The 41470-nt window shown below is 47.8% G+C and carries 37 protein-coding genes, 2 pseudogenes and 1 riboswitch; of the genes and pseudogenes, 18 read left to right on the forward strand and 21 right to left on the reverse strand.

Annotated features, from left to right (window positions below; genetic code table 11):
• Positions 1-197: 197 nt before the first annotated feature.
• On the forward strand, positions 198-1067 hold the full coding sequence (locus tag AC5JR3_RS14235) for an SMP-30/gluconolactonase/LRE family protein (RefSeq protein ID WP_495847073.1): 870 nt from the start codon (positions 198-200) through the stop codon (positions 1065-1067).
• A 12-nt stretch (positions 1068-1079) separates the two neighbouring features.
• Here AC5JR3_RS14235 and rlmN read toward each other — a convergent pair whose 3' ends face one another.
• Positions 1080-2150, reverse strand: coding sequence for a dual-specificity RNA methyltransferase RlmN (gene rlmN, locus AC5JR3_RS14240; RefSeq protein ID WP_495847075.1), 1071 nt, complete (start codon positions 2148-2150; stop codon positions 1080-1082).
• 88 nt (positions 2151-2238) lie between these two features.
• On the opposite strand from rlmN, the gene AC5JR3_RS14245 reads away from it, so the two are divergent.
• Positions 2239-2448 (forward strand): hypothetical protein, encoded by a 210-nt coding sequence (locus tag AC5JR3_RS14245; RefSeq protein ID WP_495847077.1) that lies wholly within the window; start codon positions 2239-2241, stop codon positions 2446-2448.
• 3 nt (positions 2449-2451) lie between these two features.
• Positions 2452-2709, forward strand: a complete 258-nt coding sequence (locus tag AC5JR3_RS14250; RefSeq protein ID WP_495847079.1) for a type II toxin-antitoxin system RelE family toxin — start codon at positions 2452-2454, stop codon at positions 2707-2709.
• A 57-nt stretch (positions 2710-2766) separates the two neighbouring features.
• On the opposite strand, the gene bchD is transcribed toward AC5JR3_RS14250, so the two are convergent.
• Positions 2767-4803, reverse strand: a complete 2037-nt coding sequence (bchD, locus tag AC5JR3_RS14255) for a magnesium chelatase ATPase subunit D (RefSeq protein WP_495847081.1) — start codon at positions 4801-4803, stop codon at positions 2767-2769.
• A 122-nt stretch (positions 4804-4925) separates the two neighbouring features.
• On the opposite strand from bchD, the gene AC5JR3_RS14260 reads away from it, so the two are divergent.
• On the forward strand, positions 4926-5855 hold the full coding sequence (locus AC5JR3_RS14260) for a YihY/virulence factor BrkB family protein (protein ID WP_495847083.1): 930 nt from the start codon (positions 4926-4928) through the stop codon (positions 5853-5855).
• A 231-nt stretch (positions 5856-6086) separates the two neighbouring features.
• Entirely contained in the window at positions 6087-6428 is a 342-nt protein-coding gene (locus AC5JR3_RS14265; protein ID WP_495847085.1) for a tetratricopeptide repeat protein, read from the forward strand.
• Positions 6429-6550: 122 nt separating this feature from the next.
• Here the strand turns inward: AC5JR3_RS14265 and AC5JR3_RS14270 are convergent.
• Positions 6551-6833 (reverse strand): annotated as a pseudogene (locus AC5JR3_RS14270) (transposase); the annotation flags it as partial.
• A gap of 5 nt (positions 6834-6838) precedes the next feature.
• Here AC5JR3_RS14270 and AC5JR3_RS14275 point away from each other — a divergent pair.
• Positions 6839-7011: pseudogene (locus tag AC5JR3_RS14275) on the forward strand (ABC transporter ATP-binding protein); the annotation flags it as partial.
• 68 nt (positions 7012-7079) lie between these two features.
• Positions 7080-7201, forward strand: a riboswitch (cyclic di-AMP (ydaO/yuaA leader).
• A 132-nt stretch (positions 7202-7333) separates the two neighbouring features.
• Positions 7334-8041: a universal stress protein gene (locus AC5JR3_RS14280; RefSeq protein WP_495847087.1), complete on the forward strand. Its 708-nt coding sequence runs from the start codon at positions 7334-7336 to the stop codon at positions 8039-8041.
• Between the two features lie 104 nt (positions 8042-8145).
• Here the strand turns inward: AC5JR3_RS14280 and ligA are convergent, their stop codons facing one another.
• The 6 genes from ligA to AC5JR3_RS14310 all read right to left on the reverse strand — a co-directional run bounded on the left by ligA (position 8146) and on the right by AC5JR3_RS14310 (position 16563).
• Entirely contained in the window at positions 8146-10203 is a 2058-nt protein-coding gene (gene ligA / locus AC5JR3_RS14285; RefSeq protein ID WP_495847089.1) for an NAD-dependent DNA ligase LigA, read from the reverse strand.
• 62 nt (positions 10204-10265) lie between these two features.
• Positions 10266-10721, reverse strand: coding sequence for an SRPBCC family protein (locus tag AC5JR3_RS14290; RefSeq protein ID WP_495847091.1), 456 nt, complete (start codon positions 10719-10721; stop codon positions 10266-10268).
• Positions 10722-10833: 112 nt separating this feature from the next.
• Positions 10834-12762: a S9 family peptidase gene (locus AC5JR3_RS14295; RefSeq protein ID WP_495847093.1), complete on the reverse strand. Its 1929-nt coding sequence runs from the start codon at positions 12760-12762 to the stop codon at positions 10834-10836.
• A 591-nt stretch (positions 12763-13353) separates the two neighbouring features.
• Positions 13354-14127 carry a hypothetical protein gene (locus AC5JR3_RS14300; RefSeq protein WP_495847095.1) on the reverse strand — a complete coding sequence of 258 codons (774 nt, stop codon included), beginning with the start codon at positions 14125-14127 and terminating at the stop codon, positions 13354-13356.
• Positions 14128-14254: 127 nt separating this feature from the next.
• On the reverse strand, positions 14255-15169 hold the full coding sequence (gene truB / locus AC5JR3_RS14305) for a tRNA pseudouridine(55) synthase TruB (RefSeq protein ID WP_495847097.1): 915 nt from the start codon (positions 15167-15169) through the stop codon (positions 14255-14257).
• A gap of 119 nt (positions 15170-15288) precedes the next feature.
• Positions 15289-16563 carry an RNA-guided endonuclease InsQ/TnpB family protein gene (locus AC5JR3_RS14310; protein WP_495847099.1) on the reverse strand — a complete coding sequence of 425 codons (1275 nt, stop codon included), beginning with the start codon at positions 16561-16563 and terminating at the stop codon, positions 15289-15291.
• Positions 16564-16569: 6 nt separating this feature from the next.
• Between AC5JR3_RS14310 and AC5JR3_RS14315 the strand changes: the two genes are divergently transcribed.
• Entirely contained in the window at positions 16570-16785 is a 216-nt protein-coding gene (locus AC5JR3_RS14315; RefSeq protein WP_495847101.1) for a hypothetical protein, read from the forward strand.
• A 199-nt stretch (positions 16786-16984) separates the two neighbouring features.
• Positions 16985-18064 carry a PstS family phosphate ABC transporter substrate-binding protein gene (locus AC5JR3_RS14320; protein ID WP_495847103.1) on the forward strand — a complete coding sequence of 360 codons (1080 nt, stop codon included), beginning with the start codon at positions 16985-16987 and terminating at the stop codon, positions 18062-18064.
• Positions 18065-18118: 54 nt separating this feature from the next.
• Here the strand turns inward: AC5JR3_RS14320 and AC5JR3_RS14325 are convergent, their stop codons facing one another.
• Both AC5JR3_RS14325 and AC5JR3_RS14330 read right to left on the reverse strand, forming a co-directional pair.
• Entirely contained in the window at positions 18119-19912 is a 1794-nt protein-coding gene (locus tag AC5JR3_RS14325; RefSeq protein ID WP_495847105.1) for an alpha/beta hydrolase, read from the reverse strand.
• A 29-nt stretch (positions 19913-19941) separates the two neighbouring features.
• Entirely contained in the window at positions 19942-23055 is a 3114-nt protein-coding gene (locus AC5JR3_RS14330; protein ID WP_495847107.1) for an ATP-binding protein, read from the reverse strand.
• A gap of 436 nt (positions 23056-23491) precedes the next feature.
• On the opposite strand from AC5JR3_RS14330, the gene argF reads away from it, so the two are divergent.
• From argF to AC5JR3_RS14355, 5 genes are all read left to right on the forward strand, one after another.
• Positions 23492-24412 carry an ornithine carbamoyltransferase gene (gene argF / locus AC5JR3_RS14335; RefSeq protein ID WP_495847109.1) on the forward strand — a complete coding sequence of 307 codons (921 nt, stop codon included), beginning with the start codon at positions 23492-23494 and terminating at the stop codon, positions 24410-24412.
• Positions 24413-24550: 138 nt separating this feature from the next.
• A complete protein-coding gene (gene lexA / locus AC5JR3_RS14340; RefSeq protein WP_495847111.1) occupies positions 24551-25180 on the forward strand; it encodes a transcriptional repressor LexA in 630 nt (209 codons plus the stop codon).
• An 84-nt stretch (positions 25181-25264) separates the two neighbouring features.
• Positions 25265-27055 carry a sodium:solute symporter family protein gene (locus AC5JR3_RS14345; RefSeq protein ID WP_495847113.1) on the forward strand — a complete coding sequence of 597 codons (1791 nt, stop codon included), beginning with the start codon at positions 25265-25267 and terminating at the stop codon, positions 27053-27055.
• A 95-nt stretch (positions 27056-27150) separates the two neighbouring features.
• Positions 27151-27384 carry a DUF8624 family small hydrophobic protein gene (locus AC5JR3_RS14350; RefSeq protein ID WP_495847115.1) on the forward strand — a complete coding sequence of 78 codons (234 nt, stop codon included), beginning with the start codon at positions 27151-27153 and terminating at the stop codon, positions 27382-27384.
• Positions 27385-27399: 15 nt separating this feature from the next.
• Positions 27400-27885, forward strand: coding sequence for a GNAT family N-acetyltransferase (locus AC5JR3_RS14355; RefSeq protein WP_495847117.1), 486 nt, complete (start codon positions 27400-27402; stop codon positions 27883-27885).
• A gap of 185 nt (positions 27886-28070) precedes the next feature.
• Here AC5JR3_RS14355 and AC5JR3_RS14360 read toward each other — a convergent pair whose 3' ends face one another.
• Complete coding sequence (locus tag AC5JR3_RS14360; protein ID WP_495847119.1) at positions 28071-29333, reverse strand: IS1/IS1595 family N-terminal zinc-binding domain-containing protein; 1263 nt, start codon at positions 29331-29333, stop codon at positions 28071-28073.
• Between the two features lie 197 nt (positions 29334-29530).
• Between AC5JR3_RS14360 and AC5JR3_RS14365 the strand changes: the two genes are divergently transcribed.
• Complete coding sequence (locus tag AC5JR3_RS14365) at positions 29531-30286, forward strand: HEAT repeat domain-containing protein (RefSeq protein ID WP_495847121.1); 756 nt, start codon at positions 29531-29533, stop codon at positions 30284-30286.
• 67 nt (positions 30287-30353) lie between these two features.
• Here the strand turns inward: AC5JR3_RS14365 and AC5JR3_RS14370 are convergent, their stop codons facing one another.
• Both AC5JR3_RS14370 and AC5JR3_RS14375 read right to left on the reverse strand, forming a co-directional pair.
• Positions 30354-31487: a glycosyltransferase gene (locus AC5JR3_RS14370; protein WP_495847123.1), complete on the reverse strand. Its 1134-nt coding sequence runs from the start codon at positions 31485-31487 to the stop codon at positions 30354-30356.
• 213 nt (positions 31488-31700) lie between these two features.
• Entirely contained in the window at positions 31701-32768 is a 1068-nt protein-coding gene (locus AC5JR3_RS14375; protein ID WP_495847125.1) for a polysaccharide pyruvyl transferase family protein, read from the reverse strand.
• A 289-nt stretch (positions 32769-33057) separates the two neighbouring features.
• Between AC5JR3_RS14375 and hpsE the strand changes: the two genes are divergently transcribed.
• Positions 33058-34038, forward strand: a complete 981-nt coding sequence (gene hpsE / locus AC5JR3_RS14380; protein WP_495847127.1) for a hormogonium polysaccharide biosynthesis glycosyltransferase HpsE — start codon at positions 33058-33060, stop codon at positions 34036-34038.
• 190 nt (positions 34039-34228) lie between these two features.
• Here hpsE and AC5JR3_RS14385 read toward each other — a convergent pair whose 3' ends face one another.
• The 3 genes from AC5JR3_RS14385 to AC5JR3_RS14395 form a co-directional block, all read right to left on the reverse strand.
• Positions 34229-35002 (reverse strand): PEP-CTERM sorting domain-containing protein, encoded by a 774-nt coding sequence (locus AC5JR3_RS14385; RefSeq protein ID WP_495847129.1) that lies wholly within the window; start codon positions 35000-35002, stop codon positions 34229-34231.
• A gap of 583 nt (positions 35003-35585) precedes the next feature.
• A complete protein-coding gene (gene nblB, locus AC5JR3_RS14390; protein WP_495847131.1) occupies positions 35586-36251 on the reverse strand; it encodes a phycobilisome degradation protein NblB in 666 nt (221 codons plus the stop codon).
• A 17-nt stretch (positions 36252-36268) separates the two neighbouring features.
• Positions 36269-36733 (reverse strand): CBS domain-containing protein, encoded by a 465-nt coding sequence (locus AC5JR3_RS14395; protein WP_495847133.1) that lies wholly within the window; start codon positions 36731-36733, stop codon positions 36269-36271.
• 66 nt (positions 36734-36799) lie between these two features.
• Here AC5JR3_RS14395 and AC5JR3_RS14400 point away from each other — a divergent pair, with 66 nt between their 5' ends.
• On the forward strand, positions 36800-37183 hold the full coding sequence (locus AC5JR3_RS14400; RefSeq protein ID WP_495847135.1) for a VOC family protein: 384 nt from the start codon (positions 36800-36802) through the stop codon (positions 37181-37183).
• 298 nt (positions 37184-37481) lie between these two features.
• Here the strand turns inward: AC5JR3_RS14400 and AC5JR3_RS14405 are convergent, their stop codons facing one another.
• Together AC5JR3_RS14405 and AC5JR3_RS14410 are read right to left on the reverse strand one after the other, a co-directional pair.
• Positions 37482-37778 (reverse strand): hypothetical protein, encoded by a 297-nt coding sequence (locus AC5JR3_RS14405; RefSeq protein WP_495847137.1) that lies wholly within the window; start codon positions 37776-37778, stop codon positions 37482-37484.
• A 119-nt stretch (positions 37779-37897) separates the two neighbouring features.
• Positions 37898-38605 carry a phosphoribosyltransferase gene (locus tag AC5JR3_RS14410; RefSeq protein WP_495847139.1) on the reverse strand — a complete coding sequence of 236 codons (708 nt, stop codon included), beginning with the start codon at positions 38603-38605 and terminating at the stop codon, positions 37898-37900.
• A gap of 481 nt (positions 38606-39086) precedes the next feature.
• Here AC5JR3_RS14410 and AC5JR3_RS14415 point away from each other — a divergent pair, with 481 nt between their 5' ends.
• On the forward strand, positions 39087-39785 hold the full coding sequence (locus AC5JR3_RS14415) for a uracil-DNA glycosylase (protein ID WP_495847141.1): 699 nt from the start codon (positions 39087-39089) through the stop codon (positions 39783-39785).
• Here the strand turns inward: AC5JR3_RS14415 and AC5JR3_RS14420 are convergent.
• Positions 39782-40414: an ABC transporter ATP-binding protein gene (locus AC5JR3_RS14420; RefSeq protein WP_495847143.1), complete on the reverse strand. Its 633-nt coding sequence runs from the start codon at positions 40412-40414 to the stop codon at positions 39782-39784. The genes AC5JR3_RS14415 and AC5JR3_RS14420 overlap by 4 nt on opposite strands.
• Positions 40414-41349 carry an ABC transporter ATP-binding protein gene (locus AC5JR3_RS14425; RefSeq protein WP_495847145.1) on the reverse strand — a complete coding sequence of 312 codons (936 nt, stop codon included), beginning with the start codon at positions 41347-41349 and terminating at the stop codon, positions 40414-40416. The genes AC5JR3_RS14420 and AC5JR3_RS14425 overlap by 1 nt, the downstream gene beginning before the upstream one ends.
• Between the last annotated feature and the right edge of the window lie 121 nt (positions 41350-41470).

Raw genomic sequence — 41470 nt, forward strand, 5'->3', positions numbered from 1 at the left:
GGGACTCTTCAGGGCTATTGAAAGCCCCGTCTCTAAAGAGCGGGGAAGCTTACCCTATCTGCTAGCGGCTGTTTTTTAGCAATCATCCACCCCATTAGTGCTACTGATGGGGTTTTGAGCGCTTGGCAGTGAATTTGGGAAAAGCAAGCTACCACGTTATTCTGTACAAACAATTTAATTGTTTCTTGCTATCTGCCATGGAAACTCCCGAAATCCTCATTGATTGTCAATGTGAAAATGCTGAGGGCCCACTCTGGCATCCTATTGAGCAGCGTCTTTATTGGGCGGATATCCTCGCCGGACACTTATTTCGCTACGATCCCGTTACCCGTACCCACGAGCAAATATACTCCGGGGAGCCTGTTGGGGGGTTCACCATTCAAGCCGATGGCTCCCTGCTCCTGTTTAAAGCACGGGGAGCGATTGAATGCTGGAGTGAGGGAAAACTCACCACATTGATTCCTGAACTACCAGAAGAACGGGAAACCCGCTTTAATGATGTGATTGCTGACCCTGTAGGGCGGGTTTTTTGCGGCACAATGCCTGCTCCCGATCGCGATGCTCGGATTTATCGTTTAGATACTGATGGTTCTATCTCGATTGTTATTGAGGGAATTACTCAGGCAAATGGGATGGGCTTTACTCGCGATCGCCAACACTTCTACTACACGGACTCGCCCGAACAAAAAATTTACGGCTGTGACTACGACGAAGAAAGCGGTTCCTTAAGTAACCAGCGAGTGGTGATTGCCACGCCCCCTGATCAAGGAGAACCTGATGGGATGACCGTTGATGCGGAAGGCTATATCTGGTCAGCTCGTTGGGATGGCGGACATCTCTTCCGCTACGCGCCGGATGGTACGGAAGTGTTACGCATTCCTTTCCCAGCGAAGAAGGTAACAAGCATCACCTTTGGCGGGGAGGACTACACCGACATGTTCGTCACTACCGCTGGCGGCAATAATCGAGAGCAAGAAGGAAGCGGAGCCGGGGCAGTTTTTCACCTCAACTTAGGTATTCAAGGTGTGCCCGAATTCCTCTCCCAGGTGGCTGTACCGGAGGAGTGATCCGGCGGTAACTTACTCTCCCTGATTTACTCGCAGTTGTCCGCAAGCGGCATCTCGTTCTAAACCGCGAGAACGGCGGATGCTGACGGCGATATGTTGTTCTTTTAGAGCCTCTACAAAGGCTTGAATTCGGCGATCGCTGGGACGTTGATAATCAACTTCGCTAATCGGATTGTAGGGAATCAAGTTAACGTGGCTTTGGAAGCCGCGCAGGTGTTCGGCGAGTTCGGTAGCGTGTTCTGGTAAGTCGTTGAGTTCTGCTAAGAGGATGTATTCAAAGCTGACGCGACGACCCGTAATTTGCACATACTCTCGGCAATCTTCCAAAAGCGTCTCTAGGGGATAGTGATGAGCGCTGGGGATAAGTTTTTCTCGCAGTTGCTGATTGGAAGCGTGGAGGCTGACGGCAAAGGTGACTTGCAACTGATATTCCGCAAGTTGACGGATACGATTGGGGATGCCGACAGTGGAGATAGTTAGCGATCGCTGTCCAATCCCAATATCTTCATTAATGGACTTCACCGCACCCACAACCTCTGTAAGATTTAGCAACGGTTCGCCCATGCCCATAAAGACAACATTACTAACTCGTTGCTGAAAATCTTCCTGTACCGTTAACACTTGATCGATGATTTCATGACGCTGCAAATTGCGGATAAAACCACCTTTTCCGGTAGCGCAAAAGTCGCACGCCATCGGACATCCGACTTGTGAGGATACGCAAACCGTCAGTCGTTTGGCAGTGGGAATGCCAACCGTTTCAATGAGATTCCCGTCTGCCAGTCGCAGCAAATATTTAATCGTGCCATCGGGAGCAACAGAACGATAGTGGAGTTGGGAACGTCCAATGGGAACGGCGGCGGCATCTTCTCGCCATTGCTTAGGAAAGACAGTAATTTCCAAAAGCGATCGCGCCCCTTTTTGATAAAGCCACTGATGGAGCTGCTTTCCTCGGTAAGCTGGCTGCCCTTGCTGCTGCACCCAGCTTGTCAACTCGGCTAAAGAAGACCCCAACAACGGAGTTGTTGCACCCTCTTGGAGCTGAGGGCGATTCACTGGAGATGAAACAGGTGTCAAAGACATAATCAAAAAAGTGGCTGGGATCTCTATCCTAGAGCAAGCGGCAACAAGCGACAGGCTCAGTTGTCATTAAGGTTATGGAGAGAAACAAATGGATACTAAAGAGCTGATCGTGCAGGAATTAGAATCAGCCTCAGAGCCAATCCTGACTGAGGTTCTAGATTTTCTACGATTCCTCAAGAACAAACAGACCGAATTGGAGCTACAGGAAGACGTAAAAGATGCTTTAGAAGCCAAGGCAGAAGCTAAAAGGCAGGGAACCATCTCCCTTAAAACGTTTAAACAAGAATTGGGGCTTTAGGGTGTGGTCTACCAAGTCGAAATTGCCCCCGCCGCACAGCGCCAGATTAGGAAGCTAACGACTGACGTTCAGCAGAAAATTATCCAGCGCCTAGAAGCCTTAGCAGTAGACCCTTATCCAGCAGGTGTAGTCAAAATGCGGGGGGAGCAAAGCTTATACAGAGTCCGCTTAGGCGACTACCGGATCATCTATGAGATTCAGGACGAGGAGTTACTGATTCTTGTTTTAAAAGTAGGGCATCGTCGAGATGTCTACAAATGAAGAGCCTGGGTTGGCAGGCTTTGTTTGTGTAGCCCAGGTTTCTAACCTGTGGGAAATTTAGCGAGATTTTATGTCAGCGATCGCGCTTTTGGTCATTGCCGCGATCGCGCGATCGGTAGCTTTGGGTAAGTGGTAATACTTCCCTCCTGCATGTTTGGCGAGTTCCTTGGCAAAGCCAGTAGAGACAAATTTATTCTCCGTATCAATCACCAATAGCTGAATGCCCATTGCCCGAATTCGTCCGGCAATTTCCAGCAACTCACCTTTGATATCCGGCTTCTCCCCCTCCGTCATTGGTTCACCCAAAGAACGGGCTAAGGAAATATTCCCCCGTCCATCGGTAATCGCCACAATCACTACCTGACCGATATCGCCTGACATCTGAGCATTAGTCCCGACGCGAACAGCTTGAGTCAAACCATGGGCTAAGGGAGAACCACCGCCACAAGGCATTCGTTCTAAGCGATTACGTGCCAAAGCAATGGAACGAGTCGGCGGTAGTAATACCTCAGCCTGTTCGCCCCGGAAGGGAATCAACGACACCTGATCGCGATTTTGGTACGCCTCAGTGAGCAGTTGCATCACAGCTCCCTTAGCCGACTGCATCCGGTTCAATGCCATCGAGCCAGACGCATCCACCACAAACACCACCAACGCCCCAGCACGACGAGCTAAACGTTTTGAGCGCAAATCTCCCTGTTCAACAATCACCCGGCGATCGGGTTGGCGTTGTCGGCGGGCTTTTTGGTAAGGAGCCGCCGCGCGTAAAGTGGCATCAACGGCAATACGACGGACGGCACCTTTCGGTAGCATCGGCTTCACATAGCGGCCTCGGTCTTCGGAAAAGATAATGCTGCGGCTTCCAGATTTCCCTTGTCGATGCGCTTTTTGAGCAAAGAAAAGAATACTGGGGTCAAGGATGACACCTTCGGGGTCAAAGACAAACTCTTCCGGGATGCCGGGTGGCTCCTGCTCCGGTTCTTCGGGAGTTTCGTTTTCCTCCGGTTCGTCCGGTTCATCCGGTTCCTGTTTAGACTCATCCTCCGGTTTGTCCTGCTGTGGCGGCGGTGGCGGCGGTGGTGGCGGTGGCTCATCCGGGGGCGTCTGTACAATCGTTGAGCGAGGAACAATGACCAATTCCACTGCCCGTCGCAAATCTTCTGGTGTAACGGTTTGACGCCCTTCTAAAGCGGCGGCGGCTTTGGCAACGCGCACGGCAAATAGTTCCGCCCGATGTCCTTGAACGCCCCCTCGAAGTGCTTCATCAACGAGATAACCAATTTGTTCGCGGCTGATGCGGACATCTTTTAGCCACTCTCGCGCCAGCACAATCTCTGTTTTCAGGGTATCGGTATCTTCGGTGTACTGCTCCAGAAACTGCTGCGGAGAGCTGGCGTACTCTAAAACCTGGTCTACGGCTTGCACCCGCTCATCTAGAGACAATACCCCATCTGCCGAAAGGGTAATGGCAATGCGATCGAGTAGGTGTTCCCGCAGGGGGCCTTCTTCGGGGTTATAGGTGGCAATCAGCAGAGGTTTGCAAGGATGCTGAAAGCTGATTCCTTCTCGCTCGATTTGGTTGCGTCCTTCCGTCAGCACCGTCAGAAGCTGGTTTGCGATCTGGTCATCCAGCAGGTTGATTTCATCAATGTACAAAACGCCTCGGTGCGCCTGTGCCAGTAGTCCGGGTTGAAAGACGGGTTCTCCCTGTTTTACGGATTTCTCAACGTCTACTGAACCCAACAGACGGTCTTCTGTCACTCCCAGGGGAATTTGTAAAAAGGGCGAGGGGATAACTTCCGTCGGGACGCTGGCAGGATCGACATAGTCTGTTAGTAGCTGGTCATCCCATTCTTCAGGACGGGTGGGATCGCAGTTACAGAGGGAATCTTTGACAACTTCAATGGGTGGCAAGAGGGAATGGATCGCTCTTGCCATGACGGATTTGGCAGTCCCTCGACGACCTGCGATCGCCACGCCTCCAAGTCCTGGGTCAACGGCGGCGAGTAGCAGTGCTAGTTTAATGGCGTCTTGCCCCACCACGGCGGTGAGGGGGAAGGCTGACATGGCAAGTGTAGTAGTCGGTGCAGGCATAGTTTTAATCGTTGCACATCCTGTGACGCCGCGAAAGTTCTAACTTTGGAGGGTTGTAGTACAAAAGTCGCACAGCTCACACTATTATGTTAGGTTTTTCGGTGAAACAAGGAAGCAGAGTTATGGTGACGAGTCCCAAGGCTATTTTAAGACTGCTCAAAGAAACATTTAAAGAATGGCAAGAAGATAAAGTGTCTCGACTCGCCGCTGCTTTGGCGTATTACACCGTTTTTTCCCTAGCACCGCTATTAATTATTGCGATCGCTGTAGCCGGGGCAGTTTTTGGAGAAGAAGCCGCTAGAGGTGAAATTGTCGGGCAAATTCGAGGCTTAGTGGGTTCTAACGGAGCGGAAGTCATCGAAACAGCGATCGCTAGTGCGAACCGTCCTGATGCAAACGGCGGGATAGCCTCTCTTATCAGTGTTGTTGTGCTACTGTTCGGGGCTTCTGGAGTCTTTACTCAATTACAAGATGCTCTCAATACGGTTTGGGAAGTACAGCCTAAACCTGGACAAGGTATTGCCACTATGTTGAGGCAACGCTTTTTATCGTTTTCGATGGTGCTGGTTATTGGTTTTTTGTTGCTGGTGTCTTTAGTGCTCAGTGCTGGTTTAACAGCATTAAGCTCCTACATGAGCCATTTACTTCCTGGTCTAGATTTTGTCTGGCAAATGGCTAACTACGTAATTTCTTTTGTTGTTATCACATTTTTATTTGCCCTAATTTATAAATTTCTTCCCGATGTCAAAATTACCTGGAATGATGTTTTAATTGGGGCGATAATTACCTCTGTGTTGTTTGTTATTGGTAAGTTTTTTCTGGGACTCTATTTAGGTCAAGGTACTTTTGCAAGCACCTATGGGGCGGCTGGCTCCCTCGTAGTTCTCCTGGCATGGGTTTACTATTCTGCTCAAATTATCTTTTTTGGGGCTGAATTTACGCAGGTTTATGCCAGAAGATATGGTTCGCAAATTGTTCCTGCCGATTACGCTGAACAGGTTCCTGAAATCGCTAGAGCAAAGCAAGGAATTCCTCGAAAGCGGCGACGCTAGACCTTCATCGAGTAGTTAACTACCTGCCTATTTCTCACAGCTTGCTCTAAGTAAACATACTTACAGCAAGCTGTGATTGAAACAGATTTAATTTATCTAAATATCTCAATCACTACTCACCGCAGTAACGAATAATAGTCAAGAAACTGTAACATTATTTTCGGAGGTCAGCCTCAATCACTTCTATCTCAAGGAAGATGCTTCATTGTTAGAAAAAGGAGTTTAGCTAAAATGTCGAATTTAACAGCAGGTTTAGCTGCCTTTGAGGCTGAGGATTATACTAACGCATTCAAAATTTTAAAACCAATTGCCGAACGAGGGGATGCTGAAGCGCAATGCATAGTTGCAAATATGTATCACTTAGGACTTGGTTTAGAAAGAGCTGTTTTAGAGGCAGTTGAGTGGTATAAAAAATCAGCCGAGCAGGGCTATGGCGTAGCATCAAATAACTTAGCAGGAATTTTCATGATGGGAGATCAAGGTATAGCTATGGATCGAGCAAAAGCGGAGAAATGGGTTCAGCAGGCTAAGGAGCAAGGATTTTTACACGCTGCCGATTGGCCAAGTTTTTGAGCTTAGTAATATTTTGCTGATAGTGAGAATGTTGATAAAGTTCTAGGTACTTAAGATGCAAAATACTAAACTCTTCTGAGGTTAAATTAGGTTCAAGAACCTACTCCCTTCCTACCAAAAGATTAGGCAACTAAAGCAAAGATGTAATTCAAATTCCTTTGCACTTGTTCTGCGTTGAAAAACTGATGCGATTGTAAAAACTTAGCCAACTGTTGCTCAATGACCTGCAAAGAAGTGCCTATGGGTAAATGGTGCAAAAATCGCTCTGCGAATCAGATGAATAACATACTCGACTAAATTCAGCTTTGGTGAGTAAGCAGGCAAGTAAATAAACTCCACTTCAATCTCATTGGACAACCCCATCTGCTGCAAATGCACCATTAATTGAAACCGCATCTTCTGTTTAGTGCTCAGATCGAATTATGATGATGATTAATGCCCCCATGCTAAAATTGGAGAGATTTTAGAGGTACCATTCCCGCATCCACGCGATCGCCAAGTGATACGATAATCAAGAGAGTATTTTGAATTACGCAACCATGCCCTAAACTTATTGGATCATCATTTCACTCAAAATGAATAGATCTCATGGTTTCTAAATTGTTAGATTAGTTATGAGTGGGGCAGCCTAATCCATTCCGGCTGACAATCAAATTATGTTAGCTAGGGATTTGGAGCGGAGGAACCAATAATTGGGGGCGAATCTTTAGTGAGAGAGGCACCTTCCAGCCTTAGCCCGTCAGCTAACTTCGTCGGCAGTGGAAGGAGTACCAAGGCATTAGCTTTTATTGCAGTTGTCTTTAGTGTCTCCTTACAGATGTCACTAATTGTTAAAAGGCATAGTGACATCTATTTTTGACCCACCTCTCCTCGGATAGTTGTTCTCTTTTAGAGAGGTTAAAGTTGTGAATGTTAAGCCTATGCTAGTGCGTCTTGAAGGCGCAATGGATCGCAGTGATTTAATCAAAGAAATGCTGTTGCTACCTGAGCCAGCGACAGCTACGTGGGCTACCTCTACAAACTCAGTTAACTTAGTTGTTGGCTATAATGGCTCCCCCAGCAGTCAAACAGCTTTAGATTTGACAATGTGGATTGCTCATCAAACAAGGTTGGTGACTCAAAAATTAGTCACGGTTCAGGTTGTTTATGTTGTAGGGAATCAGCAAAGCCGTAAGTCTTCAGATGTTTTCGATTCTGTCAAATCTGGCAGATCATCAATCCATCAGTATGCAGCTAAACTTGACAGTGCATCAGCATCCGGAAAGTCTACAACATCTGTTTTAACTAAACCCAGACCCCAGGCGTTAGAAGCTCAAAAAAGAAGGTCGGTAAGAAAAGGTAATTCTCAGATAGGTAGCCAATCCCAGTCTTTTAAGCAAGCCGCCCGTATTTTCGAGCAAGCACGTTACTTGGCTGAAGAATGGCGAGGTTTTTTCAAAACTCATCTGCGTTTTGGTGATGTTGCTACTGAATTGAGGTCAGTTGTTGAATCAGAAGCGGCGACTTTATTATTTGTCGGTTGTAATTCTGTGGAACATCCTCTAATTCAGAGATTGGGTTCTAATTTTCCTTGTTCAGTGCTGGGTATTCCTAGTGATTTAACTTCAGAATGAGGAAATTTAAGTAGGCGAGAATAAATCGCACCATGTGAACCAATGCAAGTATTCAGTTTTAGTTGTTCAATAGCCAACAGGTTTAGCAAAATAATCATTCTTGCTTATTGAGGCTGCAAAAGTTCCATGAGTTGGGCTTCTGATAGTTGGGTTATGCCCAAGGTTTTAGCCTTTTCTAGCTTAGAACCTGCTTCTTCCCCAACAACGACGTAATTGGTTTTGGAACTGACGGAATTGGTGACTTTGCCTCCCGATTTTTCAATCAATTCCTTGGCTTCATCTCGCTTGAGAGTGGGTAAGGTGCCTGTGATCACAAAGATTTTTCCTGCTAGCTGCTGGTTGGTAGGTTCGCTGGTTTTTTGCTCCCCAGCGAGTTGTAATCCGGCAGCCTTCAAGCGGTCAATTAAGCTTTGATTGGCGGGAATGCTGAACCATTGGGAGACAGATTGGGCAATTTCTGGCCCAATACCGTAGACGCCTTCAATGTCGCTAGCTTTTGCTTGGGCTAGTTGCTCGACAGAGGAGAACTGAGCGGCTAAAGTTTGGGCATTGACACTGCCAACGTGACGAATACCTAAACCGTAGAGGAGGCGGTGCCAAGGTTGGGTTTTGGAAGTAGCGATCGCCTTGACAATTTTTTCAGCTAATTTCTCTCCCATCCGCTCTAGTTGCAAGAGTTTCTCCACTGTTAAGTCATACAGATCCGCGACGGACTGCACCACAGTTTGGTCTACGAGCTGCTCGACAATCTTTTCTCCCAAGCCGTTAATATCCATCGCATCCCGGCTTACCCAGTGGGTAATTGCTCCCTTTAAAATGGCAGCACAAGAGGCGTTGACGCAGCGGGTTACTGCCTCGTCTACGGGCTTCACTACAGGCTGACCGCAGACGGGGCAAGCGCTGGGCATTTGGAAGGGCTGGGCGCTGGCTGGGCGCAGCTCTGTCAGCACCCGTACCACTTCGGGAATGATTTCCCCGGCTTTGTGAACGATGACGGTATCGCCAACACGGATGTCGAGCGATCGCACATAGTCGATGTTGTGCAAGGAAGCGCGGGAAACGGTGGTTCCAGCTAGTTGCACCGGGTGTAATTCCGCTAGCGGCGTTAAAGCCCCGGTTCTGCCAACATTGATGGAAATATTTTCTACTAAGGTGGGGGCTTCTTCGGCGGCATATTTAAGCGCGATCGCCCAACGGGGAAACTTTTGTGTAAACCCCAACTGTTGCTGAAGTTCAAAGCGATTCAGCTTCACCACTACTCCATCCGTCATGTAGGGTAAGTTCCGCCGCTCGATATCCCAATAGTCGTAGTAATCCTGCACATCCTTCAAGCTTGGGCAGAGTTGGCGATGAGGATTAACACGAAAACCAAGGGAGGCTAGTAACTCCAGAGCATCCCATTGGGTGCGGACAACCTCCTTATCCTCTCCGGGAATATGTAGGGTGTAGGGAAAGAAATCCAGCCGCCGTTGCGCCACAACTCGCGAATCTAACTGGCGTAATGTTCCCGCTGCGGCATTGCGCGGATTTGCAAAGAGCGCTTCCCCGGCTTTTTCTCGCTCCTGATTGATGGCTTCAAACACATCTAAGGCTAAAAAGGCTTCTCCGCGCACTTCCACAATCGGCGGCGGTGTGTCTGTATTCAGCCGCAGGGGAATGGAGCGGATAGTTTTGACATTTTGGGTAATATCTTCCCCCCTGACACCATCACCACGGGTAACGCCCCGTACTAGAACGCCGTTCTCATAGGTTAGGGCGATCGCGGAACCGTCAATTTTTAGCTCCGAGACATATTCAAAGGAATCTACCTCTGGAGCATAGCGCCGCCAGCGTTCCTGCCACTTAGTAAATTCCTCAATGTTGAAGGCATTCTCCAAGCTATAGAGAGGGATGTTGTGTCCCACGGAGATAAACTGCGACGCTGGCTTTTCTCCCACTCGTTGAGTCGGGCTATCAGGGGTTACCAGTTCTGGATACTGCGCCTCTTTGTCTTGCAGTTCCCGATAAAGCTGGTCATATACCGCATCCTCCATCATCGGATTATCGAGGACGTAGTAAGCATAGCTAGCTTTTTGTAGCAGTTGCCGCAGTTCTTGAAGGCGCTGTTGTACTTCCGGTGATGCTTGTGCCACGGCGTCTTTACCCTCAACACTAATTGGCATCTAGTCTAGCGGCAGTTCTACAACTACGGGTTCCGCCGTTAGGCTAAATAGCACGGCAACAACTAACTTTTCCTCTGGCTGCACTCGCGTTGCGTCACCTGATGGCGATAGCCAAACATTTGCTCTAGCTCCCTGAGTACCACCCAACCAAACATCTGTTCTGCTAGCCAACCACCGGGTAAGGAAAAGGCGATCGCATCAGTAAGTCGCGTTTTCCCCTCTATTGGGGCAAACTGATGGCGGTGAACCCAGTAGGGTAGGGGCCCTTCTTTCTGCTCGTCTGTAAACAGTCGGTAAGGTTCGCACTCCGTATGAACGGCTAGCCAGCGTAGGGGTATGGAGCCAAAAAGAATCCGAAATTCTGTAATCGCGCCGACACCCAAACCTCCCTCACGGCGCACCACCTCCATCGGTTGCCACGGCGGAGTCAGCAATTTCAGAATATCCGGGCGTTCATGAAACTCCCAAACCACCTCAACGGGGGCATCAATAACAGAGGAATGTTGAAAGTGCAGCATGAGTCGTCAATAAGGTGGGTTGTACCATTTCACTTGTTCGATCTAGATCCCATCTATATCCCTAACTTCTTCAAGAAATCGGGGATCTGAGCAACTTACAATGCCCCATAACTTATAAATTATCAATCGGCACTGGCGCGATCGCCTCTGCGGGTTCAAAGCCGAAGATGCGGGAGTAGAAGTAAAACTCGCCATCTAGGGCGCGTTTAATATTCTCGGCACGGCGGAAACCATGCTGTTCTCCGGCAAAAGGGACGTATGCCACAGGTAGATTCTTAGCTTTGAGGGCAGCTACCATTGCCTCAGCTTGATTAGGGGGAACGATTTTGTCTTCTAGTCCCTGGAAGAAAATGACGGGACAGGCAAGTTGGTCAGTAAAGTGAATAGGCGATCGCGCTATGTAAATATCTTTGCGTTCGGGATAGGGGCCAATCAATCCGTCTAAATAGCGAGATTCAAATTTATGGGTATCTGTTGCCAAGATTTCTAAATCACTGACGCCATAGTGACTCGCCCCGGCTTTGAAAACATCCCGGAAGGTCAACGCCGCCAGGGTAGTATAGCCGCCTGCACTCCCGCCAGTAATTGCCATCTGCGTACCATTGACTAACCCTTGTTCCGCTAGATACTTTGCCGCATTAACGCAGTCATCAACATCGACAATGCCCCAGGCACTATTAAGCCGCTGACGATACTCTCTACCGTATCCCGTACTGCCGCCGTAGTTGACATCAAGATAGCCAAAGCCGCGACTCGTCCAGTATTGAATTTTTAAATTAAAGGTACTACTAGTCGCCGCCGTCGGCCCACCGTGGCTTTTAACAATTAAAGGAGGCTTCTCTCCCTCAGGGGCGGTGTAGTCTTTGTTTTGAGGCGGGTAAAAGATGGCGTAGGCGGTGAGATTATTTTCTGTAGGAAAGGCGATCGCTTGTGACGTGGAAAGGTAACCTAGGTCAATCTCTAACTGACTCGACTGACGCAGCACCTCCAACTTACCCGTCGCCACATCCATCAACACAACGGCTGTGGGATTAGTCGGCGAACCCGCAATAAATGCTGCTTGACCCCCCGACCCTTGCACTGAGGAAATATCTGTAAAGTCTGTCTCAATCTCGCTTAATTCTTTTTTCTCAGTATCCAGACTTGCCAGATGCCACAGCCCCTCACGGGTGTAGGTGCAGATCAGACGATTGGCAGCAGCAAAGGCATAAGTAGACATGCCAAACACCCACTGCGGCAGTCCAAACTCTGCTTCCATTTCCCACAGTGGTTCAATTTCCTGTTGCCAGCGATAGAGGTTCCACCAGCCGCTACGGTCAGAAACAAAGTACAGCACCCCATCGCTTGACCACTCTGGCTGAAAAATAGATTCTGCTTTTCCCCCAGCAACACACTTTTTCTCACCGACAGAACCATCTGTATTGAGTTGCGCTAGCCAAAGTTGCGTACCATCCCAGGGCATATTCGGATGATTCCAACTCAACCAAGACAGTTGAGAACCATCAGGGCTGAGGCGAGGGGAGGAGTAAAAGTCATCTCCAGATGCCAAAACCTGAACTTCCCCGTTCCCTGTCAAGCTGATGCTAACGAGGCGATTGACAGGTTCGTGGCTGCTGTTGCCGTGGTCTTCCTGGACAGCAATGAGGCGATTGCGTTGCTGATCGACAATGGCATCGGCATAACGCTGCTCTCCTGCTGGTGTCAAGGGTTGCGGCTCTGTGCCGACGGTGTGGCGATACCACCGCTGATCCGCATCGTTGGAAAAGTACACCGTCCCCTCTGTCACCGTAAACGCACCGCTGCCATATTCGTGGGCGCGCGTCCTGACGTTGAAAGGCGCTGGCGTCACATCCACTACTTCCCCGTCGGGAGTGCGGCGCACAATCACGTTTCTTCCGGCTTCAGCAGGTCGTCCCTCTACCCAGTAGACCGCCTCACCATCCAGCGCAATCTGACCTAATCCCACCGTTCCGGCAACCAATAGGTCGGAGGTAATAGGAGATTTCCAGGAGCCATAGGGGGCGGTTGTTGGTTCAGCCATGAGTCAATTTAAAGATGTCCTTTAGTCTCTACTCTAGGGTGACGTGGGGGGCGATCGCTACTACCACTCCGCAAAATCACTGATTTCCTCAAATATTACGAAAATTTATCCCCAATTCTACTGATTTCTTTTAGTCGTTCCTAACGGTATTCTTTAACAACCCTTGATGAAGTTTCGTTACTGAGTAGGACGAAAACGTTAAGGTGCAATCCCTACAACCGATTTGCCTCTTTATCGGTAGATATAAACTTTTAAAAAAGATTGGGTGTATCCCTAGACAGACCCCTAGGCTAGTATGCGAATATTTTACACAGTTCCAAATCGCAAACTACCGTTTTCTTTAATAACCTTCAGAAAACACAATCAGGGTGCATCTTTTTTTTGTCCGCGTACAAAAAATATGACCGCATTTACCACGCGATGCACCTTACCGAAATCGCTCTTCAGTTCTTTACAGTCCAAATTCTAGAGTCTACATCGGTTTAGAAATAGAAACTTGCTCTGGTATCCTTGTTCAAGTGTCTATTTGTAGTTTTTTGCAAGGTTGCTGAACCGAAGCTCTAGAGTCAGTAAAAATCCAAAGCTTTCTAATTAATACCGAACTGGAAACTGCTGCTCTTGCACCACCGAGAATTCAGTAGCAACTGTGCCATAAGAACGAGCTTCAGTTAGTTTATTTACATAGCCTTGATTGAGTCTTTGTAGCTCTCTAGTTTGTAAATTTACCACCTCAACTGGGCCGATTTCTCCCGGTCTTTCACAAGCAAAGACGACCTGTAGATTAGAAATAAATCCTACAAAGTTGTTTCCCTTGAATTGTTCGCAAGCTGCAAACGATAGAAGCTGATAATCATTAAAGGCATCTAAGACAACATGATTGACCCAGGAAGCATTCTGACCATCAGAAACATCAACTCGTAGGACTAAGTATCGGCTATCAGCGGAAAAGGCGATGGGGTTGACAACTGTATAGTTATAAATATTACGAGTTATGCCCAAAACATTATAAAGTCTCTTCCTGATAATTTTTCCTTCTTTTTCAACAATTAATTCTCCACTTGGTCTTTCTGCTATGTTGCCATTGCATCGAATTACAAAAGTATCTTCCCCATAACTGTTAGCTCTCCCCCTTCTTCTGAGGGTCATATCGATGTAAACAGAGCTTCTTTCATCAGGGGAATTGAGAGCTTGAGAACGATAGCTAACTTCTGTGGCTCCCCGGCAATCTCCATTTAAGCGATTGAGAGTTTCTTGACTTAAAGCAGAAAAATATTCATTATCTTGAGCTGAAGTTTTTGGGGCAAAGCTTAAAAAACATCCGGCAAAGATAAAAAAATAAATCAGCGGTGCTTGAAGTTTCATCATTCTAATTATTCTCTACCAGTAACTAAGTTGATATCAAATCTACCAGAATCGCCATAAATTTCTCTGATTACTACTATTCGCCGTAGCAGCGATTAACTAGATTCAAAAAAACAGCGATCGCTTCTACCTAAGACTCTGGCTCAAACACCATCTTGGGAATCAACAACGGCTCATCGGTGGAGCTACTGTACTGAGCAATGCCTAAGAAGCGTCCTTCTTGATCATGCACCCGTAAGATAGAAGGAATAACGGTAGTTTCTATTGTCCACTGTTCGCTGTCAGCTTTTAGGCGTTGACCTTGGCACCAGGCTTTGGCAGGAGTAGGGGACAGGATGACAGCAGGGATATGCTCTAAAGCTGCTGTCGGTGGAATCGGCTCAAAGGTTCCTTGTTGGAGATGAGTTTCTAGTTCTTCCAGGGTTAAGCTGTCGGCTATATGGAAGCCACTGCTTTGGGTGCGGATTAAGGAAGCGAGGGTACCGCCAGTATTTAAATAGTCTCCCAAATCACGAGCGATCGCGCGAATATAAGTACCTGTACCACAAGCGATCTCTAAATCAATTTCCGGAAATTCTCCCGGACGCCAATCGAGAACTTCAATACGGCTAACTTCCACCGTTCGTGCTGGCACCTCTACCGTTTTTCCTGCCCTGGCGATGTCATACAAGCGCTTCCCCTCCACCTGAATCGCGCTGTACTGAGGCGGTACCTGCCGAATTGTTCCTTCAAACAGCTTCAGCAATGGCGCAACATTCTCCAGCGTCAAACCCGTAGCTGGCTGCGTGGCGATAACCTCCCCTTCTAAGTCATCTGTCGTTGTTTTCACTCCCAATCGTACTGTGGCAATATAGGCTTTATCTTGCCGCATATATTGCAATAGCCGGGTAGCTTTCCCCAAGGCAATAGGTAAGACACCTGTTGCTTTAGGGTCTAACGTACCTGCATGTCCCACTCGTTTGAGGCGCAACAGTTTCCGCACCTTGGCAACGCAGTCGTGGGATGTCCATTCGGCTGGTTTATCTAAGTTCAAAAATCCTTGCACAGAATAATCTTTAAAAGTGACATTCTCCCACACTAACCGCAAGCGGTATAGTGCGGGCTTCCCAAGACTTACGACTTGGGTTTCCTGGTTTTTCCCCGTTCGGACTTCGGCGTGAGCGCTCAGTCGAACGCTGAGCGCTCACGGCGAAGCCTTCGACTACGCTCAGGGGATTTCGACACTTGCCTAGACTGAGTTACCTCAGTCCCCGGTAGAACGTCTGCACAGGCAGTTTCCATTCCCGTCTGTCCAACGGTACTAATTAACTTAATTCCTCGGTTTCTGATATTTTGACCTGCTGCTACGTCCCTATCGGTTCGATATCCACAACGAGGACAATCATGAATTCTTACACTCAGGTCTTTTTTAACCTCGCCACCACATTCGGGGCATTGCTGAGAAGTACCCCGAGCATCAACTTCACTGAAAAACTTTCCTCGCTTCCAGCACACATACTTAACGATGCTTCTAAATTGTCCGAATGCGGCATCAAGCATGTGTTTCCCAAACATTCCCTTAGCACTGGTACGGTAATCCAAATCTTCCATGAAGACCATATCACCCGCATCACAAAGAGCGTGGGCTTGTTTGTAGTGAAAGTCTTTCCTCGTGTTGTCAATTTTATGGTGAAGACGAGCAACTTTGAGACGTTGTTTCTCGTAGTTTTTCGACCTTTTTTGTTTCCTAGAAAGCCTGCGTTGCAGCAATTTCAGCTCGCTTTGCAGCTTCTTAAAGAACTTGGGAGGCGATACTCGAACGCCGTCACTGGTTGCCAAAAACTTCTCCAACCCGATATCAACTCCAATGGGATGACCGTGGGGCGTTGGGTCGGGAAGACTGACATCACATTGCAAGGAGATAGATGCATACCAGTGGTCAGCTTTCCTCAAGATTCTGACCTGCTTGACTACAAACCCAGAGGGGATAGAACGATGCAGGTTGATTGGAATTGCTCCAATCTTTGGCAGCTTAATATGCAAGTTCGTTACTGGATTCTCCTTGAATTGGGGAAAGAGCAACGACTTGAACTGACCATACTTCTTGAATCGGGGAAAGCCAAATCCTCTCTTCTGAAAGTACTCCCAACCTCTATGCAACTGCTTAATGGCTTGCTGAAGAACTTGGGAAGGAACTTCACCCAACTTAGGGAATTCCCTCTTCGCTCGTGGCAAATTATTAAGCTGTTGAATCTCACCCGGAAACTTTAGGTCGGCAGGGAGGATGTATTCTTTCTCCAAAGAGCATCTATCAACCAAGCACTTACGACTATCGCACCAATCTTTTATCTGCCGCAATGCATAGTTAAATGCATTGCGGCAGATTTCCATCCACTCAATGAGTTGTTGCTCTTGGGTGGCATCTGGATAGATTCGGTAGCGGTGAGTAAGTGTCAGCATTCCAGTATGATACTAGATTTACTAAACGATGGCACACCATTAAATGTTAAAAGAGAGGGCATCGAACCCTCTCTTCTAACCGCCTTTCATGAGGCGGCGTGGGGCGAAATAATTCGCCCCTTTAAGCGCCGTCCCGCCACTAAACTGTCAGGGGTACTTGCTACGCTCGATGTATCCCCTTCCCGCTATAGTGGGGGTCTTCCCGGCGAACCAGATAAATAGGTTTCTTCTCCAGTACACTGCCACAAAAATGCAGACTTATGCACAGGCTCTGTAAAAACGTTGATGCTGCCCTAGTGACTTGAAATTGCTCAATCGTCTCAATTTAAGCTTAAGTCCATCGGGTCTTTTGTATTAACGTATTGCTAATCTCCGCTTAACCTTCTTCGTCTATAAAGGGATGTGCAATGGTGAATTCCCTATGGCACAAAAGAACGAAACCACAGTCCTAATCCTCGCCTTGCTGACTACTGCCGGACTGCTAGCCGGGGGCTTGTGGTGGTTTTCTCAACGCTCAGGAATTGGGCTAGATAACCTATTGAGTCCTACTGCTGAGGGTGGGGATAACGGGGAACGCCAGCAAGACCCCTCTGGGGCGGCTCAACCCAATCAACCCATCGTTGAAACATTGGCGGCGGTACAGAATGTTCCCTCTGGGTTATTTAATTATGGTGGAAGTACCTCTTGGGCCCCAGTTCGTGGAGATGTCGATCCGATAATTCAGAACGTTTGGCCGAAGTTTCAGTTGCGCTACACCGAGCCTCCTAATGCCACACCTGGTTCGGGTAGCGGCATTCGTCTGTTGTTAAATAATCAACTGGCTTTTGTTCAGTCTTCGCGTTCTTTGAACAATGAGGAGTATTCCTCCGCGCAACAACGGGGATTTAGCCTCAAAGAGATTCCTGTCGCGATTGAAGGAATAGCGATCGCCGTTAATCCTAACTTAAATATTTCCGGTCTAACGCTGTCACAAGTCAAAGATATCTATACAGGGAAAATTTCTAATTGGAATCAAGTCGGAGGGCCAAATCAACCCATTACTCCTTACTCGCGGCGAGTTGAAGATGGAGGCACCGTAGAGTTTTTTGTGGAGAATGTCTTGGCGGATGAGAGGCTGGGGAGCAATGTTAAATATGTTCCCAGTACAACTATAGCCTTACGAGAATTAGCTAATGACCCAGGCGGAATTTATTACGCATCGATTCCAGAAGTCGTTGGTCAATGCGGTGTTAAACCGCTTCCGATTGGGCGACAAGCCAACGAACTGACTCCTCCCTATAAATTACCTTATGTCCCCCCTTCTGAGTGTCCCAGTCGGCGCAACGAGATAAACCGGGAAGCCATCCGCAGTGGCACCTATCCCCTCACCCGTCAGCTCTTCGTAATTGTCAAACAGAACGGTCAAGTTGACGAGCAAGCGGGTGAAGTTTACGCTAACCTGTTACTAACCGATCAAGGGCAAGAGTTAATCGCCAAATCCGGATTTGTCAGAATCCGTTAGTACCCAATCCGGGTAGGGTAGTTGAAGTTTCCTATCAAGACGTTCACGCCGCTGTTACGGTTGCAGAGCAGGCGGTAGGACACTCTCTCCCCCTCTCGCTGCTTCCATCAACTGCTCTGCCGTCAAAGACTTGATCAGCTCTAATGGTAAAGGGTCTTCACTCAAGGTTCGCGCGTAGGTAGAACTGAGGTAGCGACGGTAGTCAGGCTCTCCTGCGATGTAGGTTTTAAAAAAGGCGACGCTCAACGCATTCATGTATTGATAAGCAATCCTAGGATCGGGGCCGAGTGCTGTCTCAGGTATGGGTATTGACCCAGTTGATGGCCCCAGGGTGGAAAAATGGGTTCCGTCTTCTAACAGCACCAGATACTTTTCGGGTGTTGTCAGCCAAGTGAAAGGTCGAATTTGTTCGGGTAAGGCGGGGGCGACGGTATCATTACTACTAGCAACCAGCATCACGGGTAACTGAATCTGACTCAGTTGTTCTTGTCCAAAGATGCTGCTGATCACCGGGTTAATCGCGATCGCTGCCCCAATCCGCTCATCCTGCAACTCCTCCTCTACAGAACCCAACTCCTGCGCTCGACATTGCAGCAGTAGCGATAGATTTAATGCATTCTCTTCATTCATACAGTCTGCTTGCAGTTGCTCAAAGTTAATATTCGCCCCAGCTAAGGCTAAAACCGTGTAGCCACCAAAGGATTGTCCTAGCACGCCGACATTTTGCAGATTTAGTTGTCGGGGATACAAGCGTTGCAGTTGATCGAGCAAAAACTTGATATCTTCGGGGCGATCAATCAACTCGGCTGGCGTAGAAACTTCATTGGCTAACCCTTGGGTGAGCGCTTGCAACTGTGCAGCATTACTCCCTGGATGTTCGGGAACAGCCACGGCAAAGCCATAACTAGCAAGGTGTTCTGCTAAATAAGCAAAAGTTTCGCGCTCAGAACCAAGTCCGTGGGAAATAACAACCAAGGGTGTTTTTTCCTGAGTGGAGTTTGAGGTGGGGAGGTAAAGATCCACCGGAAAGCTGCGGTTACGTTGGAGATCGTTGAGGATCAGGGTTTGCTTTTGGAAGTTAACCGCTCCCGGTTGCTGTAAGTCTAGAAATTGTGAAGTATCTTCTGGAAATAGGGTGGCAAGTTGGGAGTCATCGGTTGGTACTTCGGCGGCGGCTTCAGCGATCGCTTGTCGCCTGACGGCGGCGGTTGCCAGTTCAGTTTCTTGAACCAGCACTGATAAATCATCAAAAAGCTGAAAACCGCGCTGGGAATTGATCCGAATCCCGTAGGTGGGAAACTCCCGCAGCACATTGAGCAGAGTTAAACCTTCCGGATCGGTAGCCGCCCTGATTAATGCCGCTCGAATCGCATAAAATCCCGGTTGCCCTGCTTGGGTTTGAATGAGCTGTGACACGCGCTCTAGGATGATTTCGCCTTGGCGGGAGTAGAGAAATTGCGCGATCGCTACAGGTGTTACAGGCACCCGTGCCGTCAACACCTGCCGCAGTTGCGCCAGCCGCTCCGGTTCTATATAACGCGCATACCCCGCTAGTTCCGGCTCAATTTTTCCTTCTTTGGCGTAAGTTTCCAACGCTGAAACGGTCAGTGAAAACTGCAAGGGGCCATAAGGCACATAAATCCGCTCTGCTCCCCATACCGGAGCCGTGAGAACCGCTGGCGCACCTAGTAAAACGCCCAGATTCAGTAGCGCTATTCCTACCTGGGCGGGAATAGACATTTTCAATGTGCCGTACCACAAGCCTTCGCCCCCCTTTTCCTCTTTAATAGAGGTAGAAAATTGCGGACGGCGAGGGACAACAGGCATTGCAGCGTTTCGGCAGTTCATGATTTGCAGTATCCTCTGAAGGAAAAAAATTACAGCTTATCTACCAATGCTTCTATTGTGTCCCAATCTTGCGATGTGCCGTATTTATTAAATTTCCGACAACGCTTCAGATAAAGGATTGCCACTTTATCCTGGGGATTTTTTTGTAAAAGGTTCTTAAAAACTTGATAGCCTTCTGCAAATTTTCGGCTGTAGTACAGTTGAACTCCAGACTCAAATTCAGCACGATATTTTGATTTCAGTTCGATACTCTCTGGTGATTCCCCATCGAGAACTTCAAAAATTGATACAGTATCTTTCCTACCTTTAACTGGCACTCTTCCTAAGAAACGATAATTGTATTTTGTAGGGTCTTCTAAAGAAATCAAAATCTTTTCGCTGATGATGGGAGACGCTCCATAAATTTTCGTTAACCCTTCCAAGCGAGATGCCAGATTCACCGCATCAGAAATAACGGTTCCTTCCATCCGTCGTTCCTCTCCAATCGTTCCCACCATCAAGCTTCCTGTATGTATTCCAATTCCAATAGTAATCAGAGGTTTCCCTTCTGCTTTAAGTTGCTCGTTATACAGAGAAAGTTGCTTTTGCATATCGATTGCTGCTTGCAAGGCATCTTCCGTTTTCCCCGGAAATAGCGCCATGACAGCATCACCAATATACTTATCGACAAATCCGTTGTTGTTTTTGATCGCTGGAACAACCTGTTTGAAGTAAGCATTAAGAAAGTGAAAATTCTCTTCCGGCGTCATCGCTTCTGACATACTCGTAAAGGAGCGAATATCCGAAAAGAGAATCGCCATATCTTTTTGAATATGATCGCCCAACTTCACATCTAAAATTGTCTCTCGCTCTAAAATTTCGAGTAATTCATGGGGGACAAAGCGCCCATAGGAAAGATTTAGCTGACAAAGTTGAATGTGTATTTTAATTCGTGCCAGTAACTCCTGTTTGGCAACGGGTTTAGTGAGGTAATCATTCGCCTCACAATTAAACCCTTCTACTAAATCTGAGACTTGATTTTTAGCAGTAAGTAACAGAATCGGCAGTTCGTTGGCACCATAGCTCTTGCGAATTTCTTTGCACACCTCATACCCCGTCATCCGTGGCATCATGACATCCAGGATGATTAAATCTGGCTTGAAACCTTGTTCAATTAATGCTAAAGCTTCCGGCCCATCTGAGGCTTGGGTAATGGAGTAGTTTTGCAGAAGGTGGTTTACTAGCACCTGTAGGTTGATCGAGTCATCATCTACCACCAGAATTTCCAACTTATTAGTGGAGACGGAGGAAACAGAGAGATCCAGTCTTGTATTTTGGTTGGAGAGAGATGGGGGAAGGGTGGAGGGAGAGATTTTTTGGCGAGGGAGGCGATCGCTCTGACGCCATGCTTCCCTAGACAGGGTTGGGACTTTCCCACCACCAGCAACTGGTAAGGTGAAGGTAAACTGCGAAGATTTTCCGACAGTAGACTGCACTGCGATCGTTCCTCCGTGCAACTCCACTAGCTGCTTAGTAATCGCCAAACCTAAGCCAGTCCCGCCGTACCTCCTGATGATGGAGCCATCCGCCTGTTCAAAGGATTCAAAAATTTGCTCAAATTTGTTTTCAGGAATGCCAATACCAGTATCAGAGACTGCAATTGCCAAGTAAGGGGAAGATTGAGAACGTTGAGATTTTCCCTTTTCCTGAATGACTTGTGCAGAAATTTCAACAACACCGGACTCGGTAAACTTAATCGCGTTACCTACTAAATTGTAAAGAATTTGCTGCAAGCGACTTTCGTCTGCTGCGACGGGAGGTAGATTCTCGTCAATATTATTAATAAGTTGAAGAGCTTTTTTGCCAACCATGGGTTGCGAAAGAGATAGCACTATTTCTGCCACATCTTTTACCCCAACGGTTTTAACTAATAACTCAATATTGTTATGTTTAAGCTTGGAAAAATCGAGAATATCGTTAATTAAATTATTTAGGCGCTTGCCGCTTTGAGCAATCATTACAAGATTTTCGTTTTGGATTTCGGATGGCTGTCCTCCGACTCCATCAATTAGTGATTCCGTCAAGCCAATGATGCCATTTAAGGGGGTTTTTAACTCATGGGAGGTATTAGCTAGAAATTCATCTTTAAGTTGATTTATATGCTGCAAATCAGCGTTTTTCTGCTCCAGGTTTTGGGCATAATCGCGAATCTCCACCACCATTAAGTTAAACGTATCTGCCAGTAGCCCTAGTTCATCTTTACTTTTGATGTCAATAAAGGTTTGAAAGTCACGGGCGCGGACTCTTTCTGCTCCATCCCGTAACTTAGCAATTGGGCGTCCCACGAGACGGGATAAGAAGAAGGCTAATAGCACAGAAAGGGCAAAACTGATACTGATAATAATAAAACAGATGTAACGTAACCTCTGAACTTGATTCACCTCGCTCGTGACGTTATAGTCAAGGGCTAAGACGGCAATGACGTTACCTCCCTCCTCTTTGATCGGCACTGCTGCTGTTAGGAAAGTCCCCCACTTATCCGTATAGAAATCTTTCCCTACCTGTGCTTTACCATCAAACGCTTTTTTCAAACCTACTTCTTCCGGCGCATACAAGTTTCCAATCGGATTACCTTGTTCGCCAGGTTTTTTTTCATAGTCGGCGTCAGCCAAAAATTTTAATACGCTTCTGTCAGGAGATTCCGGGATGGTAACTAAGAGGTAAGTGTAGTAAATTGAAGGTGCATCTTGGGGATTTTCCGATTTTTGTTCCAGTCTTTTTAAGGGTGTAACTCCCTGCCGACTTCCTGCTTTGATTTTTCGCAGGATTTGCACAATTTCTTGAAAATCCTGCGAGTTCATATACTTTTTTGCTGTCTCACTCGGTAAAGTTTCTGCGCTATCTCCCGGTTTAATGCTTAAGATTTTGCTATCAAGGGGTAGAGAATCTCGCGCGATGGCTTGGCGCAATCTTTGAATGGCTTCCCGGTCTTCTTCATCAAATAAAAATGCCCCAGTGCGACCAATATCTTTGAGCCGATTTGCCGTTTGGTTTAAAATAATCTGATAAGTTGTGACATAAAAAAACCAGACACTTGTACCCGTTATTCCCACTGAAAGTAGTGAAATGAGTAAGACCAGTTTTTTCCCAAAAGACAGTTGCATTGAAGTTAAAACTTATAAACGTTTAGGGAGTTTGAGCGGTAGTAGAATTTCATAATCTTGAGTAATACCCTGTTATTAATATTTAAGCTACTCCAGCTTGTAGAGGCTGGCAATCGTTGAGAAGATTTTTCAAACTATCTCTTCATCTCTCAGGCGCGACCTCCTCTTATCTCTACACATGCCCTAGCTGCTGATCAGTCTCCAGAGAAAAAGAAATGGGTGAAAATTTGGTAGTCAGTTAAAGGGTTTGTTCTCTTTTTCCGTAATATCATGTATGGCTGAGGGACTGCTGCAAAACTTGATAAGTTTTTCAGGTGTCTTTTTCAGGGCACAACTAGGTAGTCATTGCCGAGTTGATATCTGGTCAAAGAGGTGTTTTTTTGTATCACGCTACACGCCTTTATATTTCATTTCAAGTCAGTTATCGAGGAAGAAGATGGAGGCATTGAAAGGACGGGATTTTCTGAGTGTGGTAGACCTCAGAGCAAATGAGCTTCTAGACTTGTTGCAACTGGCGGAGCAGTTAAAACAAAAAAAGGTGCATTTGCGCTGCAATAAGGTGCTGGGGCTACTGTTCTTCAAAGCCTCTACACGAACGCGGGTGAGTTTTACTGTGGCGATGTATCAATTAGGCGGTCAGGTAATTGATCTTAATTCCAATGTAACTCAGGTGAGTCGGGGGGAACCTGTACCGGATACAGCCCGGGTGTTGGATCGCTATTTGGATGTGCTGGCAATTCGCACTTTTGAGCAGCAGCAACTGGAAACCTTTGCTTCCTATGCCAAAATCCCGATTATCAATGCTTTAACTGATTTGGAGCATCCTTGCCAGATACTCGCTGATTTATTAACGGTTCAAGAATGCTTTGGTTCGCTGTCGGGTTTGACATTGACTTATCTTGGGGATGGCAATAATGTTGCTCACTCTCTGATGCTAGGCTGCGCGTTGGTGGGGATGAATGTCAGAATTGCCACTCCTCCAGCTTACTTGCCGCAGGCGGGTGTTGTAGAGCAAGCTAAAGCGATCGCTGGGGGCAAATCACAAGTCTTGGTGACTGACGATCCAGCGATCGCGGTGCAAGGCTCCCATGTTATCTATACCGATGTTTGGGCAAGTATGGGTCAAGAAGACTCTGCCGATCAACGGATTCCTATTTTTCAGCCTTATCAGGTTAATGAAGAACTGGTGAATCAGGCAGATCCGGAGGCGATTGTGCTTCACTGTCTCCCCGCTCATCGGGATGAAGAAATTACCGATGGGGTGATGGAGGGAGCAAGGTCAAAAATTTGGGAGCAAGCAGAAAACAGAATGCATGCCCAAAAAGCTTTATTAGTCAGTCTTTTAGGCGCAGATTAGTAGGGATACTAACAACAAAGGACTAGACAGATGAGACTTTTAATAGTACGACTGTTCTATATTAAGGTAACATTCAATACCTACAAGTTCTGAGGAATAAGTGTTTAACTTTACCCCCAAGAATTCAAAACTCAAATTATGGAACCTCTGACTGAAGCTCAAAAACAACTTCATGACTGGCTAGTGGAATACATTCGCACATCCCAGCATGCGCCTTCGATTCGGCAGATGATGCGAGCGATGAATTTGCGATCGCCTGCACCCGTTCAAAGCCGCTTAGAACACTTGCGAGCCAAAGGCTATATAGACTGGAGTGAAGGACAAGCCCGTACCATTCGGATTTTACACCCCAAGAATTTAGGCGTTCCTGTCTTAGGAGCGATCGCGGCGGGGGGATTAGTCGAACCCTTCACCGATACCCAAGAGCAATTAGATCTATCCCACGTCTTCCATCAACCCGACTACTTTGCTCTGCGAGTGACGGGAGACAGCATGATTGAAGACTTAATTACAGAAGGGGACGTGGTCATCATGCGCCCTGTCCCCAACCCAGAACAACTAAAAAATGGTGTCATTGTCGCCGCACGGGTGGAAGGACATGGCACAACCTTAAAGCGCTTTTACCGTCAGGGGAAGCACGTCACCCTCAAGCCCGCCAACTCGAAGTACGCCCCCATCGAAGTGATGGCTACAAGCGTACAAGTTCAGGGGGTATTAGTGGGAGTTTGGCGCGGCTGCGACCCCACGGCAAACTCAGCCACCCGATGACAATCGCTCTTGAGGCAGATATCCGGAAACAGGAGCGCAACTATGGCATGATCGACTGCAAGAAATGAAGCGACTAGAGAATCTATGCAACTGGTTGATTGGTTAATTGTGCTGCTGTACCTCATCTTAACGATGGGGTTAGGTGTGTACCTGTCTGGCAAGGCATCAGATAGCCTGGTAGATTTTTTTGTATCGGGGCGACGCCTGTCTTGGTGGCTTGCAGGAACCAGTATGGCAGCGACCACATTTTCCATTGACACCCCTCTGTACATTTCGGGGGTTGTTGCCAGCAGAGGGATCGCCGGAAACTGGGAATGGTGGAGTTTTGGCATCGCCCACTTGGTGATGATCTACCTCTTTGCCAAACTGTGGCGACGCTCAGAAATTGTCACTGACGCTGAACTGACAGAAATTCGCTATGGGGGCGCTCCGGCGGCGCTGCTGCGGGGAACCAAAGCCTTTCTCTTTGCTTTACCCATCAACTGTATCGGCATTGGTTATGCCATGCTGGCGATGGTCAAAGTCGTTGATGCTCTGCAATTGTGGCAAAGTTTGGGCATTGAGCCAGGGGAGAACCTGAAAATCTGGAGTGTCGTTGGGGTGAGCATTTTCGTCCTGATTTACTCTGGCTTTGCGGGGTTGTGGGGCGTTGTGACAACGGATTTCTTTCAGTTCTTTTTGGCGCTACTTGGGGCGATCGTTGTGGCGGTGGCGGCGGTGAACTCTGTCGGCGGCATCCACGAACTGATTCCGGCGGTGCAGCAGGCAACCCAGCAGGATGTTTTGTCGTTTTTCCCCTTTAGCGTTGGTGCTGGCGGCTTTCGCTGGAGTGAAGCAGCAGGTATTAGCGCTAGTAGCTTTTTTGCTTACATCTTTATTCAATGGTGGTCGTTTCGACGCAGCGATGGGGGAGGTGAATTTATTCAACGCCTTGCTGCCTCCAAAGACGAAGCCGAGGCAGAAAAAGCCGCCTGGTTTTTCAGTGTCCTCCACTACATTGTTCGCACTTGGCCCTGGATTGTGGTGGCACTTGTCGCCATTGTCGTTTACCCAGATTTAGCAGACCCGGAGTTGGGGTATCCCAGACTGATGCTGGACTTTTTGCCGCCAGTGATGCTGGGATTAGTAGTGACTTCGCTGATTGCCGCCTTTATGAGTACCGTCTCCACGTCGATTAATTGGGGGGCATCCTATCTGACAAACGACCTCTATTTACGCTTTTTTAGACCGAATGCCCAACAGTCAGAGTTAGTATTAGCCGGACGCATTGCCTCGGTAATCGTGACAGCAATTGGAGCGATCGCGGCATTCTTTGCTGACGATGTTGCAACGGTATTTCGGCTGGTGATCGCGATCGGCACTGGGCCGGGGTTGGTGCTAATTTTGCGGTGGTTCTGGTGGCGCATCAACGCCGCAGCGGAACTCACAGCAATGGTTGCGGGCTTTATCGTCGGTTTTACCACCAGCGTTGTGCCGATTCTTCAGATTGAGGACTTTGGCACGCGGCTACTTGTCACTACAGTAATTACCAGCATTTTGTGGATTTCCGCCCTGTTCCTGGCACCACCAGAAACGGATGCGACGTTGGATGAGTTTTATCGGCGAGTACGTCCGGCGGGCCCAGGCTGGCAGCGTCAGCGCGATCGCACCGGGATTTCCTCGATCCAAGACTTAGGTTTGGATCTCAAACGAGTGCTGGCATCGGTTTTGCTGCTATTCGGGGCAATGTTTGCCATCGGGGGCTTCTTGCTGCTACAACCAGTCACCGGGTGGATCTCCCTCTTGAGCGCGGTCGTGGGTGGGATGTGGCTGCGTCAGCTCAGTAAGGCTAAACCACGAGTCGTCGCCGCTTCCGGAGTTGATAAAGGAGCTTAATTCCTATCCCATGTAGCATGAAGAAGAAGGGCTTGACAAGCATCTTCAATTAGTAGCTTTAGCCACTTTCTACCCTAAAAAACGCTTTTTTCAATATGGCTTTCTTTCGTCAATACGTTGCTCCTTTCCTGGTTTTATTGACCTTTCTGGTGGCTTTATTCGCCGTCAGCGCCCGGATCTTTCTCCCCAACGATATGGCAGCCCCCGCACCGACAGCAGAGATGGAGACCGTCAAGGGACAAACATCATCATCTGGTATCGATACCCAAGCCGGAATGCCATCTGTGGACGCCCCTACCTTACCCACCTCCGCTGGCTCGTTGAACTAATGCTTAGACCTACAAGTGTCTAGTCAGTTACCACCGGAATACCGACTGCGGGCAGGTTCAAGGCGGGAACAAGCCACTCTGGTCAAGTTTATGCAGCTAACTTACCAGGAGCTGTTTCCAGAGCAGGAAGATTTTGCTCACCTAGCAGAAACGGTGGAGCGTTATTTTTCTAGGGAGACGCCGCTATGGTGGGTGGAGGTTCTCAACCAAGAAGAGTCTCCCTACCGCCCTGCAACCGTAGCAGGTCTTTGGATGGGGAATGCTGTTGATCAGGTAGAGGGCGATCGCCACGCCCATGTTTTTCTCCTCTACGTGATGCCAGAACATCGACGCTTAGGTATTGCTTCAGCGTTAATGCATCATGCTGAAGACTGGGCGAGAAACAGAGGCGATCGCCAAATGGGTCTGATGGTCTTTCAAATCAACCAACCCGCTTTGGATCTGTACCAACGCCTAGGCTATCAAACCCACTCCCTATGGATGGTTAAACCCCTTCATTAGCTGTTAATCATTGGCGATCGCTTGGGAAGGGATGTATTTCTGTACGCCCCTTCCTGCCCCAACGTGATTTCCCCCCTTAATAAGGGGGGTTAGGGGGGTTGGCGTTGCAGAATAGAGGTATTCAGCAATGCCGGGGGCAATTTGTAGCGCTATTTGATGAAATTGGTATAACGATAGCGATCGCCCTACTTGCTACCAAATCCCTTGGCTTTTTTCTTCAACTTCCCGCGCCGTTGCAAATCCTTCCCCTTTGGCTCAGGAATGCTATCAGCAGAAGGCTGGGGTTTTTTAGTTTTGGTAGCCTGGGTTTGAGTCTGAGATCTGGCACTTGACTTTGCTTCTGCCAAGGTCGTCTCTGGCACCATGAAGTTTTTGCCACAATCCTTGCAAACATACCGTTGATTGCCCCGGCGATGTCCATTTTTGCGGAGGTTGTCAGAGTTGCACTGAGGACAGCTCACCCCATCGACTTGGCTAGGGAAAGTTGTTTCTTTCGCTGCTGGGGCTGATACTTCTGTCTCGTCCGCCTTGTCATCAGTCACCAAATCTTTGAGCGTTGTGGCAACTCTCTCAACAACAGTTGTTTCTTTCGCCGCTGGAGCTGATACTTCTGCCTTGTCCGTCTGTTTGTCACCAGTCACCAAATCTTTGAGCGTTGTGGCAACTGTCTCAACAACAGCAGCAACTTGCTCTCCAAAGCTGGGAGACTCTTCCGTGTCTGCTGATACCTCCTCCGTCGCTGCTGTGCTTTCTGGAGTGCGATCAGATGTTTCTACTTCAGGAGTTGATTCTTCAACAACTGCCGTCGGAGTATCTACTTCGGCAGTTTCTTCCTCAGAAGTCGTTGCCACAACTTCTGCTGAAATTTCCTCGTCGGTTGCCTCTTCAACGGGTTCAGCAACAACTGTCGCCACCACTTCTTTCTGAGCTGTCTCTTCTGGCTCCGGTTCCGTCACATTTGTGGGGACTTCCGCCGTCGCCGTCTCTTCTACTACCTCTGGTTCCGCTACGACAGTAGCTGAGATAGGATCTTCTGCCTGCTTATCCTGCTCAACAGGTAACGATTCGACGTGCTTCGCCTCAGTTGAGGGAATGTCATCGTATTGAGGGAATTTGGGCGCAGCAATAACGGGAATGACTTTCTTGGTAGTCATGCGGCTGATGCGATCGCCAATATTCTCCGGAATCGCATAACTCGTTGGCAAAACGCTTTTCTTCGAGACTGCCTCTCGCACCAACGTCGCTATATGCTCGGACAGGTCAATGGGTGGACGAGGTACAGGAGGTTCAGCTTCCTCAGATCTGACTGTCTGGGGATTTGAACTACTTGCTGGTTCTGGTGCTACTCCATCGACAATAGAGTTCAGGGATGGCTGCTCAAGGGGAAGTGGAGGAAAAAATCGCATCGAACGAACCATCCGTCGATAAGGCTCTAGGTGGTCGGTCACGTTATCCCCCCTGCTACTAAGTACATTAAAACCTTAGAATAATAAGGTTCTCGGTGTCGTGTAATATAGCAAATTCCGGTTTTTGATCGGGGAAAGTGGCGGGGGAATTTTAGTTTTCTTAACGTTCGCCAGTTTTTCTTATCTCTATCCTGGTTTGACACCGATGAAATCGGGTTGGATAGGATAGGTTATCCCTTATGTATGACGATGACGACCTAAGCGTACTTGATGCGGCAGTTGAAGCAGAAAGCCCCCTGGATAACATTGAGCCAATTGATGAATCAGAGGCTCAAAAGCCCGATCCAGAGGCAATGCTGGCGCTGCTGACTGCCCCTGAGACGCCACAACGGATGCTAGCAACTAGAGCGTTTTGTGAGTTGCAAGACGAACGTGCTGTCCCTCACCTGATTCACCTGCTGACTGATGTTTGTCCATTGGTGCGGGTGAGTGCTGCCTATGCTTTAGGACGCAACCCTAGCCCAACAGCGGTAGAGCCGCTGATTACCCAGCTAAACCGTGACTGGAATGGTTATGTGCGTAAGGGTGTCGTTTGGGCATTAGGGAATTGTCGCGATCGCCGCTGTTTACCTTCCCTAACAGACGCCCTGAAAAACGATATCTCCGCTGTGCGGTTATGGGCAGCGAGCGCCCTAGCACAAATGGCAGAATTGGAATACGAAGATATGGTGGCAGCCATCCCGCCCTTAATTACTGCCTTAATGCAAGACCCCGTTGCGGCAGTACGTAGCAACTGCGCCTGGTCTATCGGGCAACTATGCCGGGAATTGCCCTCCAATGCCATCTATGCCACTGCTGTAGATTCCTTGGTGGAATCCCTAGTAGAAGATGAGGATATGGGCGTCAGGGAAGACGCGAGAGCCGCTCTTTTAAGACTCGGCGACCCTCGTGGTCTTCAGATGATTGAGTCGTTGGAATTGGAAGGGTTGGTGTAGCCACACAGGGGGGCGAAGCGCCATTCGCCCACCACAAAATCTCAATCAATGCTCTAGACCAACGACTTCAGGGTAGAGGTGTTGGGGCTGCCAAATCAATCAACTTCAAATATTCTGTAACGGCTCGCTCGACGCTAAAGTCCTGCGATCGCTGCTTCAATTCCTCAATGGCAATTGGTGAATCTAGCGCTGTTTGCATCGCCGCCGCTAGCGCTGACACATCTTTGACGGCAACTAACTGCCCATATTTCCCCTCTGCTAAAATTTCTCTTGGCCCGTGGGGACAATCGGTTGAGACGACCTGACAGCCACAGGCGATCGCTTCAATCAAAACCGTGGGTAGCCCTTCCCAACGAGAGGAGAGGACAAACACCGACGCCCGACTCATGTAAGCGTAGGGATTTTTGACAAATCCGGGCAACAAAACATCAGCCTCTATCCCCAACTTCGCAACCATTCCTTCTAACTGCTTCCGCAACGGGCCCTCACCCAAAATCAACAGCCTCGCCTCTCGTTGTTTCCGCAACTGTGCGAACGCTTGCAGAAGCAATGAAAAATCTTTTTGCCCTGTTAATCGACCCACTGCCAAAAATACAGGAGGTTGGTTAGGTTCAAACCAAGGATGCTCAATAGGCAATTGTGCATTGAGAAATAACCTCTCATCCACAACTGGGTTATAAATCGCCCGCACTGAACCAGTTCGCAGCTTCAAACCTACTTCCACAGCTCGCGCCATACCCTTTGAAACCGCTACAACAGCGTCAGCTTTTGGATAAAGCCAAGCGCGTAAAAGTCTTGGCAGTTGGCTTTGCGGTCGCCTCCAACTCCTATCAGGGTTAGGCAGTGGCAAGTGTTCTACTAAAACTAAACGTACGGGAACTTTAGCGAATATCCATGCAACTACAGCTACCCAGTTTGTTAGGGTCAAATGACATAACAAAAGATCCGGTTTTTCTTGTTTTAAATATTTAATTAAAGGAGGAACAAGTTTAATCGCACTTTTAGCTTGAAAACCAATTTTTTCACCTAAATCAACAACCCGTACTCCAGTGGGCACCTGATCTAAATAGGGTCGCCCTTCTGCCCAATCCAGAACTAAATCTAGCGAGATACCCCGTTGGGTCATTCCCTTAAGAAGATTGAGAACAACCCGTGTTATCCCTCCTCCACCTTCCGGATTAGCTAAAATAGCTATTCGCACTTGATTTATCTGCTTGGACATGTTCTGGGTTGTAGTTAAGTTTTAGAGCCAGCATATCTATCACCGTCGCGGTCTTAAATCATTGGCGATCGCTTCGGTCTGAGGGTATGACTACACCCCAATAAATAGTTTGCGAGTCATCAGAATTGCTATAACAGGTAATATAACTTTTAATAAAGCAATAAATAGGGATTACCCAACTTGCTGATAGTTTTAACATTGCTTTAAGAGGTCTTCAATGCCAGTTATTACTTGAGAACTATCTTTGGCAAATCTACAGAAAGGAACTGAGTAAGTCCAGGTATTATAAAACGATTCATTTTTATGATAAGAGTTAGGTAAAAAGATATGAGGCAATCCTAATAGCACACAAAGAATATGCCCATGTAAGCGGTTAGTGATAATTAGTTGGTGTTGTTTGAATTGGTAAATTCCGCTATGAATAAAGCTCCAAGAGCGGGAGTGTAACTGTTGGTTGTATAAATTATTAAAGTAATTGTTATAGAAAAAATAATCTTCCCATTTTTGTCGAAACATCCAATCACCAGGAGTTTTAATTCCTCGTTGCCATACTTCTCGAAAGAGATCAGCTAGTGTTTGAGCAGCACGAGATTTGTTAGTCCCTAATACCCACTTAAATGAAGTCCAATCTTCTACAACTAAGCTAGAAAAACTGGGAAAATCTATAGCAAATGAAGAACTAAGTTCTTGGTCTTGACGACAGTGATATAAAATAGATTTTGAAGCTTGTTTATCCGTTGATAAAGCTGAAATTTGGCTTAACTGAAAAGCCATGTCAGGGGCTTTGACAACCTGGCAGTTTTTGAAGTTTTTAGTCGCAATTTCATAACTATAATCATCGCGAACAAACAAAGTTAGATCGGGATGAGAGTTGAATATTTTGGCAGCATTATCTAAATTTGCTGGATTAGCAAAATAAATGCTCTGGGGCAGAATAATTACAGGGCGATCGCGGTAATGAGAAATAATGTATTCGCGGAATGCCTGATACTTAGGCCAAAGGTCGCCTAAATTACCCCCACCATTGAGGAGTATGGGGGCTTTACCAATCTGTTTTTCTAGGATAGCCCCAGAAAAATTATTAATACTGGAAGCATAGCTGATTTTAGCTTTTATCTTCTCAGTTATGTAAAATACAGAGCCTATCCAGATGAGATGATCGCCAATGTTTGTGTAATCAGGATAGTCTAAGAGTGCACAGCGTTCAAAATCCTTCAACCTGCCTAATGATTGATGTAATATTTCAGTAAGATTGTGCATGGTCAATAACTGTTTATGATAGCTAAATGCTAAGTTGAAGGTTTCAGGAATTTATGCCGTGACATATAGTTACACGTTGATTATAATTTACAATAAAGAGTCTAGTTTTTTCTGTTAGTAAATAATAAGAAGCATTAGTTTTATAGTGTGCATTCTAATAAAGTCTTTAAAACATCAGTGAAGTTGATAAATAATTTTAGTTTTCTGTATAAAGAAGATATTACAGATAATCGAATATTAATCTTGCGATCGCTCTTTTTCAAACCTTTGCAAAGCTGAGATACTCCTGATGGTTGACTTCACTGTTGCTATCTGTACCTATAACGGAGAAACGCGCCTACCAGAAGTATTGGAGCGACTACGAGAGTGCTATACCTACACAAGGCGATCGCTAGTCGATTCAGAGTCAATTGATTGGGAAATTATTGTTGTTGATAACAATAGCACTGACAATACTGTTAAGGTTGTTCGAGCTTACCAGACTACTTGGTCATCCGACTGTCCTCTTAAGCTATGTTTTGAGCCTCAACAAGGTCTAGCATTTGCTAGACAACGGGCTATTACGAACGCCAAAGGCAAATTTATTGGTTTCATTGATGACGATAACTTACCCAATCCTGAATGGGTAGCCGCCGCTTATACCTTCGGACAAGCACATCCCCAAGCCGGAGCATTTGGCGGTTTAGTTCTTGCGGACTGTGAAGGCGAAGTTCCCGAAGACTTTGAGAAAGTAGCCTGCTTTTTATCCATTGTCGATCGCGGAGCTAAACCCTTTATCTACGATCGCCGTCAGGGACTGCTTCCTCCGGGGGCGGGATTAGTCGTGCGTCGGCAAGCCTGGTGCGAAACTGTACCGAATCGGCTGTTTCTGGCAGGAAGAGTTGGGAAATTCCAACTAGCAAGCGAAGACTTAGAAGCACTATCCTACATCCAAAATGGAGGCTGGGAAATCTGGTACAACCCCCAGATGTGCATTCACCACAAAATCCCTCCTCGGCGAATGGAGCGAGACTACCTCCTCTCAATCGTGCGGGGTACAGGTTTAGCCCGGCATCAAATTCGGATGGTTCGCCTGAAAGCATGGCAAAGACCGATACTGTTTCCCCTCTATCTCATCAACGACCTGCGGAAATTAATCTCTCTCCTGATTGAGGATGACCGAACGACCAAAGCTGAACTGGCTGTGGCTTGTGACATAGAGTTTTTGCGAAGTAGCTTGCTCAGTCCCTTTTATCTTTGGAGCAAACAGGCCAATTCTAAGAAAAAATAAAGGGAAGTCCGGAGTTGTAGAGGCAAAGGCAGTGCCTTCGCCTTGTACTGAGTGCCTGAGTAAGTATTTTTGTAGCCCTAGGCTTTCAGTCTATGTAAGAGGAGGCGCTAAAGCAAAAAAATAGAGTGAGAAGGATATTCCAACCTCTCACCCTAGCTTCTAGCCATTAACACTCATCTAAAACTTTGTCTTAGCCAGCGTTGCGGCTCTTGCGGCGACGAGCGGTAAACAGTGCGCCAGCTACTAATCCTAGTCCAGCGATCGTTGCAGGCTCAGGAACCGTAGCTCCAACGAGAGCATAGTCGCTGTAGTGGTAGCTTGTGCCTCCTGTTTCTGCGGGAGAGGTGAAGACAACTTTGTCAACCTTGAGATCTCCAAAGGGATTGGCAATGCTGTACCAGCCGCCACCAGTGCTGTTAGAAGGGCTAAGTGCATTGATAGTCTGGAGGATATCACCCCACTTCCATACGGCGGTAGTGTCGCTCAGGACTTTCAGAGTTCCAGTGATTCCACCCGCAGTAATCTGTGCAACTTCATTAACCTTGTCACCGAAGGCAACTGTAGTGTTACCTGCCTTATATAGAAAAGCTAGATCCAGGGACTTGAGTATGGAAGGCCCATTGAGAAGAGATAACGTCAGGGTCTCTCCGTGGTCAATTTCTTGCTGGCTACCTTTACCATCTTTGCTGGAGTGCAAGTAGACTCCTGTACCCTTGACACCGTTGACTTCCTTGGTGGTGAGCTTGCCTCCATCATTAGCTTCTAGTAAAAAGCCATCGGCAGTTTCACAAGAAGAAGGGCCAGTAGAAGCCTGCTCGTTGCCAAGCTTTTCTAGAGGAACGGCAGAGCAGCTACCTAGATCGGAGCCAGAGTTGAAGCTGAAAGCTTGGGCAGGAGTGCTAGACAGAGCGAGCACGCTTCCTGCAACTAAACCGACGTAAGCTGTAATTTTTTGGAGTTTCATGGATTCTCACTCTGTGATGTGGCATCACGTTTGTTTCTGCTCATCATGTTAGTCATGCCCAATCAGTAATAGCAACAAAATAGCTGACTCTTTACTGATTCTTTAAACACCTACTAAGTACTATAAACTTTCAAGTAATTTATCTTTTCAGTACTTGTACCGTTAGGGGGATATTTTGAGGCAGTTTAGCTTAAAAACTAGAGTAGATTTATTGAGGCTATTACTACTAGCTGTAGAAAAAGGACAGTTTGTAAAGGTTTTAGACACTGTTAAAAAGGAAATAGAATTTTTTAAAAAACATAAACTTGGGTAACTTAATGGTGGTAACAAATTTCTTTAGATAAAGTTTATTATCTCCGTGAAACTACTTACGTGGTTTTACGGCTGACACATAGAAAACTCAGGTTTATCAAGGTCTTTGGGGCAATGTATCTACGCATACATAAGCAATTTTTAATTCATCTCTTGGCAAATCGACAGCCAGTTTAGGTTTTTTGCTAATAAAAAAGGTCGGTCTACCGACCGACCCCGACTGGATTAGCTTTCGTTTGAATTAGCTTTCGTTGGTATTGAAGAAAACTACTCAAGCTGACTTCAAGCTAGATTGAGCTTCCTGAGCAACTTGCTCTACCTCATCATGAGAGAGGGATTCTAAGGTGGAGTGAGCTTCTGTTCCTCCTAGTCGCTTGAGGGCTTGTACTACCCGATAGCGGATTTGCCAGTCAGGATTAGTGGCATAGGGTACCAGGAGAGGGACAGCACGGGTATCACCTAATTCTCCTAAGGAGCCAATAGCCGCTGTTTGCACTAGGTTATTTTCTGAGGCAAGGGCTTCTTGGAGTAACTCAAAGGCACATGGATCGCCTAGTTCTCCCAACGCGGCAATAATGCTGAACTGGACAAGCCACTCAGAAGTCTGGTGATAAACCTTTTTTAGGTCTTCAAAGGCTTCGGTAAGCTTGAGTGCCGCCAACGCATCAGCGGCAGCGGCTTGCACGTCAGGTTCCGGGTCGTTGAGGAGGCGATCGCGCAACATGGTTAACGTTGCCTGTAAATCTTGCTGTCCTAGGGTATCTAACTGGCTAATCGCCGCATACCGGACTCGCGTATTGCGATCGCTCAAGGCAGGTTGGATCATCTCAAAGGCAACAGCAGGGTCAAGTTCCCGTAGCTGATTCACGCCGCTGATGCGCTTGCCAAAGTCTTCAGAACTCAGCAGTTCCTTTGCCGATTCAGGAGTAACACTCATTCTCTATATCCCAAAATTTACTCGTACTCAGCCGCCATTGCCCGGACAATATCGCCACGGGTGAGGATACCCACCACCGTTCCTGAGTCATCTAGCACAGGCAGGCGAGAGACGTTTTTTTCATTCATCAAATGAGCCGCTTCTCGCAAGGTTTTATCCGGCTCGACTGTCACAGGCTGATCGCTCATGACTTCCCCAACCGTTTGTCCTAGCGCTTTGTGAACGTCTTTTTCGTAACGGGCAGGATTCCTCAGATAAATCACGCTATCGAGAAACATAATATAAGGTGGGGGGTCAACTCCCGCTTCCTGCCACACCAAGTCTGTTTCAGAGATAATTCCGACTAATTTTCCTGCCTCATCGACTACCGGCAAACCACTGATGCGATGTTCTACTATCAACTGAATCGCCTCCTTTAGAGGCGTCTGTGGTTGTACCGACAAAGGGTCGGGGGTCATGACATCAGCAACAGTTTTGGGCATTCTCGGCTCTTTACTCATCAACTGTATTGTAAGAAATTACCGGGATCATGAGGCATAACTAAATTTATGACGTTGCAACCCACGGATGCCTTCATCACACTAGCAGCCATTGACGCTGAGACGCTGGTGCAATTTTATACCCAACTTTTAGGGCAAGACCCTACCTCTTACATACCGGGCAGTTATGCTGAGTTTAGTCTGCCTAACTTGCGCTTGGCGATTTTTAAGCCAAAAGCCAGCCACCAGAGCGAGTTGGCAAATTCTACCCGAAGCGGAATGAGTTTGTGCGTAGAAGTCAAAGATTTAGAAGTAGCGATCGCTCACTTAGAAGCTCTGGGCTACCCACCCCCCGGTGAAATCATCACCGCCTCCCACGGGAGAGAAATCTATGCCTACGACCCCGCCGGAAATCGTCTGATTTTGCACCAAAGGGTGAGTCCTGAGTCCTGAGTCCTGAGTCCTGAGTCCTGAGTCGGGGAGAAAGGATGAAGTGTTTTCGGTGAAGCCGTTGCCGGAGGCGCTTGGTGAAGGGTGAAGTATGAAGGGTGAAGGGTGAAGTATGAAGTATGAAGAGTGAAGTATGAAATAGGCGATTGGAGTAATGGCTAATCGTCATTGATTTTTCTCTCTCGCTCCCCATCTCCCCTGCACCCCTGCGCCCCTGCTCCCTATTCCCTCATCTCAGGGCAATGTCCACCTGATAACTCAGTTGGGTTTATTTGAGCGTACCTACTTAGCTAAAACGCCATCAAAGATAATGAACTAGATCAGCGAAGGTATATAAGCTATAAATCAGTAACAATACCGCCAAGATTTGCAAGACGCGGGGATGGGGCGAGGGGGTGATCGCTTCCCGTACCCACATTGATATGGCTGCCCCCATTGCGTAGCTGGAACTGAGAACCAGATAGGGCCACTGCTGCGTCACTGCCCAACTTAACAACAACGCCATCGTTAAGGTGGTCATCACCAGTTCGACAAACTCTGGTGGGTTGTACTGAGAAGAAAGAAGTAAACTACGCCACCAAAATTGCCAGTATCTCATTGCTAGTTGGGAGTTATTGGTTGTGTTTGTTGTTAGCGATCGCTTGAGCCAACAACACCCAATCCTAGGGCTGGGTTTGTCTAGTAGAATAGTGCAGCCTTGCCGATCAGCGCTACCCGCTAAGGGTTATCTGGACTCTGCCTACGGGTAGATAACAGCAGATGGTTGTGTTGTTGCAACTGTGCTAGGGCGTCTATGGTTTCAACCTGAGGAAACTGCTGATAGAAGCGACTAACGCTCATAAACGGGTCAGGTGTTTCTAAAATGATCACGCGATCGCTCCATCGATGTAAAGATTTGAGCAATCCGGGCGGGGCAACGGGCGCACAAATCCACACCTCTGCTGGGTTATATGCCTTCAACGCTTTTGCGGCGGCTGCCATTGTCATCCCCGTGGCAATGCCATCATCAACTAAAATTGCCAATGCTCCTTCTGGATTGACATCCGGACGACCAGGGGCGAGTTGTTTTAACTGTGCTTGGGCTTTCTCTTGAGCCTGACGTAACGCCTCATCTCGCACAGGAGAATACTTAGAAGGAAAGAGTCTTGGCTGTGTCCAAAGAACATGACCCTCAGATGTTACAGCCCCAATCGCTAATTCCGGGTTTTCAGGCTTCACGATCTTTTTAGCAACCATCACATCCAAGGGACAGCTCAACTGACGCGCGATCGGGACAGCAACAGGAATACCACCACGCGGCAAAGCATAAACAATCGGTGAGGCAGATACACTACTTGCCTTTAACTCTGTGATGAGATTGACCACGGACTGAGCCAACTGCTTCCCAGCTTCGGTGCGGTCATTAAAGAGTGGGGATGATGACATGATTCCCTCCGGCACTTAGCAACGGGTTTGCCCCCATGATGAACGATCTTTACAGAGACTGTCGGGATCAATAGAGAGAATGTTGCAAATAACACTTAAGGATCAAGGATAAAAATTCCCTTGTTTCTTCTTTACCGTGCCAGGAGAATTAAAATTTAAAGGGCGAGTACCGATCCTTTTTTGGTACTGTAGACCTCTTGCATAAGTCGAATAGACCCCCCTTAATCCCCCCTTAGTAAGGGGGGAGACTTGAAATCTTGCCCCCTCCCCTTAGTAAGGGGAGGGTTGGGGAGGGGTCTAGTATATTTTTGCAAGAGGTCTTGTGGCTTCGATGGATACGAGCTTGTGACATACTCCCCTTTGATGTATTTGTGGCATTGAGCCACACTAGACTTTCTCGCTTTCATCCCACCGCTAAAAACATCACTCCTGAACGTTGCTTACTTTATAGCGGGGGCTTCCCGCGAATACATTTAAATTCATGGCTAACGAAGAACAAATAAGTCTTTTTAATACCGACGCCTTTAGCGAATCTTTACCCCAGGCAGAGCCTAATCTAGAGTTAATTCCCACGGATGTAAAAATTCCCATTCCTCCAGGTACCTATGACAGCCTGACGCCAATTGCCGAGCATTGTAACCGCTGCCATCGTTGCGACTTAGGAGCAACCCGCACCCATGCTGTTGTCGGACGAGGCAACCCGAAAGCACCAATTATGATTATTGGGGAAGGGCCAGGGCAAAATGAAGACGAGACAGGGTTACCCTTTGTGGGGAGGGCTGGGCAACTGCTAGAGAAAATTCTGGCAGCCGTCAAACTCGATACGGAGAAAGATGTCTATATCTCAAACATTGTCAAGTGCCGTCCGCCAGGGAATCGCACGCCAACAACGGAGGAAGCGGCAGCTTGCAAGCCTTATCTATTAGAGCAGATTCGCCTGATAGATCCCAAAATTATGCTGCTAACAGGGGCAACAGCGGTTAAAGGATTGACAGGGGATAAGCGAGGCATCACGAAGATTCGCGGTACTTGGATGGAATGGGAAGGGCGTCTGTGTATGCCGATTCTCCACCCTGCCTACCTGTTACGAAATCCTTCACGAGAGCAGGGAAGCCCAAAATGGTTAATGTGGCAAGACATCCAAGCGGTGCGGGATAAGTTAGACGAAATCAGCGCTTAATGAGGCAATATTGGCGAAAAGCCCCTATTTTTTGCGCTTAAGTCAATAATTCGCCCGCCTAACCGCTTCAGTAATGCTGCCTCATGGCTCACCACCAATAGCCCTAACTTGTGCTGGCGGGTGTATGCCGTTACCGCCTGCCAGATTAATGCTTGGGTATTGGCATCCAGCATTGCCGTCATCTCATCGGCAATCAGGTAGCGGGTAAAGGGATTTAGCGATCGCGCTACCGCTATGCGCTGTAACTCCCCGCCGCTCAGTTCGTGGGGCCATCGTGTCAACCAGTTACTGTGGATACTCAGCGCTTTTAGCAGTTCCTGCTCTGGCGGTTGCCCTTCGTGGAGAATCTTCTCAATCCGCCAGCGAGGGTTAACCGATAGTTCCGGGTTCTGGAAGATGAGTTGCACAGGCGAGTAACCCCGCTTTGGTAAAGGCTGACCGTTAACGGTGACGATTCCCGACCTTGGGGCGATATATCCCGCCAGAATCTTACCCAGCGTCGTCTTGCCAAAGCCACTGGCACCGCTTAAACCGACAATTTCGCCGGGAGCAACTTCTATATTTAAATTCTGGAACAGCCAAGGCTGATTTTTCCCGTAGCGAAACGAAAGATTTTCACCTCTCAACATCAATGCACCTCATCTGCATGAATACAGCGTACCGGAGCGCCCCGCACTTCCCGAAAGGCTGGACGCGCTTCCCTACAAGCGTCTGTCACCCACGGACAGCGCTCAGTAAATAAACAGCCAGGGGGTAAAGCATCCGGGCTGGGTTGAGTGCCGGGAACGGGAATAAAGTCATTTTGAGGAAGCGATCGCCATAATGCCCTAGTGTAAGGATGACGAATTTTTCCCGTGGGAAAATCTTGCGCGTCCGCAATCTCAACCGTTGTCCCTGCATAGAAAACCGCCACCCGATCCGCCACTTGCAGCGCCGCCTCAATATCGTGGGTAATCAATATCACCCCTTTACCCTCATTGGCTAATTCCCGTAAATGATTCAGCGTTTCCCTCACCACCTCTGAGTGCAATCCCGGCGTCGGTTCGTCCGCAATCACCAACTCCGCTTGTCCCACCGCCGCCGTTGAAACCAGCACCCGCCGCGCCATCCCGCCAGAAAGCTGAAACGGGAAAAAGCGTTTAACCACAGAGGCGAGTCCATAGCGGTTAAACGTTTGCTCCACCGCTGGTTTAGCCGCTTGCGTTGAGATGCCGCTCAGTTGTGCCGCACGACCGACTTGCGACCCTACCCGCATCAAAGGGTCAAGATAGCCTACAGATTGGGGAATCAGGGCAATTTCTCGCCCGCGCCAGGTTTGCGATCGCGCTGGGGTTAGTAGCTCCCCCTTGAAATAGATCTGTCCCGCTACTTCTGCATTCTTCGGCAAAATCCCCAGAATCGCATGAGCGAGCAGACTCTTACCCGAACCACTTGCCCCCACAACCGCCATCACCTCTCCCGCCTTAACCTCCAAATCCAGCTCGGTAATCACCGTAAGCCGTCGCTGAGTCAAGCCCTGGTTGTACATTGTGAAGGTGACGCTGAGGTTGTAGACGGAAAGCATGGGTGAAGTATGAAGGGTGAAGTATGAAGTATGAAGGGTGAAGTATGAAGGGTGAAGTATGAAGGGTGAAGTATGAAGGGTGAAGTATGAAGTATGAAGTATGAAGGGTGAAGTATGAAGT

This window comes from Kastovskya adunca (assembly GCF_059505785.1).

Excerpts from the sequence above, each read along its gene's own strand:
- AC5JR3_RS14325 (WP_495847105.1), bottom strand. The coding sequence starts at position 19,912 with ATGAACTGCCGAAACGCTGCAATGCCTGTTGTCCCTCGCCGTCCGCAA.
- rlmN (WP_495847075.1), bottom strand. The coding sequence starts at position 2,150 with ATGTCTTTGACACCTGTTTCATCTCCAGTGAATCGCCCTCAGCTCCAA.
- AC5JR3_RS14405 (WP_495847137.1), bottom strand. The coding sequence starts at position 37,778 with ATGAGATACTGGCAATTTTGGTGGCGTAGTTTACTTCTTTCTTCTCAG.
- AC5JR3_RS14365 (WP_495847121.1), top strand. The coding sequence starts at position 29,531 with ATGTATGACGATGACGACCTAAGCGTACTTGATGCGGCAGTTGAAGCA.
- AC5JR3_RS14235 (WP_495847073.1), top strand. The coding sequence starts at position 198 with ATGGAAACTCCCGAAATCCTCATTGATTGTCAATGTGAAAATGCTGAG.
- AC5JR3_RS14330 (WP_495847107.1), bottom strand. The coding sequence starts at position 23,055 with ATGCAACTGTCTTTTGGGAAAAAACTGGTCTTACTCATTTCACTACTT.
- AC5JR3_RS14260 (WP_495847083.1), top strand. The coding sequence starts at position 4,926 with ATGGTGACGAGTCCCAAGGCTATTTTAAGACTGCTCAAAGAAACATTT.
- AC5JR3_RS14385 (WP_495847129.1), bottom strand. The coding sequence starts at position 35,002 with ATGAAACTCCAAAAAATTACAGCTTACGTCGGTTTAGTTGCAGGAAGC.
- AC5JR3_RS14400 (WP_495847135.1), top strand. The coding sequence starts at position 36,800 with ATGACGTTGCAACCCACGGATGCCTTCATCACACTAGCAGCCATTGAC.
- AC5JR3_RS14245 (WP_495847077.1), top strand. The coding sequence starts at position 2,239 with ATGGATACTAAAGAGCTGATCGTGCAGGAATTAGAATCAGCCTCAGAG.
- AC5JR3_RS14425 (WP_495847145.1), bottom strand. The coding sequence starts at position 41,349 with ATGCTTTCCGTCTACAACCTCAGCGTCACCTTCACAATGTACAACCAG.
- AC5JR3_RS14350 (WP_495847115.1), top strand. The coding sequence starts at position 27,151 with ATGGCTTTCTTTCGTCAATACGTTGCTCCTTTCCTGGTTTTATTGACC.
- AC5JR3_RS14320 (WP_495847103.1), top strand. The coding sequence starts at position 16,985 with ATGGCACAAAAGAACGAAACCACAGTCCTAATCCTCGCCTTGCTGACT.
- AC5JR3_RS14415 (WP_495847141.1), top strand. The coding sequence starts at position 39,087 with ATGGCTAACGAAGAACAAATAAGTCTTTTTAATACCGACGCCTTTAGC.
- AC5JR3_RS14420 (WP_495847143.1), bottom strand. The coding sequence starts at position 40,414 with ATGTTGAGAGGTGAAAATCTTTCGTTTCGCTACGGGAAAAATCAGCCT.
- AC5JR3_RS14345 (WP_495847113.1), top strand. The coding sequence starts at position 25,265 with ATGCAACTGGTTGATTGGTTAATTGTGCTGCTGTACCTCATCTTAACG.
- nblB (WP_495847131.1), bottom strand. The coding sequence starts at position 36,251 with ATGAGTGTTACTCCTGAATCGGCAAAGGAACTGCTGAGTTCTGAAGAC.
- AC5JR3_RS14395 (WP_495847133.1), bottom strand. The coding sequence starts at position 36,733 with ATGCCCAAAACTGTTGCTGATGTCATGACCCCCGACCCTTTGTCGGTA.
- AC5JR3_RS14295 (WP_495847093.1), bottom strand. The coding sequence starts at position 12,762 with ATGGCTGAACCAACAACCGCCCCCTATGGCTCCTGGAAATCTCCTATT.
- AC5JR3_RS14410 (WP_495847139.1), bottom strand. The coding sequence starts at position 38,605 with ATGTCATCATCCCCACTCTTTAATGACCGCACCGAAGCTGGGAAGCAG.
- AC5JR3_RS14300 (WP_495847095.1), bottom strand. The coding sequence starts at position 14,127 with ATGATGAAACTTCAAGCACCGCTGATTTATTTTTTTATCTTTGCCGGA.
- argF (WP_495847109.1), top strand. The coding sequence starts at position 23,492 with ATGGAGGCATTGAAAGGACGGGATTTTCTGAGTGTGGTAGACCTCAGA.
- AC5JR3_RS14310 (WP_495847099.1), bottom strand. The coding sequence starts at position 16,563 with ATGCTGACACTTACTCACCGCTACCGAATCTATCCAGATGCCACCCAA.
- ligA (WP_495847089.1), bottom strand. The coding sequence starts at position 10,203 with ATGCCAATTAGTGTTGAGGGTAAAGACGCCGTGGCACAAGCATCACCG.
- AC5JR3_RS14315 (WP_495847101.1), top strand. The coding sequence starts at position 16,570 with ATGATACTAGATTTACTAAACGATGGCACACCATTAAATGTTAAAAGA.
- AC5JR3_RS14265 (WP_495847085.1), top strand. The coding sequence starts at position 6,087 with ATGTCGAATTTAACAGCAGGTTTAGCTGCCTTTGAGGCTGAGGATTAT.
- hpsE (WP_495847127.1), top strand. The coding sequence starts at position 33,058 with ATGGTTGACTTCACTGTTGCTATCTGTACCTATAACGGAGAAACGCGC.
- bchD (WP_495847081.1), bottom strand. The coding sequence starts at position 4,803 with ATGCCTGCACCGACTACTACACTTGCCATGTCAGCCTTCCCCCTCACC.
- AC5JR3_RS14375 (WP_495847125.1), bottom strand. The coding sequence starts at position 32,768 with ATGCACAATCTTACTGAAATATTACATCAATCATTAGGCAGGTTGAAG.
- lexA (WP_495847111.1), top strand. The coding sequence starts at position 24,551 with ATGGAACCTCTGACTGAAGCTCAAAAACAACTTCATGACTGGCTAGTG.
- AC5JR3_RS14290 (WP_495847091.1), bottom strand. The coding sequence starts at position 10,721 with ATGCTGCACTTTCAACATTCCTCTGTTATTGATGCCCCCGTTGAGGTG.